At 62.7% G+C, this 55,058-nt stretch carries 56 protein-coding genes (1 of these 56 running past the window's edge); 31 read left to right on the top strand and 25 right to left on the bottom strand.

All coding sequences use genetic code 11. The annotated features are described in order from the left end of the window. The 3 genes from ACFT1A_RS20855 to ACFT1A_RS20845 all read left to right on the top strand — a co-directional run. Nucleotides 1-1,590, top strand: the 3' portion of a protein-coding gene (locus tag ACFT1A_RS20855) for an ATP-binding cassette domain-containing protein (protein ID WP_378448562.1). Its footprint begins 261 nt before the window's first position; 1,590 of the gene's 1,851 nt are visible here — the last part of the coding sequence; its start codon lies beyond the left edge, outside the window; its stop codon occupies nt 1,588-1,590. Then, entirely contained in the window at nt 1,590-2,309 is a 720-nt protein-coding gene (locus ACFT1A_RS20850; RefSeq protein ID WP_378448561.1) for an ABC transporter ATP-binding protein, read from the top strand. Before ACFT1A_RS20855 ends, ACFT1A_RS20850 begins: the two co-directional genes overlap by 1 nt. A 133-nt stretch (nt 2,310-2,442) precedes the next feature. Further along, on the top strand, nt 2,443-3,618 hold the full coding sequence (locus tag ACFT1A_RS20845; RefSeq protein WP_378448560.1) for an NADH:flavin oxidoreductase: 1,176 nt from the start codon (nt 2,443-2,445) through the stop codon (nt 3,616-3,618). Nucleotides 3,619-3,707: 89 nt separating this feature from the next. Here the strand turns inward: ACFT1A_RS20845 and ACFT1A_RS20840 are convergent, their stop codons facing one another. Then, complete coding sequence (locus ACFT1A_RS20840; RefSeq protein WP_378448559.1) at nt 3,708-4,169, bottom strand: hypothetical protein; 462 nt, start codon at nt 4,167-4,169, stop codon at nt 3,708-3,710. A gap of 176 nt (nt 4,170-4,345) precedes the next feature. Here ACFT1A_RS20840 and ACFT1A_RS20835 point away from each other — a divergent pair, with 176 nt between their 5' ends. Beyond that, on the top strand, nt 4,346-5,005 hold the full coding sequence (locus ACFT1A_RS20835; RefSeq protein WP_378448558.1) for a response regulator: 660 nt from the start codon (nt 4,346-4,348) through the stop codon (nt 5,003-5,005). A 7-nt stretch (nt 5,006-5,012) separates the two neighbouring features. Here the strand turns inward: ACFT1A_RS20835 and ACFT1A_RS20830 are convergent, their stop codons facing one another. After that, nucleotides 5,013-5,453 (bottom strand): hypothetical protein, encoded by a 441-nt coding sequence (locus tag ACFT1A_RS20830; protein WP_378448557.1) that lies wholly within the window; start codon nt 5,451-5,453, stop codon nt 5,013-5,015. Nucleotides 5,454-5,752: 299 nt separating this feature from the next. On the opposite strand from ACFT1A_RS20830, the gene ACFT1A_RS20825 reads away from it, so the two are divergent. Genes ACFT1A_RS20825 through ACFT1A_RS20810 form a run of 4 tightly spaced genes read left to right on the top strand, consistent with a single transcriptional unit; the run spans nt 5,753 to nt 9,361 of the window. After that, entirely contained in the window at nt 5,753-7,378 is a 1,626-nt protein-coding gene (locus tag ACFT1A_RS20825; RefSeq protein ID WP_378448556.1) for a flavin-containing monooxygenase, read from the top strand. Next, nucleotides 7,375-8,172, top strand: a complete 798-nt coding sequence (locus tag ACFT1A_RS20820) for a mycofactocin-coupled SDR family oxidoreductase (RefSeq protein WP_378448555.1) — start codon at nt 7,375-7,377, stop codon at nt 8,170-8,172. The genes ACFT1A_RS20825 and ACFT1A_RS20820 overlap by 4 nt, the downstream gene beginning before the upstream one ends. 4 nt (nt 8,173-8,176) lie before the next feature. Further along, a complete protein-coding gene (locus ACFT1A_RS20815; protein WP_378448554.1) occupies nt 8,177-9,007 on the top strand; it encodes a mycofactocin-coupled SDR family oxidoreductase in 831 nt (276 codons plus the stop codon). A 51-nt stretch (nt 9,008-9,058) separates the two neighbouring features. Further along, entirely contained in the window at nt 9,059-9,361 is a 303-nt protein-coding gene (locus tag ACFT1A_RS20810; RefSeq protein WP_378448553.1) for a hypothetical protein, read from the top strand. Between the two features lies 1 nt (nt 9,362). Here the strand turns inward: ACFT1A_RS20810 and ACFT1A_RS20805 are convergent, their stop codons facing one another. From ACFT1A_RS20805 to ACFT1A_RS20795, 3 genes are all read right to left on the bottom strand, one after another. Next, entirely contained in the window at nt 9,363-10,805 is a 1,443-nt protein-coding gene (locus tag ACFT1A_RS20805) for an FAD-dependent oxidoreductase (RefSeq protein WP_378448552.1), read from the bottom strand. Between the two features lie 101 nt (nt 10,806-10,906). Then, a complete protein-coding gene (locus tag ACFT1A_RS20800; RefSeq protein ID WP_378448551.1) occupies nt 10,907-11,545 on the bottom strand; it encodes an AAA family ATPase in 639 nt (212 codons plus the stop codon). Next, nucleotides 11,542-11,976 carry a nucleotidyltransferase domain-containing protein gene (locus tag ACFT1A_RS20795; RefSeq protein ID WP_378448550.1) on the bottom strand — a complete coding sequence of 145 codons (435 nt, stop codon included), beginning with the start codon at nt 11,974-11,976 and terminating at the stop codon, nt 11,542-11,544. Before ACFT1A_RS20795 ends, ACFT1A_RS20800 begins: the two co-directional genes overlap by 4 nt. Nucleotides 11,977-12,068: 92 nt before the next feature. On the opposite strand from ACFT1A_RS20795, the gene ACFT1A_RS20790 reads away from it, so the two are divergent. Together ACFT1A_RS20790 and ACFT1A_RS20785 are read left to right on the top strand one after the other, a co-directional pair. Further along, entirely contained in the window at nt 12,069-12,269 is a 201-nt protein-coding gene (locus ACFT1A_RS20790; protein WP_378448549.1) for a hypothetical protein, read from the top strand. Beyond that, nucleotides 12,266-12,751, top strand: coding sequence for a flavodoxin family protein (locus ACFT1A_RS20785; RefSeq protein ID WP_378448548.1), 486 nt, complete (start codon nt 12,266-12,268; stop codon nt 12,749-12,751). The genes ACFT1A_RS20790 and ACFT1A_RS20785 overlap by 4 nt, the downstream gene beginning before the upstream one ends. On the opposite strand, the gene ACFT1A_RS20780 is transcribed toward ACFT1A_RS20785, so the two are convergent. The 3 genes from ACFT1A_RS20780 to ACFT1A_RS20770 all read right to left on the bottom strand — a co-directional run bounded on the left by ACFT1A_RS20780 (nt 12,724) and on the right by ACFT1A_RS20770 (nt 13,970). Further along, a complete protein-coding gene (locus ACFT1A_RS20780; protein WP_317552662.1) occupies nt 12,724-12,969 on the bottom strand; it encodes a hypothetical protein in 246 nt (81 codons plus the stop codon). The two genes, ACFT1A_RS20785 and ACFT1A_RS20780, sit on opposite strands and share 28 nt — an antisense overlap. Beyond that, on the bottom strand, nt 12,969-13,355 hold the full coding sequence (locus tag ACFT1A_RS20775) for a nuclear transport factor 2 family protein (RefSeq protein WP_020906616.1): 387 nt from the start codon (nt 13,353-13,355) through the stop codon (nt 12,969-12,971). The genes ACFT1A_RS20780 and ACFT1A_RS20775 overlap by 1 nt, the downstream gene beginning before the upstream one ends. Before the next feature lie 114 nt (nt 13,356-13,469). Then, complete coding sequence (locus ACFT1A_RS20770) at nt 13,470-13,970, bottom strand: flavin reductase family protein (RefSeq protein WP_283305931.1); 501 nt, start codon at nt 13,968-13,970, stop codon at nt 13,470-13,472. A gap of 225 nt (nt 13,971-14,195) precedes the next feature. Between ACFT1A_RS20770 and ACFT1A_RS20765 the strand changes: the two genes are divergently transcribed. Next, nucleotides 14,196-14,897, top strand: coding sequence for a PadR family transcriptional regulator (locus tag ACFT1A_RS20765; RefSeq protein WP_378448547.1), 702 nt, complete (start codon nt 14,196-14,198; stop codon nt 14,895-14,897). Between the two features lies 1 nt (nt 14,898). Here ACFT1A_RS20765 and ACFT1A_RS20760 read toward each other — a convergent pair whose 3' ends face one another. From ACFT1A_RS20760 to ACFT1A_RS20740, 5 genes are all read right to left on the bottom strand, one after another. Continuing rightward, a complete protein-coding gene (locus ACFT1A_RS20760) occupies nt 14,899-15,681 on the bottom strand; it encodes an IclR family transcriptional regulator (RefSeq protein WP_283305929.1) in 783 nt (260 codons plus the stop codon). Between the two features lie 209 nt (nt 15,682-15,890). Further along, entirely contained in the window at nt 15,891-16,802 is a 912-nt protein-coding gene (bphC, locus tag ACFT1A_RS20755; protein WP_378448546.1) for a biphenyl-2,3-diol 1,2-dioxygenase, read from the bottom strand. Between the two features lie 39 nt (nt 16,803-16,841). Continuing rightward, entirely contained in the window at nt 16,842-18,023 is a 1,182-nt protein-coding gene (locus ACFT1A_RS20750; protein ID WP_019749417.1) for an acyl-CoA dehydrogenase family protein, read from the bottom strand. Nucleotides 18,024-18,074: 51 nt separating this feature from the next. Further along, a complete protein-coding gene (locus tag ACFT1A_RS20745) occupies nt 18,075-19,271 on the bottom strand; it encodes a Rieske 2Fe-2S domain-containing protein (protein ID WP_378448545.1) in 1,197 nt (398 codons plus the stop codon). A gap of 126 nt (nt 19,272-19,397) precedes the next feature. Further along, the gene (locus ACFT1A_RS20740; RefSeq protein ID WP_378448544.1) at nt 19,398-19,967 is read right to left on the bottom strand and encodes a hypothetical protein; all 570 of its coding nucleotides are present in this window, start codon (nt 19,965-19,967) and stop codon (nt 19,398-19,400) included. A 222-nt stretch (nt 19,968-20,189) separates the two neighbouring features. Between ACFT1A_RS20740 and ACFT1A_RS20735 the strand changes: the two genes are divergently transcribed. Continuing rightward, nucleotides 20,190-21,764: an AMP-binding protein gene (locus ACFT1A_RS20735; RefSeq protein WP_042453457.1), complete on the top strand. Its 1,575-nt coding sequence runs from the start codon at nt 20,190-20,192 to the stop codon at nt 21,762-21,764. A gap of 153 nt (nt 21,765-21,917) precedes the next feature. Here the strand turns inward: ACFT1A_RS20735 and ACFT1A_RS20730 are convergent, their stop codons facing one another. Further along, nucleotides 21,918-22,601, bottom strand: coding sequence for a response regulator (locus tag ACFT1A_RS20730; protein WP_317552657.1), 684 nt, complete (start codon nt 22,599-22,601; stop codon nt 21,918-21,920). Then, on the bottom strand, nt 22,598-24,250 hold the full coding sequence (locus ACFT1A_RS20725) for an ATP-binding protein (protein ID WP_378448543.1): 1,653 nt from the start codon (nt 24,248-24,250) through the stop codon (nt 22,598-22,600). The genes ACFT1A_RS20730 and ACFT1A_RS20725 overlap by 4 nt, the downstream gene beginning before the upstream one ends. Nucleotides 24,251-24,362: 112 nt before the next feature. Here ACFT1A_RS20725 and ACFT1A_RS20720 point away from each other — a divergent pair, with 112 nt between their 5' ends. Further along, nucleotides 24,363-25,415 carry a Bug family tripartite tricarboxylate transporter substrate binding protein gene (locus ACFT1A_RS20720; RefSeq protein WP_378448542.1) on the top strand — a complete coding sequence of 351 codons (1,053 nt, stop codon included), beginning with the start codon at nt 24,363-24,365 and terminating at the stop codon, nt 25,413-25,415. Nucleotides 25,416-25,508: 93 nt separating this feature from the next. Continuing rightward, nucleotides 25,509-26,894, top strand: a complete 1,386-nt coding sequence (locus ACFT1A_RS20715; RefSeq protein WP_378448541.1) for a CitMHS family transporter — start codon at nt 25,509-25,511, stop codon at nt 26,892-26,894. A gap of 6 nt (nt 26,895-26,900) precedes the next feature. On the opposite strand, the gene ACFT1A_RS20710 is transcribed toward ACFT1A_RS20715, so the two are convergent. Beyond that, nucleotides 26,901-28,085, bottom strand: a complete 1,185-nt coding sequence (locus ACFT1A_RS20710; RefSeq protein WP_378448540.1) for a nitric oxide synthase oxygenase — start codon at nt 28,083-28,085, stop codon at nt 26,901-26,903. Between the two features lie 235 nt (nt 28,086-28,320). On the opposite strand from ACFT1A_RS20710, the gene ACFT1A_RS20705 reads away from it, so the two are divergent. Beyond that, nucleotides 28,321-29,481, top strand: coding sequence for a globin domain-containing protein (locus ACFT1A_RS20705; protein ID WP_378448539.1), 1,161 nt, complete (start codon nt 28,321-28,323; stop codon nt 29,479-29,481). 3 nt (nt 29,482-29,484) lie between these two features. Here the strand turns inward: ACFT1A_RS20705 and ACFT1A_RS20700 are convergent, their stop codons facing one another. Together ACFT1A_RS20700 and ACFT1A_RS20695 are read right to left on the bottom strand one after the other, a co-directional pair. Beyond that, the gene (locus tag ACFT1A_RS20700) at nt 29,485-30,231 is read right to left on the bottom strand and encodes an FAD-binding oxidoreductase (RefSeq protein WP_050656278.1); all 747 of its coding nucleotides are present in this window, start codon (nt 30,229-30,231) and stop codon (nt 29,485-29,487) included. Nucleotides 30,232-30,247: 16 nt separating this feature from the next. After that, the gene (locus ACFT1A_RS20695; protein ID WP_378448538.1) at nt 30,248-31,414 is read right to left on the bottom strand and encodes an FAD-binding oxidoreductase; all 1,167 of its coding nucleotides are present in this window, start codon (nt 31,412-31,414) and stop codon (nt 30,248-30,250) included. A 279-nt stretch (nt 31,415-31,693) separates the two neighbouring features. Between ACFT1A_RS20695 and ACFT1A_RS20690 the strand changes: the two genes are divergently transcribed. From ACFT1A_RS20690 to pyrE, 6 genes are all read left to right on the top strand, one after another. Then, nucleotides 31,694-33,532 (top strand): DUF262 domain-containing protein, encoded by a 1,839-nt coding sequence (locus tag ACFT1A_RS20690; RefSeq protein WP_378448537.1) that lies wholly within the window; start codon nt 31,694-31,696, stop codon nt 33,530-33,532. A 716-nt stretch (nt 33,533-34,248) separates the two neighbouring features. Beyond that, nucleotides 34,249-36,801, top strand: coding sequence for an ATP-dependent chaperone ClpB (gene clpB, locus ACFT1A_RS20685; protein ID WP_378448536.1), 2,553 nt, complete (start codon nt 34,249-34,251; stop codon nt 36,799-36,801). Between the two features lie 173 nt (nt 36,802-36,974). Next, nucleotides 36,975-37,949, top strand: coding sequence for a hypothetical protein (locus tag ACFT1A_RS20680; RefSeq protein ID WP_378448535.1), 975 nt, complete (start codon nt 36,975-36,977; stop codon nt 37,947-37,949). A gap of 86 nt (nt 37,950-38,035) precedes the next feature. Beyond that, complete coding sequence (locus ACFT1A_RS20675) at nt 38,036-38,908, top strand: hypothetical protein (RefSeq protein WP_378448710.1); 873 nt, start codon at nt 38,036-38,038, stop codon at nt 38,906-38,908. Between the two features lie 46 nt (nt 38,909-38,954). Continuing rightward, entirely contained in the window at nt 38,955-39,755 is an 801-nt protein-coding gene (locus tag ACFT1A_RS20670) for an SDR family NAD(P)-dependent oxidoreductase (protein ID WP_378448534.1), read from the top strand. Nucleotides 39,756-39,829: 74 nt separating this feature from the next. After that, nucleotides 39,830-40,363: an orotate phosphoribosyltransferase gene (pyrE, locus tag ACFT1A_RS20665; protein WP_003944385.1), complete on the top strand. Its 534-nt coding sequence runs from the start codon at nt 39,830-39,832 to the stop codon at nt 40,361-40,363. 51 nt (nt 40,364-40,414) lie between these two features. On the opposite strand, the gene ACFT1A_RS20660 is transcribed toward pyrE, so the two are convergent. The 3 genes from ACFT1A_RS20660 to ACFT1A_RS20650 are packed head-to-tail and all read right to left on the bottom strand — an operon-like array spanning nt 40,415 to nt 42,735. Next, the gene (locus ACFT1A_RS20660; protein ID WP_050656275.1) at nt 40,415-41,671 is read right to left on the bottom strand and encodes an MFS transporter; all 1,257 of its coding nucleotides are present in this window, start codon (nt 41,669-41,671) and stop codon (nt 40,415-40,417) included. 23 nt (nt 41,672-41,694) lie between these two features. Next, nucleotides 41,695-42,138 carry a MarR family winged helix-turn-helix transcriptional regulator gene (locus ACFT1A_RS20655; RefSeq protein ID WP_378448533.1) on the bottom strand — a complete coding sequence of 148 codons (444 nt, stop codon included), beginning with the start codon at nt 42,136-42,138 and terminating at the stop codon, nt 41,695-41,697. A 33-nt stretch (nt 42,139-42,171) separates the two neighbouring features. Further along, on the bottom strand, nt 42,172-42,735 hold the full coding sequence (locus tag ACFT1A_RS20650; protein ID WP_378448532.1) for a TetR/AcrR family transcriptional regulator: 564 nt from the start codon (nt 42,733-42,735) through the stop codon (nt 42,172-42,174). A gap of 88 nt (nt 42,736-42,823) precedes the next feature. Here ACFT1A_RS20650 and ACFT1A_RS20645 point away from each other — a divergent pair, with 88 nt between their 5' ends. After that, on the top strand, nt 42,824-43,504 hold the full coding sequence (locus ACFT1A_RS20645; protein ID WP_378448531.1) for a lysophospholipid acyltransferase family protein: 681 nt from the start codon (nt 42,824-42,826) through the stop codon (nt 43,502-43,504). Nucleotides 43,505-43,553: 49 nt separating this feature from the next. After that, the gene (locus tag ACFT1A_RS20640) at nt 43,554-44,267 is read left to right on the top strand and encodes a lysoplasmalogenase (protein WP_007726757.1); all 714 of its coding nucleotides are present in this window, start codon (nt 43,554-43,556) and stop codon (nt 44,265-44,267) included. Between the two features lie 4 nt (nt 44,268-44,271). Here ACFT1A_RS20640 and ACFT1A_RS20635 read toward each other — a convergent pair whose 3' ends face one another. After that, nucleotides 44,272-44,715, bottom strand: coding sequence for a hypothetical protein (locus ACFT1A_RS20635; RefSeq protein ID WP_378448530.1), 444 nt, complete (start codon nt 44,713-44,715; stop codon nt 44,272-44,274). Between the two features lie 34 nt (nt 44,716-44,749). Here ACFT1A_RS20635 and ACFT1A_RS20630 point away from each other — a divergent pair, with 34 nt between their 5' ends. The 5 genes from ACFT1A_RS20630 (at nt 44,750) to ACFT1A_RS20610 (ending at nt 48,823) form a co-directional block, all read left to right on the top strand. Next, nucleotides 44,750-45,532 (top strand): SDR family oxidoreductase, encoded by a 783-nt coding sequence (locus ACFT1A_RS20630; RefSeq protein ID WP_378448529.1) that lies wholly within the window; start codon nt 44,750-44,752, stop codon nt 45,530-45,532. A 68-nt stretch (nt 45,533-45,600) separates the two neighbouring features. Beyond that, entirely contained in the window at nt 45,601-46,197 is a 597-nt protein-coding gene (locus ACFT1A_RS20625) for a DUF6636 domain-containing protein (RefSeq protein ID WP_378448528.1), read from the top strand. Continuing rightward, nucleotides 46,197-46,889, top strand: a complete 693-nt coding sequence (locus tag ACFT1A_RS20620; protein WP_378448527.1) for a TrmH family RNA methyltransferase — start codon at nt 46,197-46,199, stop codon at nt 46,887-46,889. Before ACFT1A_RS20625 ends, ACFT1A_RS20620 begins: the two co-directional genes overlap by 1 nt. A 57-nt stretch (nt 46,890-46,946) precedes the next feature. After that, nucleotides 46,947-48,068, top strand: a complete 1,122-nt coding sequence (locus ACFT1A_RS20615) for a glycoside hydrolase family 76 protein (protein WP_003944321.1) — start codon at nt 46,947-46,949, stop codon at nt 48,066-48,068. Nucleotides 48,069-48,079: 11 nt separating this feature from the next. Further along, nucleotides 48,080-48,823 (top strand): alpha/beta fold hydrolase, encoded by a 744-nt coding sequence (locus tag ACFT1A_RS20610; RefSeq protein ID WP_378448526.1) that lies wholly within the window; start codon nt 48,080-48,082, stop codon nt 48,821-48,823. Here the strand turns inward: ACFT1A_RS20610 and ACFT1A_RS20605 are convergent. After that, on the bottom strand, nt 48,750-49,733 hold the full coding sequence (locus ACFT1A_RS20605; protein WP_378448525.1) for a GNAT family N-acetyltransferase: 984 nt from the start codon (nt 49,731-49,733) through the stop codon (nt 48,750-48,752). The genes ACFT1A_RS20610 and ACFT1A_RS20605 overlap by 74 nt on opposite strands. 90 nt (nt 49,734-49,823) lie before the next feature. Between ACFT1A_RS20605 and ACFT1A_RS20600 the strand changes: the two genes are divergently transcribed. Together ACFT1A_RS20600 and ACFT1A_RS20595 are read left to right on the top strand one after the other, a co-directional pair. Then, nucleotides 49,824-51,176 (top strand): LLM class flavin-dependent oxidoreductase, encoded by a 1,353-nt coding sequence (locus ACFT1A_RS20600; RefSeq protein ID WP_378448524.1) that lies wholly within the window; start codon nt 49,824-49,826, stop codon nt 51,174-51,176. Nucleotides 51,177-51,220: 44 nt separating this feature from the next. Continuing rightward, nucleotides 51,221-52,348, top strand: coding sequence for a GTP-binding protein (locus ACFT1A_RS20595; RefSeq protein WP_378448523.1), 1,128 nt, complete (start codon nt 51,221-51,223; stop codon nt 52,346-52,348). 11 nt (nt 52,349-52,359) lie between these two features. Here the strand turns inward: ACFT1A_RS20595 and ACFT1A_RS20590 are convergent, their stop codons facing one another. After that, nucleotides 52,360-53,022, bottom strand: a complete 663-nt coding sequence (locus ACFT1A_RS20590; protein ID WP_378448522.1) for a DedA family protein — start codon at nt 53,020-53,022, stop codon at nt 52,360-52,362. A 29-nt stretch (nt 53,023-53,051) separates the two neighbouring features. Then, entirely contained in the window at nt 53,052-53,840 is a 789-nt protein-coding gene (locus tag ACFT1A_RS20585) for a VTT domain-containing protein (protein WP_378448709.1), read from the bottom strand. Nucleotides 53,841-53,991: 151 nt separating this feature from the next. Between ACFT1A_RS20585 and fbaA the strand changes: the two genes are divergently transcribed. Next, complete coding sequence (gene fbaA, locus ACFT1A_RS20580) at nt 53,992-55,029, top strand: class II fructose-bisphosphate aldolase (protein ID WP_021343256.1); 1,038 nt, start codon at nt 53,992-53,994, stop codon at nt 55,027-55,029. Nucleotides 55,030-55,058: the final 29 nt, after the last annotated feature.

Below are 55,058 nucleotides of genomic sequence, written 5' to 3'. Positions count from 1 at the left end.
GACATCCTGCTCCAGCTTGCTGCTTCCGGTGCGGTGGCACTGGCTGTCGGCATCCTGACCGGTGTTCCCGGTCTGCGCCTGGGCAACTGGTCTCTGGCGATGACGTCGTTCTTCCTGGTGCTGCTGGTACCGGACGTACTGGCGATCTTCGGCGGCAAGACCGGCGGCCGAAACGGCCTCACCGGTATGGAGCCGCCGACGCTCTTCGGTTCCGAACTCGACACCCAGCAGTACTACATGGTGGTAGTCGTCGTGACCGTCCTCTGGTTCGCGGTGATGCGCAACCTGGTGGTCTCGCGCCACGGCATCGCGTTCCGCACACTCAAGCAGTCACCAGTTCTGGCGTCGTCGCAGGGTGTGTCGGTCTTCCGCATGAAGCTGCTCGGTTATGCCATCGGTGCGTTCCCGGCCGGGCTGGCGGGTGCCCTGTTTGCCAACACCGACCTGTTCATCTCGCCGGAGGCCTTCGGGTTCACCTTTGCCACAGCAGTTCTGGCGGCGTCGATCCTCGGCGGTGCGGCAAGTGTGTACGGCGCCGTAGTCGGTGCCGCGATCATGCAGCTCGGTCCCAATCAGTCGACGGCATTCCAGGAGTATTCGCTGATCTTCTACGGCGGCTTCCTGATCATCGGCGGTGTGCTGCTCTCCGGTGGTTTGACCAAGGTCGGGCGAGCGATCGTCTCGAAACTCGATCGCAAGGCCGGCTTGGGCGTTGTCGCTGCGAAGGAAAACAGCGGTGGAACACCGGAGTTGGCGCCGATCAACGGCGCACGGTTGGTGGTCGACGGAGTGTCCAAAGCGTTCGGTGGCAACCAGGCACTCAATGCGGCAACTCTGACTGCAGAAGCCGGTAAGGTCACTGCGTTGATCGGGCCGAACGGTTCAGGCAAGACGACCATGCTCAACATGATCTGCGGGTTCTACACCGCGGATGCGGGCGTGATCACGATCGGTGACACGGTCGTCTCGCAGTCGTCGCCGCACAAGGTGGCGCGCGTGGGTGTGGCGCGGACGTTCCAAACTCCGACGATTCCGGAGAACATCACGGTTCTGGAAGCGGTTGCATCCGGACGCTATTCGGTGCACCGTGCGTCGATGGCGTCGGCCGTGCTTCGCCTGCCCAGCTTCCGCAAGATCGCGAAGGCCGACATCGTCGAGGCCGAGCGTGTCCTCGAACTCGTGGGGATGTCGCACTTGCGCAACGAGATCGCGACTTCACTGCCACTGGGGATGCGTCGCATGCTCGAGGTTGCTCGCGCCGTCATCGCCGAGCCGAGAGTGGTCCTCTTCGACGAGGTGGCATCGGGACTCGACGAGGACGAACTCGAGCGCCTGGCAGATCTGATCCGGGTACTGCGAGATGCCGGGGCCACAGTGGTGTTGGTGGAGCACAACTTCCGCCTCGTGCTCTCGTTGGCCGACGAGATAGTCGTGCTGGCACAAGGGCAGGTGATCGCCACCGGCGATGCCGCCACCATCGAACATCACCCGCGCGTGCTCAGCGAGTATCTCGGAGTCAAGTCCGGTGACGAAGAAGCGCTTCTCGAAGAAATCGGCGCAGTAGACCATCAGACCAGCGAGGTGAAGTGATGGAACCGATTCTCAAGGTCCGGAACCTGCAGACAGGGTACGGCGATCTGCGCGTCGTCTGGGATGTGTCGTTCGACGTCTATCCCGGCCAGGTGACCGCTCTGCTCGGACGCAACGGGGCAGGCAAGACGAGCACGCTCCGCGCCCTGTCCGGACTCAACAAAGTGGCCTCGGGGACCGTCGAGATGGACGGCGCCGACATCACCGGAGTTCCCGCGCACAAGCGGGTGCGGCAGGGGATGGCGTACGTGCAAGAGGGCAAGCGGGTCTTCCACAAGCAGACCGTCGAGCAGAACCTCCTGCTCGGCGGGTACACCCGCAAGGTGGGGCGCAGCGAACTCATGGAGTCCGTCGAGTCCATGTACGAGATGTTCCCGATCTTGGGGGAGAAGCGTTCGCTTCCCGCCGGTTCCATGTCGGGCGGTCAGCAGCAGATGCTCGCGATCGGTGCAGCTTTGATGGCGCAGCCCCGATTGCTCCTGCTCGACGAACCTTCGGGCGGTCTCGCTCCCGTGATTGTCGGCGAGGTGATGGACCGCGTCCAACAGCTCAAGGAAACCGGACTGGCGGTCCTGCTGGTGGAGCAGGCAGTGGAGGCCGCGATGAGCGTCGCCGATCACGTGACAGTCCTCGACATCGGCAAGGTGGTTCTCGACGCCGACGCGAAGGACATCGACGACCTGGCAGTTCTCAAGGACGCGTACTTCGGACGCGTCTGAACAGCAGTGACGTACTTCAGCCCGGCCACCTCGGCCGGGCTGAAGTCGTTTCCCGCTCCGTGGCACGGGTACTAGCCGGCTCGGGGCCATCGATCTACCGTCCTGCACACAACTCCCGCGAGAGGCAAACTTGATGACCGCTGCTCCCGACGTACTTGCCCCGGCAAAGCTAGGCCCGGTGATTCTTCGAAATCGAATCATCAAGTCCGCGACATTCGAAGGCAAAACTCCCGACGCCCTGGTCACCGACGAGCTGATCGAGTTCCATCGCCGCCCGGCAGCCGGGGGAGTCGGGATGTCCACCGTCGCGTACTGCGCCGTCGCACCGGAAGGGCGCACCGAATACGGCCAGCTGTGGATGCGGCCCGAAGCGCTCCCCGGACTGCGACGACTCACCGATGCCATTCACGCCGAAGGGGCAGCAGCGTCGGCGCAGCTGGGGCATGCCGGTCCGGTGGCAAATCAGAAGTCGACCGGTCTGCCTGCGCTGGCGCCGTCGAGTTCGTTCAATCCGTTGAGCATGAAGATGATTCGCAGCGCCAGTACAGCGGACATCGCCAGAATTGCTGCGGCACACGGCAGCGCCGCGCAACTTGCCGTCGAGGCAGGGTTCGACGCCGTCGAGATCCACTTCGGTCACAACTATTTCGCGAGTTCGTTCCTGAGCCCGAAACTCAACCGTCGTAAGGATTCTTACGGCGGATCACTGGAGAACCGGGCCCGCGTCGTACTCGACACTGCGCGCAGTGTGCGTGATGCCGTCGGCGACAAGATCGCGATCTTGGCCAAGCTGAACATGGACGACGGTGTGCCAGGCGGGTTCTGGGTGGACGAAGCAATCCAGGTGGCGCAGTGGCTCGAGGCATCCGGAAGCGTCGACGCGCTCGAGTTGACGATGGGCAGCTCACTGCTCAACCCGATGTACCTGTTCAAGGGCGATGCGCCGATCCGCGAGTTCGCCGCCGCTATGCCGCAACCAGTTCGACTCGGTGTGCAGTTGGTGGGCAAGAGCATGTTGCATACCTATCCGTACAAGCCGCTGTTCATGCTGGAAGAGGCCCGACAGATCCGTGCTGCGGTGAAGTTACCGCTCGTGCTCCTCGGCGGTGTCACGGACAAAGCGGGTATGGATACGGCGATGGCGGAGGGATTCGAGTTTGTCGCCATGGCGCGGGCGCTGCTCAGAGAACCGGATCTGATCAATCGGATCGCAGCCGAATCCGATACTCATTCACTGTGCATCCACTGCAACAAGTGCATGCCTACGATCTTCAGTGGCGCCCGCTGCGTGTTGGTCGAGCGGGTCTAGGGGCCGGCACACACCACGTCCCGACATCCATGTGGATACCGGGTCGTGGGCCGTAGCGAAACAAGTTTGTTTGATTCAGCCTGTCTGGTTCAGTTCTGGGTGAAGACGTCGTACGACGCGTTCATCGTGGGGTAGCCGGTGGCCATGTAATCGGTGAGGATGACGTGCGTCGGGTCGCCGATGATGCGAGTTCCGTCGAGAGTGGGGTTGCCGGCGTAGTTGTTGGCCGCCATGACGGTCTGTACACCGTCGGCCACGTTGTAGGTGACATCGACGCCGATACCGCGGGGATCGCTGCTGTAGGCGGTGACGATTTCGGTTGTGTGCGGGGCCAGGTAGGAGCGAGGGCCGTTGATCCACTGTCCGTAGGGGTTGGACGCGCTGTCCAGCAGCATCGGGTTGTCGGTGTTGTTGGTGATGGTCATGGCAACCGTCGGGCCGTCGGTCGGCATGGTGCCGGCGTTGGCGACCGCTGCCGTTCCCAGTGCGGCTCCGCCGACAGCGAGGGCGATTGCGGTGACTGCTACGAAGCGAGTGGTGTTGGTACGCATGATGTCTGCTCCTGGGATAATGTGTGGTTGCCGTTCTCGGCGATGAATCAATCTTGTCGCGAATGAGTGCTGCTGTATGTCCGCCGACGGGGCCTTGGCGGGGTTGAATCGTCTGTCCCCCGATCGGGGGAGGCGTAAGTGCTCGCATTGCTGGTACGGGCGTGAGAAAGTGAGCAATGCGCGAAGGCACGAAGCCGCTGGCCGGCAAGGTTTCCGTGGTGGTCGGCGACGATCACCCGTTGTTCCGTGAGGGCGTGGTTCGGGCTCTGACCGGCAGTGACAGCATCAACGTCCTGGGCGAGGCCGACGACGGCGCAGCAGCGCTCGCAATGATTCGCGAACTACGCCCGCAGGTCGCGCTGCTCGACTTCCGGATGCCGCACCTGGACGGAACTCAGGTCGCCGCCGCAGTGGTTCGAGACGAGCTTCCGACGCGGGTGCTACTGCTCAGTGCTCACGACGAGTCGTCCGTCGTCTATCAGGCTCTGCAAGCCGGTGCTGCCGGATTCCTGCCGAAGGAATCCACTCGCGCCGAGATCGTGAGCGCCGTGCTCGACTGTGCTGCGGGACGAGATGTGTTGCCGCCCAGTATTGCCGCCGGATTGGTCGGAGAGGTTCGGCGTCGCAGTGAACCGTCCGGCCCGACGCTCAGCGCCCGCGAACGTGAAGTCCTCGGATTGATCGCGCAGGGCGCCAGCATCCCCGCCATCGCCTCTCAGCTCTTTCTCGCGCCCTCCACCGTCAAAACCCACGTGCAGCGCCTCTACGAGAAACTCGGAGTCAACGATCGAGGCGCCGCCGTCGCCGCCGCGATGCGGCAGGGTCTGTTGGAGTGAGCAGGCGTCACCGGAGGACGTACGTGACATTCATGGCCGGGTAACCCGAGGTCATCGTCACCGTGACGTCGTGGCCGTCTGGAGCGTACGTTCCGCCGGCATCCGCCCTGGTCTTCGAGTTGGTGGCGCTGAAGACAAAAACTCCACCGTCGTCGGAGCGGTACGTGAGCACGATGGGGAAATCGTTCTGGTTCTTGCTGGTGGCGACAACGTTCACGTTCATGTTCGGGAGGATGTAGTCGGCCGGCGGGACGATCCAGTCGCCGTTCGGATTGGACGCGTCGACCAGATACAGGGCCCCGAAGCCCGAATTGCTGATCATCGCCGTCGTGACGGAAGTGTCGGTCATCGACTTCACGGCGTTCACACCGGCGGCGCGGGCGACCAGAGCTGCCATGCTGAGGCCGGAAAAGGAAACTGCTTCGGATCCAATTGTGTTGGTGCTCATGAGGTTCTCCTCGGGTTTGTCGGTCTCGGTGACCGTGTGTTTCGGTGATGAGATAACTATGGCCCCCAATTTCATTCGGGTCTGTCCGCCTACCGGTCCGAGTGCTGGACGACATCGGTGTCCCCCGATCAGTGGACAGCCGTGCTCTCCGCCCACCCAGTGTCAGGGGGTGGAAGCTCCGCCCACCCAGCGCCATGGGGTGGAGGCTCCGCCCACCCAGTGTCAGGGGGTGGAAGCTCCGCCCACCCAGCGGGAGACCCCGTTCCTCTATGAACCAGTCCACTCGTAGCGTGGCGACCATGACCGATCCTGACTTCTCCACCGCACCACTCGACGTCGTAGTCATCGGCGCCGGCGTCGCCGGCATGTACGCCATGCACCGACTTCGCGAGCAGGGGCTGCGTGTCCACGGCTTCGAGGCGGGCTCCGGAGTGGGCGGAACGTGGTACTTCAACCGTTACCCGGGCGCACGCTGCGATGTCGAGAGTTTCGACTACTCCTACTCCTTCTCCGAAGAGCTGCAACAGGATTGGGACTGGAGCGAGAAGTACGCGGCGCAGCCGGAGATCCTGTCCTACCTCGATCATGTTGCCGATCGCTTCGACCTGCGAAGTGGGTTCACTTTCGATACCCGTGTCCAGAGCGCACAGTTCGACGAGGGCTCGTCGACGTGGCGAGTGCACACCGACGGTGGTCATGATGTCACCGCACGCTTCGTTGTCTGCGCCACCGGCAGTCTCTCGACCGCGAACGTCCCGAACATTGCAGGTCGGGAGACTTTCGGCGGCGAGGTGTTCCACACCGGCTTCTGGCCGCACGAGGGCGTCGATTTCACCGGCAAGCGAGTCGGGGTCATCGGCACCGGTTCGTCGGGCATCCAGTCCGTTCCTCTGATCGCCGAGCAGGCCGATCACCTCTTCGTATTCCAGCGGTCCGCGAATTACAGTGTGCCGGCGGGAAACACGCCTCTCGATGACAAGCGGCGCGCCGAGATCAAGGCCGACTACGCAGAGCGTCGAGTGCAGTCCAAGCGCAGTGGCGGCGGATCACCGTTCGTCTCGGACCCGCGCAGTGCACTCGAGGTGTCCGAGGCCGAGCGGAACGCGGCCTACGAGGAGCGGTGGAAGCTCGGCGGTGTTCTGTTCGCCAAGACCTTCGCAGACCAGACCAGCAACATCGACGCCAACGCGACGGCGGCAGCGTTTGCCGAGGCCAAGATCAGATCGGTGGTCGAAGATCAGTCCATCGCAGACCTGCTGATCCCGAACGACCACCCCATCGGGACCAAGCGGATCGTGACGGACACCGACTATTACCAGAGCTACAACCGTGACAACGTGAGCCTGGTCGATCTCAAGAGCGCACCGATCGAGGCGATCGACGAGGCCGGGATCAAGACGGCCGACTCGCACTACGAACTCGACGCATTGGTGTTCGCCACCGGTTTCGACGCGATGACCGGGGCACTCGATCGCATCGAGATCCGTGGACGCGGCGGCGAGACCTTGCGGGAGAATTGGCACGCAGGCCCGAGAACGTACCTTGGGTTGGGCATGCACGGCTTCCCGAACCTGTTCATCGTCACCGGGCCGGGTAGCCCGAGTGTGCTGTCCAACATGATTCTCGCTGCCGAGCAGCACGTCGACTGGATCGCCGACGCGATCGGCCATCTCGATTCCAACGGCATCGACACGATCGAACCCAGCGCAGAAGCTGTGAACAGCTGGCTCGAGGAGTGCTCGCGCCGGGCGTCGGCAACGCTGTTTCCATCCGCGAACTCCTGGTACATGGGAGCCAACATCCCGGGAAAGCCGAGGATATTCATGCCATTCATCGGGGGCTTCGGTGTCTACTCCGACATCTGTGCTGACGTGGCAGCAGCGGGATACCGAGGCTTCGAGCTGAACAGTGCGGTGCACGCATGAGTCGGCTGGAGGGCAAGCGCGTACTGGTGACCGGTGCGGCCGGCGGAATGGGGCGCTCACACTGCGAGCGGCTCGCCGAAGAAGGCGCGTCCGTGATCGCGCTGGATGTCGAACAGGCGCAGTCGGGTTTGGCGGAAACCGCTCAGGCAGTGCGTGATCGAGGTGGCGTCGCGGTCACCGGCGTCGCGGACATTCGGGACTTCGACGGCTTGGCCGCCGTCGTGGCCGAGTGCGTTGCCGAACTCGGGGGTCTGGACGTCGTGGTCGCCAACGCCGGCGTCTACGACACGCCTGGACCGACGTGGACCATCGATCCTGCAGTGTGGAACCGCTCGCTGGACGTCAATCTCACCGGGGCGTGGCACACGGTCAAGGCCTGTGTTCCGCATTTCGCCGACGGTGGGTCTGTCGTTCTGGTCAGCTCGACAGCGGGAATCAAAGGTATTGCCGGAGCAGGTCATTACAGTGCTGCCAAGCACGCCGTGGTGGGTCTGGCCAGAACGTTGGCCAACGAGTTGGGGACGGAAAGCATTCGGGTCAACTCCGTGCATCCGGGTTCGGTACGTACTCCGATGATCATCAACGAGCGAGTGTTCGCGAACCTGTGCCCAGACATCGAGAATCCCACCGAATCCGACGCCGCTGCCGTGCTGAGCGCACGCAACCTGTTGCCCGTTCCCTGGGTCGATCCGGTGGACGTCAGTAATGCCGTCCTGTTTCTTGCATCCGCGGAGTCCCGCTACATGACCGGCTGTCAGTTGGTGGTCGACGCCGGCCTGACCCAGAAAGTGTGAATTGATGACTTCTCGATTGGAAGGCAAGATCGCGCTGGTCACCGGTGCGGCACGTGGAATCGGGCGGGCTCAGGCCGTACGTTTTGCCGAAGAGGGCGCGGACATCATCGCGGTCGACGTGTGCACGTCGGTGGAAACGACTGTCACGCCGCCCGCGACGGAGGCCGATCTGGCCGAGACCGTCGCGCAGATCCAGGCGCTGGGGCGAAAGGTCGAATCCGCTGTAGTGGACGTTCGGGATCTCGAGGCGCTGCGAAGTGCCGTCGACTCGGCCGTCGAAGCGCTCGGTGGTCTCGACATCGTCTGCGCTACAGCCGGTATCACGTCCTCTGACGGGGCGCTGACCATGTCGGAAACGATGTGGCAGACCATGCTGGACGTGAATCTGACCGGCGTGTGGCACACCACCACCGTTGCGGCTCCGCATTTGATCGAGCGAGGTGGGGGATCGATGACACTCACCAGTTCCATCGCCGGACTGCGGGGGTTGGTCGGGGTTGCGCACTACACAGCGGCCAAGCACGGTGTGGTCGGTCTGATGCGCTCGCTGGCAAAGGAATTGGCGCCGTACAACGTGCGCGTGAACACCGTTCATCCCACCAACGTCGACACCCCGATGATTCAGAACCCGTTGGTGCGCGGCAAGTTCCGCCCGGACCTCGAGAACCCCACCCGCGAGGAATTTGCTGCCGCGGCGATGACGATGAACATGCTCGCCATTCCGTGGATCGAACCGGTGGACGTAGCGAACGCTGCACTGTTCCTGTCCTCGGACGAGGCCCGCTACATCACGTCTGTCGCCCTGCCGGTGGATGCGGGCAGTTCGTCCCGCTGAGTTCCGCCACGGTGTGTAGCGTCGGTTTCACCCAACCGAAAGGCACACACCGTGGCGGAACGTCGCTATCTGGAAGTCACCGTCGGGACCAACATCGTGATGGTCCTCGACCACCGCACGGTGGAGGTCTTCGATCGCACTGCCGCGAGCACGAGTGAAGTGGCCCGCTGGCACGTCGAACACATTGCAGTGAAGGCAAAACCGTCGAAGTCGGGACTGAAGCTCACTATCGGGAACAGGCTCGCCGACGACTCCATCGCGGTAGCGGGGCCACGAGCATCGCTCACCGTTCCGCCGGAGGACGAAGCCGCCGTCGTCGCGTTCTTCGACGAGGTCAAGGCCGCTCGGGTGTGACTCAGTCGCCCGCTGTCGCGCGCGCGGCAGCATGGGCGCCGGCAACCCGGCCGAACGCCAAGGCATCGGCGATATGGAATCCGCCGTCCTTCGCCGCGCTGTACGTGGAACTGACGGCGCCCGCCGCATACAGTCCTGGAATCGGATTGCCGGCAGTATCGAGAACGCGGGAATGACCGTCGCGGCGCGGTCCGCCGTTACTCCAACCCAGCAGTGGCGGTGCGGCGACGGCGTAGAACGGAGCCGTGGCCACCGGGGCCAACGTCTCGGGATTGCGACCGAACGAATGGTCTACGCCGTCCGCGCACGTCTCGTTGTAGCGTCGCACGCTCGTTTCCACGACGGTTGGGTCCAGTCCGAGCTTCCCTGCGAGTTCGGTGAGCGTGTCTGCCTTGACGATCCATCCCTTGTCGATCTCAGCTTGATTGTCCGCGCTCCACTCGTACCCTTCGTCGAGAACTCTGTGGCCGACGGGCAGTGCGTCGCGACCGGGGCTCAGTTGTCCAGCCATCCTCATCGTCTCGTCGAAGACGATGTTCATCGGTTGCACTGGAAAGTGTTGGTAGGAACCTTCTCTGAACACATGACCGTGCCGCATTTCGGCCGACTCGTCGGTGAAGCGTCGACCTTCCCGGCTGAGGAACACATAGTTGTGGGCATTCCACAGCGCCAGGAAGAAACCCGTCGGATTCTCGGGATCACCGGGGATTCCCGTAATGGTCATCATGTTGTTCATGTGCCACAGATCTGCGCCTACCGCTTGCGCCATGCGGTGACCGTCGCCGGTAGCCGATGGTGAGCCCCAGATCTTCGGATTCTCCAGGCGCAAGTAGTCGCGCACCATCGTCGGATTTGCTTCGAATCCGCCGGTGGCAAGGACGACACCCCGGCGCGCCTGGATCTGCGAAGTTTGTTCACCCGAACGGATCTCGACTCCGGTCACCGCTCCGGATTCATCCGTCAGGAGTCTGGTGGCTTCGGTGTCGAAAAGAGTTGTGATGCCGCGTTCAGCGAGTGCGGAGACGAGGAACCGGTAGAGAAGTTCATTGCCCATCTTCCCGTCGATGGTGTCCATCCCTGCGTAACAGGAACTTCCGTCGAGTTCGCCGTACTCAGCCGTGGAATGGAAATCGCCGGTCATCGCCACAGTTGCACCCAGACTGCGGAGCCAGTCGGAGAGCCCCTGGGTGTTCTCGGCCCAGGCATCGATGACGTCGTCGGCAACGGGGAACGATCCGTTCAATGAACGCAGGAAGGTGCGGGCGGCGGCAGGGTCCTGGTTGACGAACCATCCGCTGCCGGACAACCGAGTGTTGCCGCCTGCGGAATCGGGTCCGCTCTTTTCCAGAATCATCACCGATGCGCCATCGGCGTGTGCTTGGAGTGCTGAGGCCGATCCGGCAGCGCCCGAACCGATGACAAGTACGTCGACAATGTTGTCCATGTCACAAAAGGTATTGCGGAACGGCTTTGCGTCGAACTCACCTTCCCAGTGAGCGAGAAACATACTGTTCACCAACGTGATTCGGCACAGAGTGCGTAGTGCTATCGCAAGCGGTCTCCAGCGTGATCGGGCGAGAGCATGACAGGCACGTTCGGGTGCGAGTTGTCGATGACGCAGTCGGCTCGGGTCCGGGGCTTCGCAGCGGCGAAGTAAAGTCGTTGGCCGCCGACATATCTGTTCATCGACGGATGTCCCGGATCTGCGTTTGTTCCGTCGCGAAGGTTCATACGCTGCGCAGTGATCCCGAAGGGCACGTCGAGAAAGATCGAGTAGTCCCACCGGGAAGCAAGTTCGTCACGATGCAGGAACAGGCCTTCGACGAGGACGATCGCTCCATCGGCCGCAACGAGGTTTGCGTCGCTGTCCCGTCGTTGTCGGTACTCTCGGCTCCCTCCCGGTGCCAGTGGGTCGAGAACATGCCGTTCGAGGGCGTCGTAGTCGTAGCTGTCGAGCCAGAACCCTTCCGGTGATTGTCGCCCTCGACTATGACGAATCTCCGACGGATTGAGGAAGTCGTCGACGTGAATCACGATGGCGGGGCGTGTATTCAGCTGTGCCGCGAGGTTTTTCGCGAAGGTCGTCTTCCCGCTCCCGTCGACGCCGTCGATCGCGACGAGAGGCGAGCCGCGCAACGCGGATACTTCGGCGGCCAAGGTTTCGAGGACCGACGCAGTGCTCATCGATCAATTCCTACAGCACTCGCAGCGACACGAAGAGGCCCCGTGTCGTACAAAATTCGGTGACCGTCTTCGAGAACGCGCCTCGTGCCCCCGTCGAGCGGAACGTCCGCCCAGCTTTCGGTCGCGAAATTCAGTTCGACGAGAAGACCGGACCCCAGACGGAAGCGTCGCTCTCGGACCGGTCCCCAGTTCGCTGCTCGGACGAAACGCGCGTCGGGACGGATCTGCACGAACCAGCCTTCATCGGCCAGTGCCTCCGGGTCTTCGGCCAGGATCATCAGATCGAGATCACTTGCCATACGCTCCGCGCCGCGCGCGTACGACCCGACCAGCGCTACAGCTGTGACGCCGTCGTGCTCACCGGCCCATCGTTCGACGTCGACGAGCAACGAGTTGACTGCGCGTCTCCGTCCTTTCAATCGTGCTGACATACCGGCATCATTCCCCACCGTCACGATTATCCGTAGCTTCGCCGGGACCTCTATCCTGGAACTGTCAGTGACAAGCCAGGGGAGGGGTGCGTATGTCCAAGGAAGTATCGGCGGGTCTGGCTGTTGGTGCGATGATCCTCGTTGCCGGCTTGATCTGGACTGGGTTTCCCCTCGACGCGTATTCGGTTGTCGCCGTGATCTTTGCAATCTGCGGTGGATTCACCACTTGGATCTACGTTCGCGCAAACGAAGAGAGCGCCGGAGACGCTGCGACGAAAGAAAGAAGTCAATGAAGACGATCATCGTGTGTACCTCTGTCTCCCACGGCAATACGCGGCGGATCGCCGACGTCATCGGCGAAGTTCTCGATGCTCGCGTGGTCGAACCCGGCGACATCGACGCCGCGGAGCTCGCCGACTACGACCTCGTGGGCTTCGGATCCGGGATTTACCTGCGCTCGTACCACGAAAACCTACGTGCGTTCATCGAGTTGCTCCCCGAAGAACGCCGATCCAAGGCATTTGTCTTCGCCACCAGTGGTTTTCCCGACAAGGGGATTCACCGCTTCTCACGCCCACTGGTTCAGCTCCTCGAACAGAAGGGCTTCGATGTGGTCGCAGCCTTCTCGTCCCGTGCGTGGGATACGTATCTTCCGTTCAAGCCGTTCGGCGGTATCCGGAAGGGGCGGCCGAACGCCGACGACTTGGAATCGGCGCGCATGTTCGCCGAAGTGCTACGCGGAAGCGTTCAGGACAGCTTGCCCGGCACCGGGTAACTGCGAAGGCTCATCTCGAGCTCCCCGGCGTCGGCAAGGTCGTTGATCGTCTGACGCAGAGCGCCACACGTCCGCTGAGCGTTGGCACGGCTGTTCGCGCGCCCCAGCTCCGGGCACACTTCCTGCGACTCTTCGAGCCATTGAACGCTGGTGTGCGCGTCGCTGTACTTCTCGACCAGGACACGATTTCCGCAGTTGCGGCAACTGACCTGCCGCATCAGCGTGCAATCAGATCGGCCGGTGACCAGAAAGCGCGCATGCTCGTGATCTTCGCGTCCGCATCGAACGTCATGACGTCGATGGGTTCGACCTCGTAGACCTGATCGCCCACCGGCGTGACGACGCGGAAGTGGAAGGCCGCGCTCGATCCGCTCACCCGCAGGGTAAGCAGTTCCGTCTCTTGCGAACCGCCCTCGAGAGCGCCGTAGAACTCGGTGATCGCAGCCTTGCCGACGCGGGGTTCGCTGCCGACCGGGTCTTCGAGCGTTGCGTTCTCGGCGTAGAGGGCGGCGATGTCCGCTGACGATCCGCGAGCCACGGCGTCGAGGTAGGTGGTTACCGTCGCCGTGATCGCGGCCGTGGTGTCTGGTTCGAGAGTGGTCATCGAGTTAGTCCGATCAGTCGAGAAGTTCAGGGTCTGACAACTACTTCGGACGCTATCGGTGCTGTCTCGATTCGGCGCCGCAATCTCCCACGCAGCGGGACGGGCACAAGAAACTCAGGCGTCGAAGCGTCCGAATCCACCGCGATAGAACAGGAGCGGACCATCATGGCGCAGCACGTTCAGATCGGTGATGCGTGCGACGACGATGGTGTGATCACCGGCGTCGTGCTCTTGCTCGACGGTTGCCTCGATGCGGGCCAGCGCGCCGCTGAGCGCCGGAGCACCGTTGCCGGCGGCATCCCACTCGATGCCGAGGAACTTGTCGGTTCCGCCGCGCGCGAAGGCGGAACACATGTCCTGCTGATCGTGGGCGAGAACGTTGATGCAGAGAGTTCCGGATTCACGAAGCTTCGGCCAACTCGTCGACGTCTTCGCCGGGCAGAACGAGAGGAGCGGGGGATCGAGCGATACCGAGACCAGGGACTGGCAGGTGAAGCCCAGCGGCGAATCTCCGTCGTGAGCGGTGATGACGGTGACGCCGGTGCAGAAATTGCTCATCACGTTACGAAGTGTGCGCCCGTCCAGAACTGGCGGCTCGGCGTTTTCCACGGACATGTCGTCTCCTTGTTCGAACTCTGCAAACAACTTCAGAAGCAACGATGTGTGGCGTCGCGGCCGTAATCCAGCGGCAGTCCCACTCAATGGCAGTAATGCCGTCTCTGCCCGGATCCGGACCGCCGAGTGCCAGGTGAAGGGGTCTCACACAAATTTGATCCCGCTCAGCGGTCCGTTCGGATTCTACGAAACCAGCAAATCACCAGTGATTGTTAGACTTCGGGCATGTCCGAACCTGATGACGTGTCCCGAGGACTTCCCGCTACCAGCTGGGCAGTGCTCGGAATGCTCACGTTCGGGGAGGAACTGACCGGAAACGATCTGAAGAAGTGGGCTGACTGGAGCGTCGGCTTCTTCTACTGGAGCCCGTCCATCAGCCAGGTCTACGCAGAGCTGAAGAAGCTCGAAAGCATCGGGTTCGTGGAGTCTCGGGTCGTCTCCGAGCCGGGTGTACGCGGCAAGCGCCTCTACTCGATCACCCAATCAGGAACCGACGCCGTCCGGACGTGGTCACGCGAAGCTCCAGTGGAGGTTCCGGTGCTCAAGCACGGCGTGATGCTGCGTCTGTGGATGGGGCACCTCAACGAGCCCGAGCGACTGAAGGCCCTGGTGGAAGCCCACATCGCCAACGTCGAAGAGCAGATTCGACGCGCGAAACTCCACGCAGATCATGCCGAGAACGAGCCGGCCTGGTCGTTCCCGGTCATGACGTTGCGCTGGTCGGAGCGTTACTTCCGAGCAGAGATCGAACTTGCTCGCGAACTTCTCGAAGACATCGATCGTGCGTCCGCCGAGTACGCGAACGTCGCCGAGCACGATCGACTGGGATCGCCGTTGCCCTCGACGCCTGGCAGATGGAAGAACGTCGAGGAGTACGTGTTGGCGCTCGAGCAGGCCGGGCTCACCGGTAACGGCTCGACTATCTGAGTCAGGCCCCGGCTGCGGTCGGCATGTTGCGCAGCAGGTGACGACGCTGCAATGTCGGAGTGACGCTCAGCGACCCGCCGTCGATGCCTCGCCAAATGGCAGCGGCTGCCATCCGCACCGGTGCTGCGCTGACGTGGTCGAGGCGGAGAGCCTTCGACGGCGCGCAGATGGATACCGCGGCAACGGCGCGCCCGATGGGGCCGATCGGTGCCGCAAGACAGCTGAATCCCGGTAGGCCGTTTCCGGTTTCGAATGCAACCCCGGATTCGCGAATCCTGGCGAGGTGGGGCAGCGCGTAACCCGATGACTTCGGCGAACCGAACGCGAGCAGCGCCTGACCGATCGCAGTGGTCTCGGCCCGCCGTCGACCACCCACACGCGTCGGCACCGCGGCTGCGAGGCGTCCGCCGATCTTCTCCATGTAGACCACATCGGGGCCGTCGAGGATGCCGAGGTGAACCACAAAGCCGGTGACGCGGTAGAGCTCGTGGAGAAGCGGCATGGCTGCAGCGTGGAGGCGGTCCTGATGAACCGCGAGCGATCCCAATTCGACGAGGCGCATACCGAGTTCGTAGTCCCGGCCGTCGCGACGCAGCCAACGCATCGAGACCAGACGTTCGAGCATGCGGTGGGCAGACGAGCGGGGAAGGCCCGTGCTCCGAACGACTTGAGCGAGCGTCAACCTGCCGGGACCGTCGAAGGCGTCGAGAACCAGCGAGACGCGATCGAGAATTGCCGTCGGGGCCGAATCGCCGCCTAAAGCATCCACAGCCTGCAGTGTCATCGTGTACCTCACTTCTCCTAGAGCTCCACAACCAGTGAACTGGCTATTTCAATTAGAAATAGTGTCATAGACTTCCGAATTTGTGAAGTGGATCACCGGTCTGTTTTCGGGCGCGCCACCGGAGAAACGACGAAGGGGGCTTGCGCGAATACTCGCGCAGGCCCCCTTCGTTCAACTACTGGCAGGTACTACATCGCTGCCGGCAGGTACTACATCGCTGCCAGCGGCTCGCTGCCCGACCAGTCGTGGCCCCAGTAGCTGTCTGCTGTGATCTCCTCGGAGGAGTACGAGTCCTGATCCACCTTCGAGCCCTCGGTGCCGAACTCGATGTCCCAGCCGCCGGGTGCGCGGACGTAGAAGGAGATCATCTTGTCGTTGGTGTGACGACCCAGGGTCGACGACACGGAGAACCCGTCCTTCATCACTCGGTCGAGTGCCTGGCCGACGGCGTCGAGGGTGTCCACCTCGACCATGATGTGAATCAGGCCGGGTGCGCCGCCGTGCGGTGCCGGGCACAGGGCCAAGCTGTGGTGACGCTCGTTGACGCCCATGAAACGGATTCGCAGCGGCCCGAATTCGGGCGGAGCCGGCAGACGGAACGCGCCGCGTGGGTAGAAGCCGAGCACCTCGGTGTAGAAGTCGAAGCTCGCCGCGCTGTCCATCACCGGAAGCACGACGTGGCCGAGACCCTGTGAGCCGGTGACGAATCGAGCGCCGAAGGGCGTCACCACCGGGCTGTGGTCGAGGATCGCCCCGTGGAAGACCTCGATGGCTGCTCCGCCGGGATCGGTGAAGGCGATGACCTCTTCGACCCGTCGAGCGTCCGCCTCGGCGAGCGAAAGCTGCTCCACCTCGGTGCCGTTCTTCTCGAGCGCTTCCTGAACGCGGCGCAGTGCGGCGTGATCGGCGACCTCCCAACCGATGTTGACGATCTCGTCGCGCTCACCCTCGACGACGACGATGCGCGCAGCGCGCTCGTCGAGCCGCAGGTACAGCGCGTTCTCGTCCGGCCCACTGCCCTTGGCGAAGCCGAGAACGTCGAAAGCGAAAGTGCGCCAACGTGCCATGTCGTTGGTCGAGATCTTGACGTAGCCAAGTCCCTTGATGTCAGTGTGCGTCATCGTGTCTGGTTCCTGTCGATTTCTTGTGTCGAAGTCTGATCAGATCATCGCCCGCAGCGGACCCTGCGGGTCGGCGCCGAGGCGGCTCAGTGAGGCGGCGTGGAATACGGTGCCCGGTACGTGAATTGCGTGATGCTGCCCAGCGTGAGCGTCGCGCCAGAATCGCTGGAGCGGCTTGTCCATCCGCAGTGCGTTGCCGCCGCAGCGTGGGTAGACCTGATCGATCGCGTTGATCGCGCGCCAGGCGGCCTGCACCTGAGTCTGACGTCCCTCGGCGCGCTGCTCGAAGGTCACTTCCTTGCCGGCGTCCACTCGATCCCACATGCGGTCGACGTTGGCAAGGAGGGTGTCGCGCGCGGCCCGGATGTCGGCCGTTGCCTGACCGATTGCGAACAAGGTGTACGGGTCGTCCTTGACCGCCGTGCCTTGCGCATTGATGCGATCGGCCTGGTACTCGTTGGCGTGGAAGAGCATTCCCTCGCAGATGCCGATCGTGGCGGCGGTGATACCGAGGGGGAACATGTTCGACCACGGCATCAGGTACAGCGTCTCGGTTCGTCCGTACTTGCGCACTGCCGTGCCGTCGATGACCTCGTCGCAGTCCATGACGCGGTAATCGGGGACGTAGGCATCCTTGACCACGAGGTCTTTGGAGCCGGTGCCGCGAAGTCCCATGACATCCCACGAATCTTCGATGATCTCGTAGTCGGTACGCGGAATGATGACATGGAGCATGCGCGGCGGCATCTCCATGTTGCCGTCCTTGTCACAGGCCATCGCGCCGAGGAATGCCCAGTCGCAATGGTCTGTGCCGGAGGAGAACTGCCAGCGACCGGAGAACTTGTAGCCACCGTCGGTCGGGATACACATTCCGCCGGGCATGTACGGCGAGGCCATCCAGGTATCGGGATCCGATCCCCAGATCTCCTGCTGCACCTTCGGATCCGCGAACGCGAGCTGCCACGGGTGAACTCCGACGATCCCGTGCACCCAGCCGGCCGAGGGATTCAGCGAAGCCATGCGCATGACGGTCTCGGCGAATTCGCGAGGATGCGCCTCCATGCCGCCGTGTTCCTTGGGTTGCAGCATGCGGATGGAACCGATTGCCTTCATCTTCTTGGCGGTGTCGTCGGCCACCCGGCCGATCCGCTCGGCCTCGATGCCTTCGGCGAAGATGTCGTCGGCCATCGCGTTGATCTGTTCGAGCACTTCGTACGTCATGTTGTTCCTTGCGTCCAGTCCGGTTGTTTCAGCTGTGTTTTCGACTGCGGATCAGGAGGTTGTCTCGAGCGCCTGGGCGTCGCGTGCGGCAACGTTTTCGGCGACTTCCCGCTTCCAACTCTCCACTGCACGGGTGGTGTCGATCTCGAATTCGAAGCGCTTCGTCATGTCTTCCGTGACGTTTTCGACGTCGGTGTAGAACTGGTTGTACCAGCGCCGCAACTGGTAAACCGGGCCGTCCTCCTCGGAGAGCAGCGGGTTGTCGATGGGGGCCTTGTTCTTCCAGATCTCCACGTCCTGAAGGAATCCCATCTCGACCCCCTCGGTGAACTGCGCGGCCATCGCTGCAGTGGACTCGTCGTCCATACCGGGAAGCTTCTTGACCATCGCGCCGTACTGCAACACGAAGGCATTGTTCGAGATGGGGTAGTGGCAGTTGATCAATACGGTCTCGATGATCTGCCCGTTGGCTTCGCTCTTGATCCAGTCGATCATGTACGACGGACCGAAATACGATGCATCCGAACGAAGCACAGCGTTGGGATCGCCGTAGTTGGTACCGCTGATGATGTCCTCACGTCCCACCGATTCCATGTACTGGCTCGCGACGTGACCTTCGAAGATGTTCTTGAAGTACTTGGGGAACGAGTAGTGAACGTAGAAGAAGTGGGCCATGTCCACGACGTTGTCCACGATCTCGCGGCAATGCGAGCCTTCGATGGTGAGCGTGTTCCAGCTCCAGTCGCTCCACTCATCGCTTCCGAAGCCCTCGATGTCGGGAATTGTGACCTCGGCGGGCGGGGGATTTCCCTGGGGATCGTGCCAGACGAAGAGCTGGCCGTTCTTCTCGAGTGTGGTCCATGCCCGCGTCTTGGCCAGCGGCGGAACGCGTCGTGCGTAGGGGATCGCCGTGCATTTTCCGTTACCGCCCCAACGCCAGTCGTGGAACGGGCAGGCGATCGAATCGCCCTTGACCGTGCCCTGCGCCAGGTTGCCACCCATGTGGCGGCAGTAGGCGTCGAGGATCTTGATGTCGCCCTTACTGTCTGCGAAGACGACAAGGCTGGTGCCGAATGCGTCGATCTGGTGCGGTTGACCGTCGCGGTAGGTCTTGCTGAGTCCGAGGCAGTGCCATCCACGCGCGAACCGCGCGGGAGGCGCTGCCGCTTCGATTTCTCGAATTTCCTCGCCGGCGCCCGACTGCGTCGGGGCGTCCGTAGTGGTGAGTGGGCCGGTTCCGAGTGCCATGTCTTCCTCCGAGCCGCGTCTTGCGACGCTCCAGTGATGTGATCCGCCTCATACAACGACGAAGCGTCCGCTGGAGATACGGCAGTTCCCGCTGGATGGAACGCCTACTCGGTGACCTGCAGAGATTCAGCTCGCGAGAGTCGCCGCATTGTCGATCGCGTAAGTCGCCCAGGCGCGGGCGGTGACGACCCCTGTGGGATCGGTGGCGACCAGAGCTACGTCGGTGACGCTCTCGTGGTCCTTCTCGTACGTGGCGAGCACCGTCACGGAGCAGTTCAGATCTGTTCCTACGGAGGTCGCGGTGCAGCGTCCGCGGAACCGGCGAAGCGACGCGGAGCCGTAACGCCGAGCGGCAAAATCGGCAAGCGCAGCAACGGAATCGGTTCCGGCGCCCGTTGTCGGGGCTTCCCGGACGAAAACCGCCGGGGCTTCCCGGACGAAGACCTCGGCCACCAGATGCCCGGTCTGATCGTGGTATTCGGTGATCCGCTCGAGCGTCGAACCCAGCGACCTCACGGATCCGGTGAGCAGCGCGCCGGGATCGGGGCGTCCGAAGAACACGACGTCCTGCTCGACGACGGACCCGTCGGGTGCGGAGCGCACGGTTCCGTACAACGAGTCGAAATCGGACAGGAGCGTGGTGGCAGCACGGGGAGCAGTTGCCGTGAAGTGGGCGGTACCGAGGTTGGTAGTCATGACACTCTCCGTTGGACGCGACCGAGACGCGGTCGTCTCGGTGGGTACATCGACGCTAACCACCGCTCTGGCGGGTGACGACGGGCTTCCCGCTGATCGGGAGCATTCTCGGATTCGATCGAAGAGGTGGAACCTGTTCCAGTTTTGTGCAATTCTGGATATCGTATCCGTGACCGGGAGCACATCTCGATGACTGCACGCGCCGAGCAGAAGGAAGACCAGATGACAGACGAGTTCGCTGACCTGCACCGACCGGTTTACGGTCCGGACCTGCTCATCACCGCTCTGGAACGCAATCACGACAAGCCCGCGCTGTACCTCGGCGACGTGATCCTCACCGGCGGTCAGATGCGCGATCAGATCAGCTGCTTCGCCCAGGCGCTCGCTTCACTGGGAATCACTCAGGGCACCAGCACCGCAATGCTGTCGAAGAACCGCCCCGAGGTCCTGATCAGCATGGGCGCGACCATGATCACCGGGTGCCGGGCAAGTGCCCTGAACCCGATGGGATCGCTCGACGATCACAAGTACATCGTCGACGACGCCGAGATCGAGACCCTCATCTTCGATCCCAACGCCTTCGAGGAGCGTGCCGCCGAGTTGAAGGCGTCGTCACCCTCGTTGACCAACGTGCTCTCGATGGGGCCGTCCGAGGTGGGAATCGACATCCTCGCGCTGGCTGCCACGTTCGAGCCCGCGCCGCTGAAGGCAGCGCACGTCGACGCCGAAGACGCCAGCAGCATGGTCTACACCGGTGGAACGACCGGCAAGCCCAAAGGTGTTGTGGGGTCCTTCCGTTCGGGTGCGGCGCTCAATCAGATCCAGATGTCTGAGTGGCAGTGGCCCGAGGACAACCGCTTCCTCATCTGCACGCCCCTCTCGCACGCGGGTGCGGCGTTCTTCATCCCGACTTTGCTGCGCGGCGGCGCGTTGATCGTCCTGCCCGCCTTCGAACCAGGCGCGGTGCTCGAGGCGATCGAGAAGCACAAGATCACGGCAACCATGCTGGTGCCCACCATGATCTACATGCTCATGGATCACCCGGATCTGCCCAAGCGTGACGTCTCGAGTTTGCAGACGCTGTTCTACGGAGCCTCCGCGATGTCTCCGGCCAGGTTGCAGGAGGGCATCAAGAAGTTCGGTCAGATCTTCTTCCAGTTCTACGGTCAGACCGAGTGCGGCATGACAATCTCGGTGCTGCGCAAGGAAGAACACCTCGCCGACGATCCGGCTCGCCTCGCCACTTGTGGACGGCCGGTGCCGTGGCTCGACGTCCGGTTACTCGACGACGACCTGAACGAGGTGCCGCAGGGAGAACTCGGTGAAATTTGTGTCCGTGGTCCGCTGATCATGAAGGGGTACTGGAAGAAGCCGGCCGAGACGGCCGAGGCGTTCCGTGGTGGTTGGCTGCACACCGGCGACATCGCGCGCAAGGACAAGGACGGGTTCATGTCCATCGTCGATCGCAAGAAGGACATGATCGTGACCGGTGGTTTCAACGTGTTCCCGCGCGAAATCGAGGACGTAATCTCGGCGCACCCGTCCGTCGCTTCGGTTGCGGTAGTCGGTGTGCCCGACGACAAATGGGGCGAAGCCGTCAAGGCCTGCGTGGTGCTTCGTGCCGGACTGACCGTCGACACCGAGGAACTGGTCGAGAAGGTGAAGGCGGCCAAGGGTTCGGTTCACGCGCCCAAGAGCATCGACTTCGTGGATTCCCTTCCGCTGACGCCGCTGGGCAAGTTGGACAAGAAGGCACTGCGCGCGAGGTACTGGGAGACCAGCGCCCGCGCGGTCTAGGCGCGTCAACCCAGGCGTTCCTTTAGCTGCGCACCCTGGGAGTGCGCACCGTTTCCCGCGAGTGAGCAGCCCTTGCAGCGGGATGCAAGGGCTGCTCACTTTGCAAAAACCGTGTCAACTTCTGTTGAACCGGGCCGCATCAGTGGCGCAGGTTCAGCGTTTCCAGACGTATCGACGCTCCGGGCGGCCCACCACTCCGTATTTCAGCGAAGTGGTGGACCGCCCGGTTTCGTAGAGGTATTCGAGGTAGCGCCTCGCGCTCGCCCGTGAGATGCCGACCCTCTCGGAAATGTCTGTAGCCGAGGCGGGTTCGGTTTCGTCACGCAGTGCTGTCTCGACCAGCTGAAGGGTCTCAGGACTGAGTCCCTTCGGTAGACCCTTGAGGGACGATGCCGCGCTCGCGCCACCGGCCACGCCGAAAGCCTCGTCCACCGCTCGCTGTTCAGCTTCGCCGATGCTGTCGAGGTTCGCGTACGTCGATCGGTACCGCTCGAGACGCTCACGTAGAACCTCGAACGTGAATGGCTTCATCAGGTAATGCACGACGCCGCTGCGCAGTGCCTTCTTGACCGAGCCCGCCTCGCGTTCACTCGTGATGACAAGAACATCCAGCTCCGGTGCCAGCTCGCGAAACGGGGCGATCAGATCGAGTCCGGTGGTGCCGGGGAGGTGGACGTCGAGAAGTACCAGGTCGGGTTGCAATTCACCGACTGCGGTCAGGGCGGCCTCGGCCGAATGGGCGACGCCGCACACTTCGAAACCGTCTATCCGCGAGACGAATCCGCTGTGCACCTTCGCCACCATGAAGTCGTCGTCGACCACCAGTACCCGGATCATGCGCCCTCTCCGTCGTGTAGGACTGCCGTGAAGACAGTCCACTCGATGCCTTCTGCCGAACGAGTGCTCACGGTGACATCACCGCCTCGCCGACGACACGTTAGACGTACCAGCGCCAAGCCGAAACCGTGTCCGTCACTCGACTGTCCCTTGGTGCTCCAACCCTGGCCGAACACCCTGTCGCGATTCTCCGGCGCGATACCGGGGCCGGCGTCGTCGACCCGCACTTCGACGGCGGTGCCACGGTCGCGAATCGACAATCGAACCTTGCGGCGCGAGGCTTCCGGCATCTCACCGACGGCGTCGACGGCATTGTCGACGAGGTTTCCGACTACCGTCACGAGATCTCGTCCGAGTCTGCGGTCCACCGTCTCCAAATGCGTGTCCGCCGCCAGCTCGACCGTGACCAACCCCTGTGCAGCGGCGCCTATCTTGGCGATCACGAGTGCGGCGGTGCCGACGTCGGCGATCTTCTCGGTCACGGTCGCACTGACCTGCGCGCGCTCCATGGTCAGACCCTCCACATAGCCGACCACCTCGTCGTATTCGCCGAGCTGGATGAGGCCGGAGATGGTGTGCAGTTGATTGTCGAACTCGTGGATGTGAGCGCGTAGTGCGTCGGTGCTGGTTTTGGTCACGTCGAGTTCTTCTTCCACGGAGCGCAATTCGGTGCGGTCGCGGAAAGTGGTGACCGACCCGATGGTGCGGCCCTTCGATTCGATCAAGACGGTGTTGAGGACGAGCAGGCGATCGCCGACAAGAACCAACTGATCGGATTCGGTTGTGCCGGAAGTCAGTACACTCTGGAGGCGGTCGTCGAGACCGAGGTCCCGAACCGATCTACCGGCGCTGCCGCGTGGGATGTCGAGGAGTTGGTGGGCACTGTCGCTCATCAGCACCACTTTTCCCTGTGCGTCGAAGGCGATGACGCCTTCTTTGAGGCCGCGCAGCATTGCTTCACGTTGGCGAACCAGGTCCAGGATCTCGCCGGCCTCCATGCCGAGGGTCTGCCGTTTGACCCTGCGGGCCAACAGGATCGACCCGACGCCGCCGAGAAGTGAGGCCACCGCGAGGTACACCAGGAGATTCGGTGCGGACTGCCCTAGCCGCGTCCAGATCGAGGGGTACTCGATGCCGACGATCGCAGTCCCGGTAATCGCTCCTTCACTGCCGAGAATCGGAACGTGCGCCTCCACGGCCTTGCCGGAGGGCGTGTCGACCAACCCTGTCCATGACCGATCCTGGGTCTGACGTGCGTCGATGCCGACATCGCCGGGACGCGTCGAAATCACGACACCGCCGTCGGCGTCGGCAAGCGAGACGTAGGTGACGCCCGAGATGGCGCGCACCGAGTCGACCGAACCTTGTAGTCCGGAGCGGAGGCGGGTCTGAGCCTGGGGGAGCAGTTCGCGTACTGCCGGATTGGCTGCGAGCGATTCCGCTGCCGAGAGTGCGCGGCGTCCTTCCTCGCGTTGGAAACTCGCAGACGACTGCGCGAGGGAGAGGGCAGTGACGCACACGAGAACCGCCACGACGATCAGAAGTTGCAGTTCGAGAAGTTGTGTCGCCAGAGTGTGCCGGCGCCGACGCAGTCGCGCACGCAGAGGCAACTTGCGCTCTCGCTCCGCCTGCTCGTTTCCTGAGGACACCAGCCAGACCCTAGCCTTCAGTTCGATGCCGGGAAAGCGGCCGTTCGTGAGCACAATGAGCACAAATCAATTTGCTTTCCCAATGGTGACCCCAGTCACAAAGTGCGTCAGTATGAAACCTGTTCACACATCGGTACCGGCAGACAAGGACAAGGCCATGAGCGCATCGAAGCGGCTGAGCAGGCATATCGCCCTGCTCGGTGCCTGCGCGATGACTCTCGTGCTCTCGACCGGATGTACTCCGGTCGAGTCCTTCTTTGCCGGTGGCCGAGCGGGTGAGAGTTCCGAAGAACTGCGCGTACTGGTGCCCTCGGTGGCCGGTGGTGGTTACGACCTGACTGCCCGGACCATGGTGCAGGCACTTGCCGACGAAGGAACCGTCGACGCCGACGTCGTTGTGCTGCCCGGATCGGGCGGCATCGTCGGACTCAACCGGTTGGCTCTCGAACGCGGAAACCCCGACCTTCTCATGGTCATGGGACTCGGAGTTCTCGGTTCGCTCGAGATACTGCCGTCCGAGCACACTCTTGCCGACGTGACGCCGATCGCGAGACTGGTCGAAGAACCCGAAGCGCTACTGGTTCCAGCAGATTCACCGTACAAATCTCTCGCCGATCTGACGCAGGCCTGGGTGGCGGATCCGTCGTCGATCTCGATCGGCGGTGGTTCGAGTGAAGGTGGACCGGACGGGTTGTTCCGCCTTCTGTTCGCCCGTGCGGTCGGTGTCGATCCGTCGCGCTCCCCGTACCGCATCTACGACGGCGGCGGAGAACTGCTTCCCGCACTGCTCACCAGGCAGGTCGACGTCGCTGCTACGGGTATCGGTGAGTACCTCGATCAGATTGCGGCAGGCACGGTTCGGGTCCTTGCGGTCAGCTCGCCCGCCCGTACCCCGGCGGTGGATGCGCCCACGATGGCGGAGTCTGGCGTCGACGTCACATTCACCAATTGGCGCGGGCTCATGGCGCCGCCGGGCCTGACGGACGATCAGCGTCAGCACTTGCAGAATTTGGTGCGGGATCTGGCGGCAAGCCCGCGCTGGAACGAGCTGTCTCGCCGAAACGGTTGGAACAGTGCAGTTCTCACCGAACCCGAGTTCTCCGCATTCCTCACCGATCAATCCCGGTTTGTCGACGCAACACTCGATCCGCCCGGCATCAACTAAGCACAACCGAAGTTTCGTTTCACCTCCACGAAGGTCACCGGCTCGATTTGCCGTGCCGTTTTTCTCGGCAATTCAGCACAAAAGGAGTTCATCATGCTCGTCACACTCGGCTTCCTCATGGTTGCGGTGTTCATGTTCCTGATCCTCACCAAACGCGCGACTCCGGTGGTGGGACTGACTCTGGTTCCGGTGGCCTTCGGACTACTTGCCGGGGCCGGCCTCGGAATCGGCGACATGATCACCGACGGCATCAAGTCGCTCGCACCCACCGCGGCGCTGTTGTTCTTCGCGATCATCTTCTTCGGAATCATGATCGACGTCGGACTCTTCGATCCGCTGGTCAAGCTCATCCTGCGGATGGTGCGTGACGATCCGATGCGGCTCGTGGTCGGAACCGCAGTGCTCGCGATGGTTGTCTCCCTGGACGGCGACGGTTCGACGACCTTCATCATCGTGACCTCCGCGATGCTCCCGCTCTACCTCAAACTCGGCGTCAGTCCCGTCGTCCTGACGGTGATCGCCGGCCTGTCCAACGCGACGATGAACATCATTCCGTGGGGTGGCCCGACCGTCCGGGCCGCGAGCGCGCTGGGACTCTCACCTTCCGACGTCTTCGTCCCGATGGTGCCGTCGTTGATCGTCGGACTGATCATGGTGCTCGGGTTCGCCATTCACCTCGGGATCATGGAGCGCCGAAGGATCGGGACTTTGGTCCTGACTTCTGAGCGCATACTCGAAAAGGTCGGAAACGGTGGAAGTTCCAGCACCGGAAGCGCCGGCGCCGGCGGCTCGAACGAGCCCGAAGACGACGGCGGCGACACCGGACGCTTCATCGACGGACTTGCCCCCGGGCGTGACACCTTGCGGCCGAGACTCCTGTGGTTCAACGCAGCGCTGACGACGATCCTTCTGGTGGTCCTCGTGATGGACATCCTGCCCATTCCGGTGCTCTTCATGATCGCGTCGTCGATCGCCCTCGCGGTCAACTTCCCGGCGGTCAAGGATCAGGGTGAAGCAATCGCACGCCATTCGTCGAGCATCGTCTCGGTGGTCGCGATGGTGCTGGCAGCAGCCGTGCTGACCGGCGTTTTCCAGGGAACCGGCATGGTCGAGGCAATGGCCGAGTGGCTGCTCCAGGTCATTCCCGACGCGATGGGCCCGCACCTCGCCGTCATCACGGGCGTCCTGAGCATTCCGCTCACATTCTTCATGACCAACGACGCGTTCTACTTCGGTGTGCTCCCGGTGCTGTCCGAGACGGCAGCGCAGTACGGAATCGAGCCGGTGGAAATGGCACGTGCGTCGATCACCGGGCAGGCAGTGCACATGCAGAGCCCGCTGGTCCCGGCGATCCTGCTCCTGGTCACACTCGCCGGTGTGTCACTGGCGGATCACCACAAGAAGGTTCTGTGGCGAGCCGGCCTGATCTCGATCACGATGCTCGTGGTCGGCGTCGGATTGGGGCAGATCCCCTTCTGAGCGCTATCAGTTGTGGAAAGGGCACCGGCCTTGGTCGGTGCCCTTCTTCTTTGTCACGAAGTTGGGCCGGATGTCGAGATCGGGCTCGTCGTACAGGCGGTGGAACGTCGGCGTGAGCGAACTGGACATGGGCGGGTTCACCCACGACCAGTCGGTGGGGCACTTGCGGCCGGCCTTGTCCTCGCGCGCGATGTGATCGATGAATTGCTTTGCGACAGTGTGGTGGTCGACCATGATGACGCCGGCCTTGCGATAGCTGTGAATAACTGCCCGGTTCAGTTCGACCAGTGCGCGGTCCTTCCAGAGCGTGCGGTCGTGGCTCATGTCGAGCTCCATCATCGCTCCGATGGTGGGCAACATGTTGTAGCGATCGCCGTCGCTGAAGTTACGGGCGCCGACCTCGGTACTGACGTACCAGCCGCTGAACGGCGTGCAGGGGTACACGATTCCGCCGATGTCGAGGTTCATGTCCGAGACCGCGGGCACGGCATGCCATTTAAGCCCCAGATCAGCGAACCAGCTGTATTCGGGATGCTCGATTTCGACCTCGAGAACGAGGTCGGCCGGGACGTCGAAGTACTGCAGGGGTTCGTCGGGAACCGAAATCAGTACGGGGAGAACATCGAACGGTGTACCCGCACCCTTCCATCCCATCGCGGTGACCTGAGCGGTCAGATCGACGTGCCACGGGTCGCCCAGGATGGTGCCGTCCGGCTGCCGGTATCCGGCGTAGCGGATCAGTTGCGGGCTCAGGATGCGGTACTCCTGACCGTCCTCGCGGGGGAGCGGCCCGACTGTCACGACCGACTGCAGAGCGCCGCCGTTGGTCGACATTCGCAGGTGCTCCCAGCACGCTTCTGCGAGAGCGGAAGCAGTGACCGCGTCGCGCGCGTCGATGAGTTTGAGGGTCCGCCAATGCGCGCGACCGACGCACCTGGCGTGGTTTCGCCAGGCGAGTTTGGCGCCGACGAGCAATTCCTCCGCTGTGTGCGTGTAGGTACCGGTCCGGTGGAGCTCACGCAAGGCCTCGCGCCGCCGAGAGGTCGGGAGGTGACCCAGTTCCGGAGAGTCGAAAAATTCGACGCACTCGAGTTCCCGACGTTGAAGCTCGGTCAGCGTCGGGGTAGTGGAGGCGATCTGGGACGTAAGCCCGCTATCGGTGGGCAATTCGTCCTGTCGAACAAAATCCACGGCACGACTCCTGTTTGGCTGGTTGAGATTTCGCTGAACGTTAGCTCGGCGATCGAGAGTGTCGAAGCTCTTGTTTATCTTGCACGCCAGAATAAGAAAGGGACGGTCACACCGCGAAATGGGGTCGCATTGTGACACTTGTCCAGAATGATTTACGAGTCAGACATTTGTGACATAAGCTGCAGACGAAATTCCGCGGCGGGTCTTGCCGCGTCTAGTCGGGACGAGGATGAGCGTGGATTCGCAAGCAATTTCTCTGGTCCGGTCGAGCTTCAAATCCGTCGCTGCGGTAGAAGATGGTCCGGAACGGCTCGCCCGTACCTTTTATTCGATTCTGTTCGCTCGATCGCCCGAAACCCGTGAGTTTTTTCCGGCAGCGATGGATGTGCAGCGGGATCGGCTCGTCAGCGCTATCGCTCACGTCGTCGAACGTCTCGACGAGTCCGACGCGATACTCGAGTACCTCGCGCAGCTCGGCCGCGATCACCGTAAGTACGGAGTCACCGACGAGCACTACACGGCCGTCGGTAATGCCTTGATCGAAGCGCTCGAGACGTTCGGCGGTGCCGAACTGTGGACAGACGAGGTCGACAGCGCGTGGCGTAACGCGCTCGCGATCATCTCGGCAGCGATGATGGACGCCGCCAACGCCGAGGACGGTCCGCCCGCCTGGAGTGCCACCGTCATCGAATGCCGCCCGGTCATCAAGGGCGTCGCCGTCGTCCGGCTGCAACTCGACCAGACGATGGAGTACCGCGCCGGTCAGTACGTCAGCGTGCAGGTCGCCGCGAGGCCGCGCATGTGGCGCTACTTGTCACCGGCGACGCCGTACGACGGAACCGGAATCCTCGAGTTCCACATCCGTCAGGTCACCGGCGGTTGGGTCAGCCCGGCGATGGTCAACCAGACCGCCGTCGGTGACACCTGGGTGGTCGGCTCGCCGATCGGTGCTCTCGGGATTCCGGAGAACTCCAAGGACCTGCTGATGATCGCGTCGGGAACCGGTGTCGCGCCTCTTCGCGCGCAGATACTCGAGCTGATCCGACGCGGAAACACGCGCAAGGTTCATCTGTTCTATTCCGGTCAGAATCCGTGCGATCTCTACGACCTTCCACACCTGTGGAAGTTGGCCGAGAAGCACCCGTGGCTCACGATCGTTCCCGTCTCCGAAGAGGACGAGAATCCGTGGTGGCACACCGAAGCGGAACCACTGCCGCCGATCGGCATGAAGCGGCGCATCACCGGCAAGGTCGGCAAGGTCGTGACCTCGTTCGGGGACTGGGCGGGCTACGACATTCAGCTCGTCGGCAGCGAATCCATGGTCAACAGCACCAAATTCAGGCTTCGTGCAGTGGGGATCGACGTCGACACCGTCCGCAACGACCCGACGTACTGATCGTCAGTACGGGTCGAACTGAATGACGTCGGCCGGGGTTCCGGCCTCGATCAACCGATCGCGTGTCGATCGAACCATGGCCGCTGATCCGCACACCAAGACCTGATGTTCGGTGAACGCGCCGTACGACGCGACGACGTCGGCGAGTGTGCCTTCGATGAGATGATCGTCGCCGAATCCGATGTCGACGTTCAAACGGTCGAACCATCCGTCGGGCGGGCCGCCGTCTGAGAGATCTTCGACGACGGGAATCGGCTGCAACCACGGAAACTGGTCGGCGAGTAGCCACAGCATGTCCGCTGCGTAGAGATCACGAAGCGTTCGGCCGCCGAAGAAGAGGTACACCTGCGGCGGGTTCGGAGTCTGAGCCAGATCGAGAATGATCGAGCGCAGTGGGGCCAAACCGGTTCCGCCCGCGACCATGATGACGGTGGGGCCGTTCTCGTCGACCGACAGATTGCCGCGCGGGTCGAGTATCTGCCAAACGTCACCAGGCTGGGTGTCCTTGACTATCGAACCGCTGACCCAACCTCCGGGAACCGTCTTGACGTGAAACTCCAACTTCCCGTCGTGTGAGGGAGGCAGGGCGGGGGAGAGTCGGCGGAGCAACCGCGAATTCTGCGGAACGCTGACGTCGACGTACTGGCCGGGGCGGAACGGGACGACGTCGCCGACCAGGCGGACAACCGCCAAATCCTCACGGAGACGGTGATGTTCGACGACTGTGCTCGACCAGGTTCGCTGGGCCATGAAAGTTCTCCTGTAGTCAGTAGAGCGGGTCGTGCCGGATCTGGTCGAGCGGAGTTCCGCCGGCACGCAAGGCGTAGACGGTCGTCTTGATCATCGACGGTGACCCCGAGATCTGCACCTGGCGGTCGGCCCACGAGCCGAACTGCGAGACTACTTTTCCGATCGGTCCGATCAGTCGGCTGTGCATTCCGAAGGGGGGTTCGAGTACCGGTCCGTTGTGCCACCAAGGGTTTTCGGGTTCTTCGGACACCGGTACGACGGTCAACCACGGATTGCTGAGCGAGATGTGCCAGAGCGTTTCGAGGTCGTAGAGGTCGCACGGATACCGTCCGCCGACGAACAGATGCACGCGCGGATTGTTCGCGCGCTGAGACATTTCCATCACCTGGGCTCGCAGTGGGGCGATGCCGGTGCCGGAGCCGATCATGAGAACGTCGCGGTCGCTGGTGAAGTCGACCTCCAAGCCGCCGAGGGGAGTGGACATGACCCAGCGGTCACCGACATTGGTTTCACCGACGATCGCCGGGCTGACCCATCCTCCCGAGACCTTGCGGATGTGGAACTCGAGTTGGCCGAAAGGGTTGGTCGGTATCGCCGGCGAGTAGTACCGCCACATTTTCGGGCGCTGGGGAATCTGAACGCCGAGGTATTGCCCCGCCCCGTACGGAATGGGTGGGTCGGCTTCGAGGCGCACTATCGCCAGATCGTCGAGCACTCGTTCGTGGCTGACCACGGTTCCACCCCAGAGCGCCGGGGACGTGTCGGATTCGGCGCCGTCGGCCATCGTGCTGACGATGAGGTCGGTGAACTGAGACCAAGCATCCTCCAGTTCCGGTGTCCACTTGTAGCGACTGTGCGCGCTGGTTCCGTACATCGACCGAACCGCGCGCTCGAGTGCAACACCGGCAGCCTCGTAGTGCTCACGCTCGACGCCGTAGCGGCGATGATCGCGGCCGAGTTGGGTGAGGAACTTCCGGATCCGACGATGCTGGGGGAGGTTCTTGACGACGAACTCGATCGCTCTGAAGAAACGGTGCCCCTGCGATTCCATCCCGGCCGGGAACAATGAGCGGTACAGAGGATGTTCCGCAAAGAGGCCGGTGTAGAACACGGCCGAGAAGTGCGCACGGCTCTCTTCGTCGTCGGTCAGAGAATCGAGGCTGGATTGCAGACGGGCAATCACTGTCGGATCCAATCCATCCCCCTTTCACACCAGCTGCAACTCTCGCCACAATTCTAGTACGGCTGAAAATGTGACCTGAGTCATTATTTTTCGAGTGTGACCGTCGAGCATCCGACGCTGCCGTTTCTGACCGACCAGCCGTGCAGGCAGCGTTGGTCGACGAAGAATCGGCGAGCAAATGGAGGCGTCATGACATACTCCTCCCTGAACTTCTCGGTGGTTGTCTCCCGCTCCCTGGGACGATGACATAGCCGCCTAGCCTGAGTTGGAGACTTGCCGATGGGATTTCAGACACCGCTGTATGAGCTGAGCGAATACCTGAAGTGGACCACGAGCGGAAAGATTCAGCTCCCAGATTTCCAGCGTGGCTACAAGTGGGAGGACGAGCGGATCCGTCAGTTGCTCGTGACGATCTTGCGTGGACACCCGCTTGGCGTGGTGATGCTGCTGAATACCGGAAACGATCAGATTCGTTTTAAGCCGCGCCCGATCGAAGGTACGTCCGTTTCGGACGGCACCACCGCTGATCTACTTTTGCTCGATGGGCAACAACGATTGACGTCACTCACTCAGGCCCTTACGGGGGATGGGGTGGTGCGCACAATGGACAGCCGCGGCAAGCTAATGAATCGTCGCTATTACATTGACATGCAGTTGGCCGTGCAGGGCGAGGATCGCATCGATGAAGCGGTCTTGTCGGTCCCTGGCGATGGCATCGAACGGACCAACTTCGGCAAAGACATCGTTCGCGACGTTTCCACACCTGAGAAAGAGCAGGCCGGCGGCCTGTTTCCGGTGCGTCTACTGTTCGGAGACGCAATGTCGTGGCTGTTTGGTCTTGATGACCGTGAGCTTGCGAAAAGGTTCAACGCAGATATCTTGAAACCAGCTGGCTCCTACAACATTCCTGCGATCGAGCTCGGAAGGGATACCAGCAAATCGGCCGTGGCGACAGTTTTCGAGAAGGTCAATGTGGGTGGTCTGCCCCTGAATGTCTTCGAACTGCTGACCGCAACGTTTGCCGGTGACGCTGCGTACTTTGCCGAGCATGGGACTGACTTTCGTCTGAACGACGATTGGAAGGAGTCGAAGGCCAAGTTCGTGCCATATCCGGTCCTCGCGGGTTTGGAGAACACGGACTTCCTTCAAGCCGTCACGCTACTTGCAACACGGAAACGGAACCTTGCCGACACCAGTACACGGCCTCCGGCAATCTCTGCCAAGCGCGAGGACGTGCTGAAGCTGACGTTGGATGAGTACCTGGAATGGGTAGGGCCGCTACGTGAGGCGTTCATTTGGGCATCGGACTTTCTCGCCGACCGCCACATCTTCGACACCCGTTTTCTTCCCTACCCGAAGCAACTCGTTCCACTTGCGGCGATTCGGGTTGTCATGGGCAGCGACGCTGACTTGTTCGGCCCCCGCGAGAAGCTTGTCCGGTGGTTCTGGTGTGGAATCCTCGGCGAACTCTACGGCGGGGCTATCGAGACCCGGTTCGTCCGCGACCTCGAACAGGTACCGGCCTGGGCGCGCGGACTAGAGAGTGCCGCAACGCCGAACAGCGTGAACGACGCGACATTTGTCGAGTCTCGACTCCATTCACTTCGCACGCGCCAAGCTGCCGCATACAAGGGCATTTATGCGCTCTTGCTTGGTAACGAAGCCCGAGACTGGATGGAAGACAAGGCCTTGGACAAGGTGCAGTACGTCAGCCTCGCTGTTGACATTCATCATATTTTTCCGAAGAAGTGGTGCAACGACAACAAGATCGACGACGAACATCGCGAGAGCGTGGTAAATAAGACCGCTATCTCGGCTGTCACCAATCGTACGATCGGGGGAGCGGCGCCCTCCGCCTACCTGGCTCAGATCGAGAAGAAGGCGCAGATCGGTTCGGCGAAGCTCGACGAACTGGTGGAGGCTCACCTTGTGCCCGCAGCCCATCTTCGCTCCAATGATTTCGACGCCTACTTCGTCGAGCGGCGATCGCGCCTGTGCGACATGGTGGAAAAAGCCATGGGAAAGGCGGTGCCTCGGGACGTCGGTCACGATGCCGGAGAGGACTCCGCTCAGTTCCAATTGGCGGAGATTGAAGAACTCCCAGAAGAAGCCGAGTGATCTGGGTGGGCGATGACACGAGTTGCCCTGGCGACCCACCCGACGTGAACGCAGGCCTCTTTCATCTGTGAAAAGACCATCAGCCAAAGCATATTCGGTTGGAATAGAAATATTTCGTGTTGTTGTCTGTCCTTTGGTTGGCTGCTGGCGCAGTGTATTCACGGCCGCATAGCCGTTGATCTGGTCGCTGAAGTCGAGGGGATCAGCGTCGTCTCCGACCCGTTGCTGGTGGACCTCACCTTGCTCGAGGTGGGCTGCCGCGCTGAGGTGAAACTCAGCTATGTCATAACCGTCAGCTATGTCTAACAGCCTGGACGTCTGGTGCGAAAACGTAAGGTCGGCTGCTCGTTCGGTCGGATTAGTTCCGTCGGTCAACCGGCCCGGTCTGAAACAGTGCATGGTCGTACGCACGCGTGATACCGGTCCGGTCGGCTGCCGAACTGAGTTGAAATATTCAGAGTCCGCGACTCGAATACTCGATCGGGATCTCAACCGTCTTCAAGTTGTGATCAACATTATTCACGATTCTGGACTTCCGTTTCGATTACGGGGTCCTGCCTACTAAGACCGAAATGTGACCTACGAAACGAACTCGGCCTGGCGAAAACAAACTTGAGCGGAATAGACTCAAGTTTGTCCGCGTTGAGCATATTGACACAGTCGCAATACCAACCGGTCGCGGCTCTTCCCGTTCGACTTCGCCAGAAAGGTGACAAGTGGACTCGTTCACACCAACAACCAAGACCCAGGCTGCGATGACGGCTGCACTGCAGTCGGCGTCGTCGGCGGGTAACCCCGATATCCGGCCTGCCCATCTGCTGGTCGCATTGCTCGACCAGACCGACGGCATCGCTGCCCCACTACTCAAAGCTGTAGGCGTCGACCCCACCGTCGTACACCGAGAAGCGCAGGCAATCGTCGATCGCCTGCCCAAGACCACCGGCGCAAGCTCCACTCCGCAACTCGGGCGTGAGGCACTCGCGGCACTGACCGCTGCTCAGCACCTCGCCACCGAGATGGACGACGAGTACGTCTCCACCGAGCACGTCCTCTACGGGCTGGCCGGCGGCGACTCCGACGTCGCACAGTTGCTCGTGCGCCACGGCGCCACCCAGGACGCACTGCGTGAAGCCTTCACCACCGTCCGTGGCAGCGCTCGCGTCACCAGCCCGGAGCCCGAAGGCTCCTACCAAGCGCTGGAAAAGTACTCGACCGACCTCACCGAAGCCGCACGAAGCGGCAAGCTCGACCCGGTGATCGGTCGCGACACCGAGATTCGTCGTGTCGTGCAGGTGCTCTCGCGTCGTACCAAGAACAACCCGGTACTCATCGGTGAGCCCGGCGTCGGCAAGACCGCGATCGTGGAGGGCCTGGCCCAACGCATCGTCGCGGGTGACGTCCCGGAATCGCTGCGAGGCAAGACCGTCGTGTCCCTGGACCTCGGGTCCATGGTCGCGGGCGCCAAGTTCCGCGGTGAATTCGAGGAGCGCCTCAAGGCTGTCCTCGACGACATCAAGAACAGCGCCGGACAGGTCATCACCTTCATCGACGAGTTGCACACCATCGTCGGCGCCGGTGCCACCGGTGAATCCGCGATGGACGCAGGCAACATGATCAAGCCGATGCTCGCCCGCGGTGAGCTGCGGCTGGTCGGCGCCACCACGCTCGAGGAGTACCGCAAGTACATCGAGAAGGACGCAGCACTCGAGCGTCGTTTCCAGCAGGTGCTCGTCGGTGAGCCCTCGGTCGAGGACACCATCGGCATCCTGCGCGGCCTCAAGGAGCGCTACGAAGTGCACCACGGCGTGCGCATCACCGACTCCGCGTTGGTGGCTGCTGCCGCGCTGTCGGACCGCTACATCACGTCGCGGTTCCTGCCGGACAAGGCCATCGACCTCGTGGACGAAGCCGCATCGCGACTTCGCATGGAGATCGACTCGCGACCCGTCGAGATCGACGAGGTGGAACGCACTGTTCGCCGACTCGAAATCGAAGAAGTGGCACTCGAGAAGGAAACCGACGACGCGTCCAAGGCACGGCTCGAGAAGCTGCGTCAGGAACTCGCCGACGACCGCGAAAAGCTCAATCAGCTCAGCACCCGCTGGCAGAACGAAAAGCAGGCCATCGACTCGGTGCGCGTGCTGAAGGAACAGCTCGAAACCCTGCGAGGAGAGTCCGAACGCGCTGAGCGTGACGGCGATCTGGGCAAGGCAGCCGAGTTGCGCTACGGCCGCATCCCGGCGCTCGAGAAGGAACTGGAAGAGGCAGCAGCCGCTTCCGGAGCTGCCTCCGACGGTGACGTGATGCTCAAGGAAGAGGTCGGGCCCGACGACGTCGCAGACGTGGTCGCAGCCTGGACCGGAATCCCCGCCGGCCGGATGATGGAAGGCGAAACCGAGAAGCTGCTCCGCATGGAGTCCGAACTCGGCAAGCGGGTAGTCGGCCAGACCGACGCCGTCGTCGCCGTCTCGGATGCGGTCCGCCGCGCCCGAGCAGGTGTCGCCGACCCCAATCGACCCACGGGTTCCTTCCTGTTCCTCGGCCCGACCGGCGTCGGTAAGACGGAGCTCGCCAAAGCCTTGGCGGACTTCCTCTTCGACGACGAGCGCGCGATGATCCGCATCGACATGAGCGAATACGGTGAGAAGCACTCGGTGGCCCGACTCGTCGGTGCCCCTCCGGGATACGTCGGCTACGAAGCCGGCGGCCAGCTCACCGAAGCAGTTCGGCGACGCCCGTACTCGGTGGTCCTCTTCGACGAGGTCGAGAAGGCACACCCCGACGTGTTCGACGTCCTGCTCGCAGTGCTCGACGAAGGCCGACTCACCGACGGTCAAGGCCGCACGGTGGACTTCCGCAACACCATCTTGATCCTGACCTCCAACCTGGGATCCGGCGGAACACGTGAGCAGGTCATGGACGCGGTACGCCACGCGTTCAAGCCCGAGTTCATCAACCGTCTCGACGACGTCGTTGTCTTCGACTCGCTCTCCGAAGAGCAGTTGGAGCACATCGTCGACATCCAGCTCGAGCAGTTGCAGAAGCGTCTGGCTGCGCGTCGTCTCACCCTCGAGGTGAACGGTGCGGCTCGGATGTGGCTCGCAGTGCGCGGCTACGACCCGCTGTACGGCGCTCGGCCTCTGCGTCGACTCGTTCAGCAGTCGATCGGCGACCAGCTCGCCAAGCTGCTCCTGGCCGGCAAGGTCCAGGACGGCGACACCGTGCATGTCGGTGTCAGCGAGGACGCGGATCAGTTGGTTCTCTCCTGATCGGTTCTGCCTCGATTCGGTAAGCGGAATGCCCCGTCGATCCAAGTGGATCGGCGGGGCATTCGCTTTTTGTTCTACCCTGGATGGCTGGATGCTCGAACTGGGGAAGTCTGCACCCGCGCCTCTCCGAACGACTTCGAACTTCTTTCGTCCTAACCGAAGGTGAGCCAGGCATGACCGATCAGAACGATCCGCGTAATTCGGGTGGGCCGCGCCGTGAGGATCCCGAGGCGACCGAGGTGTGGGGGCGTACGCCCGACCAGCCGACGGAGCAATACGGGACGGTGTCCGGCCAGTCGAATCCGAACCAGCCGACGGAGTATTTCGGTCAGCAGCCGGGGGGAGAGCAGTATCCGGGGGCACAGCAGTATCCCTACGGTGGTCCGGATCAGAACACGGAGTACTTGGGTCAGCAGGGGCAGCAGCCGAATCCCACTCAGGCCTTTCCCGCCTACAACCCGCAGTTCGATCCGCAGGCACCGCCGCCCGGTGCGACGCAGGCCTATCCGCCGTACACGGCCCAGCAGTACGGGAACACACAGCAGTACGGAAATACACAGCAGTACGGAAATACACAGCAGTACCCGGTTGCCGGGGGCGGCGGTGGAGTTCCGCCGGAACAGCCGTTCATCGAAGACGGGTCGCCCGGAGGCGGTAAGAAGCGCAAGCTCGGGACGTGGGTGGCCGCCGGCGTGGTCGGGATCCTGGTCGCCGTGATCGCGATCATCGCGTTCTCGGCGTTCGGTTCGAACGACAAGGGCACTCAGACCGCTTTCGTCCCCCCGACCACCACGACGCAGGCGCCGACCACCACACCGCCGAAGGCGAGCACCACGGCGCCGACTCCGACGACGGATTCCCCGCTCAGCCAGCTTCCGGGCGGGCTCGGCGAAGTGATCGGTGACGCCGGGGGAGCCGTCGGCACCGTGAAGTCGAACGACGGCGGCACGTTGGTCATCGATTCGATCGGCGGCTCGCAGGTGACGGTCCTGACCACCTCGGACACCACGCTCATCGCGCTCAACCGCGCGACCATCGCCGATCTGCAACCGGGAGACAACATCGTCGTCGACGGAACGCCGGTGGAGAACGGCACGATGACCGCGAACACGATTCTGAGTACGTCGTTGCCGAAGTTCGGCAACTGAGTCGTTCACGACACATCGGGCGAGTCCACCAGGGTGTCGCGGGAGGTTGAGGCCGTGAGTCGCTACCCTGGAGGGTGATGACTGGAATGTGGTTCGGACTGGCAGTAATTGCACTCGCAGGCGCGGGTGCGCTTCTGTACGTCGACAGGACGAGGCGAGATCAATCGGGGCGAGTGCGCCAGATCTGGGCAAAGGCGCAGGGCTACACGTACACGGCCACTGACGATCAGCTGGCAGGCGAATGGCACCGCGCGGTCATGGCGAAGCAGGACTACCTGACTGCCACCGACGTCGTGCGCGGCCGCCGTCGCGGCGAGCAGTTCGTGCTGTTCGACCTGGAAGAGACCGCAACCATCGTGGCCGTTCGCCGCGAGATCGGGTCGGACGTCGACATCGATCTTCGGTTGAAGTCGACGGCTCCGCCCAAGGACGGCGACCTGAACCTGCTGGGTGCGATCGGTTCCCGGGTGGTTTTTGCAACCGACCTCGAGATTGCTCGTCGCGTCTGTGATCAGCGCATGGTGGCGTTCACCGAATCCGTTCCGCCGTCGATCAGCATGCTGTGGAGCGAAGGGCAGTGGACGCTCGGTTCGCTCCCGGTGACCAGCAACGGCCGGGATTGGGACGCTGCAATCGAGTCGGTTGCGCGCCTGTCCGGCATTTTGCACGTACTGCCCCCGGTCACCGATCCCAACGAACTCGAGGTCGATCACGATCCGAGCCGCCCGCGGCCGGACGCCGAGAAGACGCGCCCCGCTCCGGATCCGGTAGAGCAACCCCGTTCGCGTCAAGAGCAGCGGCCTCGTGAAGCTGCGCCTCGTGAATTTTCGCCGCGTGAGTCCGGACCGCGTGAATCTGCGCCACGTCAGGACCAATCGCTGCGCAAGCCCGAGGCGGCTGACAAGCCGGCTCAGCGTCCGGCGTCGCAGCGCTCGGGCACAATTCGTCCGGTCGACTGACCTTTAAGGTTCCCGTCCAGTAGCAATAACCACTAGCGTGGCCGGTATGTCGACTTCCCACTCGGATCGCCCTGTGCGTCCCGTTGCCCTGGTGACCGGACCTACTTCTGGTCTCGGCGCCGGTTTCGCCAAGAAATACGCCTCCCTCGGATACGACCTGGTTCTCGTCGCGCGTGACGAGGTCAGATTGCACGACCTCGCGTCCGAGTTGAAGACGATGTTCGGCACCGAGTCGGAGATTCTGGTTGCCGATCTCGCATCGGAGGCTGGACGCGACACGGTCGCGCTGCGCCTGGAGAAGGGCGTCGAGGTGTTGGTGAACAACGCCGGATTCGGTACCTCCGGCGAGTTCTGGACCGCAGATCCGGCGCTTCTGCAGTCGCAACTCGACGTCAACGTCACCGCCGTGATGCGGCTGACTCGCGCGGCGCTGCCCAGCATGATCGCGTCGGCGCACGGAACGATTGTCAATGTTGCGAGCGTCGCTGGCCTGCTGTCCGGGCGCGGTTCGACGTATTCGGCAAGCAAGGCATATGTCATTTCGTTCACCGAGGGACTGTCCGGCGGGTTGGCCGGAACGGGAGTGCGTGTGCAGGCGCTGTGCCCCGGCTTCATCCGCACCGAGTTCCACGAGCGTGCGGGTATCGAGATGTCCACGATCCCCAAGCCGATGTGGCTGAGCGTCGACCAGGTGGTTGCGGCGTCGATGAAGGATCTCGGTGACGACAAGGTCATCAGCATTCCGGGAATCCAGTACAAGGTCCTCACGACGGCTGGGCGTCTGGTTCCCAAGGGGCTGGTTCGCCGGATGACCAACATCGTCGGCAGAGGCCGAGGGCGAACGTAGCCCAGAGGCAGAAGCCGGGCGTAGCCCAGAGGCAGAAGCTGAACATAAGCCAGTGGTCGGTAGGCTGAGCACTCATGAGCGATCGTGAGGATTTGGCTGCGCTGGTGCGCGAATTGGCTGTTGTACACGGGAAGGTGACGTTGTCCTCGGGCAAGGAAGCCGATTACTACGTCGACCTTCGCCGCGCGACACTCCACCACAAGGCAGCGCCGCTGATCGGCTCGCTGCTGCGTGAACTGGTCGCGGACTGGGATTTCGACGCCGTCGGCGGTTTGACGATGGGCGCAGATCCGGTTGCGATGGCGGTGATGCATGCTCCCGGACGCCCGATCGACGCGTTTGTCGTCCGCAAGGCTGCCAAGGCACACGGGATGCAGCGTCAGATCGAGGGCCCGGACATCGTCGGCAAGCGCGTCCTGGTGGTCGAGGACACGACCACGACGGGCAATTCGCCGTTGACGGCAGTGAAGGCGCTGCGCGAAGCAGGGGCCACCGTGGTCGGAGTTGCGACGGTCGTCGATCGTGCGACGGGTGCGGACGCGGTGATCGGTGCCGAGGGCGTCGAGTACCGCTCGCTGTTGGGCCTGGAAGATCTGAACCTGAGCTGACGCCCGTGAGTGGTTGAGGAGTCTGGGGGCTCCTCAACGACTCACAGGGGGTTAGTCACCGACGGTTACGGCGAGTGCTTCGTCGACGCTGTGCGGTGCGGGATCGTGGTCGTCGACGTGAGCGAGGACCTTGCGTCCGCTCGACAGGACGAACACGGCGGCGAGGGTGAGAACCGCGCCGACCCAGAACGGCATGTGGACGTTGGATTCGCCGAGCTTGCCGGCTACCCACGGGGCTGCGGCGCCGCCGACGAATCGAACGAAACTGTAAGCGGCCGAGGCAGTCGACCGTTCCACGGGAGCCGAGATCATGACGGTCTCGGTGATGAGTGTGTTGTTCACGCCGAGGAACAATCCGGCGAGGACGACGCCCACGATCAGAACGATCTTGTTCTCGGTGAAGAGAGCCATCATGCCCAGGTCGAGTGCGAACAGTGTCAGTGCCAGCATCATCATCGGCAGTGTGCCGAAGCGACGTTGCAGGCGTGGGGCGAGGAACACCGACGAGATCGCCAGCATCAGTCCCCAGCCGAAGAAGATGAATCCGATCGCGTACGCCCCCATGTCGAGGGGGAACGGTGTGTACGCGAGCAGGGTGAAGAATCCGTAGTTGTAGAGCAGCGCGGTGATGGCGACGGTGAGTAGTCCGCGGTGCCGCAGAGCCTGAAACGGCGCGGCGATGGATGTGTGGTGTTCAGGCTTGGGTGCGCTGGGAAGCATCACGACGATGAGGATGAAGGCAACCGCCATCAGGGCTGCGACGCCGAAGAACGGTGCGCGCCAGCTGATGTCACCGAGAACCCCGCCGACCAACGGTCCGACCGCGATGCCGATGCCCAATGCAGCCTCGTAGAGAATGATCGCGCGTGCGACACCGCCACTGGCCGCGCCGACGATGGCCGCGAGTGCCGTTGCGATGAAGAGCGCATTGCCGAGTCCCCAGCCTGCACGGAATCCGACGATCTGTCCGATGGTGCTGGAAGCGCCTGCAAGAGAAGCGAACACGATGATGATCGCGAGCCCGGCGAGGAGCGTCTTCTTGGCGCCGATGCGGCTCGAGACCACACCGGTGATGAGCATCGCGACGCCGGTGACGAGCATGTAGCTGGTGAACAGGAGTGAAACCTGGGACGGTGTGGCGTCGAGTTGTTCACCGATCGGCTTGAGGATCGGGTCGACCAAACCGATGCCCATGAAGGCGATGACGCTGGCAAAGGCTACCGCCCACACCGCTTTCGGTTGCTTCAGGAGGCTCGGCGGAGCCTCGTTCTGGTGCGTTGATGTCGCGGTCGTGTTGCTCACGGCCACCTCCTTTTTCAGTGGTGGGTACTTCAGCTGGGATCGGAAGTTTTGATGATGGAACGTAATTCGGCCAATCCGTCAGCCAGCTTCTTGATCTGTTCGGGCTCGAGCTCGACGAAGTGGGGGACGAGGGCGTCGGCGATCTCGTTTCGGCCTTCGTTCAGGATCTTTCGCCCCTTGTCGGTCATGGCGACTCGCACTGCCCGGGCGTCCTCCGGGTCGGCGCGGCGTTCGACGTAATCGTGTTCACCGAGTTTGCGCAATAGCGCGGTGGCGGAGGGTTGCGAGCATCTGTCGAGGCGGGCGAAGTCGCTGATCCGCATTTCGCCGTACTCCTCGAGGAGTGAGAGTGCGCGCAGCCAGGCGCGTGGGTACTGATCGGACGCGAACGAGCCTGCCAGCTTCGCGAAGCGGTGCGTGTTGCTCACGAGGTCGACGAGTAGTTCATGCAGTTGCTGCTGGTCATCTGCCACGAGAAATATTATTGCATAGGGTAACTATGTAAATCAACGAGTGTGTGGCAGATGATCCGTCACAGTCGCGGTGACCAGCGCGGCGATGTCTGAGTCCGGAGCGACGAGCGCGAGGCTTCGATTTGCCGCCAGCACTGCGACGCCGTGGGTCCCCGTCCAGATGCTCAGTGCGGAAGTAATGGGATCGGACGCTTTTGCCGCTTCGGTCAGCCTCTGCAGAGCCGCGAAGAGGGGGAGTGAGGACTCTCGAAGGTTGCTGCCCGCGCCCTCGAGGAGGTCGTGGCGAAACATCAACTCGAACATCGCCGGCCGCTCCTGGGCGAATGACACGTATTCGACTGCGGCCGAGATCAATCGGTCGCGAGCGGATTGTTTGCCGGTGAGGATGGGATCGAGCCTGTCGGTGAGGTCGACAAGCCCGCGGAAGGCGATCGCGGCGAGCAGGCTGTTGTGCGTCGGAAAGTATCTCCGCGGGGCTCCGTGCGACACGCCCGCCCGACGCGCTATCTCCCGTAGCGTCAGTTCCGTGGGGCCGTCGGCATCGAGAATTTCGACGCCGGTGGCGACGAGCGTTTCGCGAAGGCTGATGACGGTCATAGAAGACAGTGTCTACTATTGCGGACGTAGACAGTGTCTACCCGCGTGTGGAGACGGTTCTCGGTGATGTGCAGAGAGGTGATGCCCAGTGCTCTACTGGTTGTTCAAATTCGTCCTGATCGGCCCAGTCCTGTGGGTGTTCGGGCGACCGACGATCGAGGGCCAGCACAACATCCCCAAGAAGGGGCCGGTGATTCTCGCGGGAAACCATCGGGCTGTCGTCGACTCGTTCTTCCTGGTTCTCATGGTTCGCCGACGCATCACCTTCGTCGCGAAGAGCGAATATTTCACCGGGACCGGTGTGAAGGGCGCGATGCAACGCTGGTTCTTCGGCGGTGCAGGTCAGGTGCCGATCGACCGTAGCGGCGCCGACGCCTCCCGTGCGGCGTTGGACACGGCCATCGGGATTCTCGACAAGGGCGGCGTCTGGGGGATCTACCCCGAGGGAACACGATCACCCGACGGATGCCTGTACAAGGGAAAGACCGGAGCGATTCGTGTCGCCCTGGAAACCGGGGCGCCGGTCATTCCCGTCGTCGTGCACGGCGGCGACGCCGTCAACCCGCCGGGTACGCGGATGTGGCGCTTCAGCAAGGTCCGGATCACGGTAGGGGAGCCGATCGACTTCTCGCGATATCGCGAACTTCGTGGCTACCAGGCCGTCGTGCGCGCGGCGACGGACGAATTGATGACGGTGCTCTGTGAGCAATCGGGGCAGGAATACGTCGACGTCTACGGCGCGGACGTCAAATCCGGCGATGCCGCTTGAGTGACCCAGTACGGTCGCTGTTGGACGTGTAACCAACAGGAGGATTGTGATGGCGGGCAAGTGGGGCATCGAGCACGCAGTTTTTGCGGCGGCGACGGCAGCGACCGTGGTCGGGGCAGTAGTCGGTAACGAGCGGGTTCAGCAGATCGCGAAGCCGTTGATCGCACCCGCGCTGGCTGCCCGAGTGCTGCGCAAGCGTTCGGAGACGGAAACCGCCGATACCGCACTGCTTCTGGCCGGCCTCGCCGCCGCAACCGTCGGCGACGTGTTCATGATCGACCCGGACAACGACGCCCGCCTGATCAAGGGTGCGTCGTCGTTCGCGGTGATGCAGGCAAGTTACTCAGCGCTCCTGCTGCGCCGCGGCGCTCGCCCGACCCGCGCTGCCCTGCGGCCCCGCATCAGCGGTTGGTCGACGGCGTCCGGGCTGCTCCGTGCCAAGGCGCCGAGCGTGTCGACGCCGCTGACCGGATACGGATTGATGTTGGGAACCACCTCGACGTTGTCGGCGGACCCCGCTCTGGCGCCGCAGTCGAAGGCCGTGCTCGACGTGGTCGTCCCCAACAAGGATCGACGCTCCTGGCTCGGTTTGGGCGGAGTGCTCTTCACCGCGTCCGACGGACTGATCGTGGTTCGTCGACTGTTCATTCGCGGGACTGCGGGCCGCGCCGCTGCCGAGGGCGTGATCCTGGCGTCGTACGCGGGCGCACAGTTGATGCTGGTGGAGGGCATGTTGGCGCTGGGACGCAAGAAGAGCGTCTAGTTTTTCACGGGCACAGCATGATTCGGTCTCGGTTCTTCGGGTCCACCAGGACGGTAACCGTGGATCCGGGAGTGATCTTGTCTTTGTACTCGGGTCGGATCTCGTATTCGATCCGGCCCGAGTACGAGTCGGAGCCCGGAACCGTGAGGTGAAGTGCGAGTTTGGCCAGTTCACCGTCGACGGTTCGGCGCAGGGGAGTGACCGTGTCTATTCGTGCCCATCCTTCGAGGCCGTGCTTTTCGAGTTTGCGTTCGGCGCGGGTCGGGCGGTTGGCCCAGGCCATTCCGAAGCCGAGAACCGAGCCGAAAGCGGCGAGCAGTCCGCCGATCTGATAGGGCAGAGTGCCAGGGGGAGTGTGCTCGACCAGCCATCCGAGCCACACCGCGAGCACGATCAGATACCCCACCGCGATGAAACATACGGTGTGTACGACGCGACGGTGATTCATCAGATTTCCTCCACATCCAGGATAGCCTGACCGCATGAGCGAACCGAACGTCTTCATCACCGGTGCTGCGGCGGGAATCGGGCGGGAGACGTCGCTGTTGTTCGCGCGCAACGGATACCGCGTCGGTGCGTTCGACATCGACGACGCCGGCCTTGCCTCCTTGAAGGCCGAGATCGACGGTTTCGGCGGCAGTGTCGCGACGGGAGTCCTCGACGTCACGGATCCGCTCGGCTGGGCGCAGTGCTTGGCCGAATTTGCCGGGGAGTCAGGGCGTCTGGACATCCTGGTCAACAACGCGGGCGTGCTCTCCTCTGGACAGTTCGAGGATATTTCTCTTGCGGCACATCGCCGAATGATCGACATCAATGTCACCGGCACCCTCAACGGCACGCACACGGCTTTCCCGTACCTCCGCGATACCGCCGGGGCGCAGGTGGTCAATCTGTGCTCCGCCTCGGCGATCTACGGCCAACCCGAACTCGCGACCTACGGCGCCACCAAGTTCGCGATCCGCGGCTTGACCGAGGCGCTCGATCTTGAATGGGCGCAGCACGACATCCGCGTACTCGCCCTCTGGCCCCTGTTCGTCCAGACGGCGATGGTCACGGGAATGGACACCGGTGCCACCAGATCGTTGGGCATCAAACTCACCGCCACCGACGTCGCCCAGGAGTTGTGGGCGGCCACGCGCGGCGCTGGACGCATCCACAAGGTTCACTACCCGGTCGGAACTCAGGCGAAGCTCTTCCTCAGCGCGTCGCGGTTCTCGCCCGCGTGGCTCTCACGGTTGATGAACAAGCGCGTCACCAGCACTTAGTCGACCACACGATAGAGTGCACTGTCGGCTGTTGCTGGGCCAAAGGTGACGTGTGTGGAGGTAGTCGGGTGGTTCGTGTTCGGGTGGGGTTCGTGTTGTTGGGTGTCGGGTCGGCGCTCTTGCTTGCCGGGTGCGGCGGCGAGGCGGAATCAGCGCCGACGGTAGCGGCGCAGCCCAGTTCGACCACCACGACCGCGGTGCCGACGACGACAACCACCGTCGCGCCCGTCGTCACCACGACCACCGAACCTCCGACCACGACACTGCCGCCGACGACGCTGACGGACGTGCAGTTCGAGCGCAACGAGTCGTACTACTTCACCACTCCGGACGGGAACTTCCAGTGCGGCATCATCAAGTTGCCCACCAGAATCGAAGCCGGGTGCGAGGGAACGACCACCCCGGTTCCACCGCGACCGGAGAGCTGCATGGTCAACTGGGGCAACGGTATTCGCGTGACCGACGAGGGTGAGGGTGCTTTCATGTGTTCGGGCGGTGAGGTGTACACGTCCGGCGGCCCCGATGCCGATCCGGTGTTGGCGGCCGGCCAACCGCTGAGCAAACTGGGTTTCACCTGCACGACCACCGCGACAGACGTCTCGTGTGTCAACGATCAGACCACGCACGGCTTCACGGTGGCTGCAAATTCCAACGAGGTGTTCTGATGACCGAAGTCGCTGCCGAAGACGTTTCCGGCGGGGCCGGCGAACCGGGACCCACCGAATGGGGCGAGAACCCCAACGGCGTGGGGCCGTGGACCGAGGAGCACGACACGGATCCTCCTACCGACGAGCGCTACGACCCGGTACTTCTGGCCGAGGGTGATCGTCGAAACGTCTTGGACGAGTACCGGTACTGGACGCGGGAAGCGATAGTCGAGGACATCGACTCGCGTCGTCACACCATGCATGTCGCCATCGAGAACTTCGCGCACGACGCCAACATCGGCACGGTGGTCCGCACAGCCAACGCGTTCGCCGCAGCCGCTGTCCACATCGTGGGGCGTCGGCGCTGGAATCGGCGGGGCGCCATGGTGACCGATCGATACCAGCACATCGTTCACCACGCCGACATCGGCGATCTCGTCGAGTACGCCCGTGAGAATTCACTCACGATCGTGGCTGTGGACAACACTCCCGGGTCGGTGCCGCTGGAGACTGCCAGCCTGCCGCGAGAGTGCATCCTGCTGTTCGGCCAAGAAGGGCCTGGGGTGACCGAACACGCGAAAGAGGTTGCGTCCATGACGGTCTCGATCGCACAATTCGGTTCGACTCGCAGCATCAACGCCGGAGTCGCGGCCGGCATCGCGATGCACGCGTGGGTCCGTGAGCACGCCGATCTCGCCGATTCCCGCTGATCTCGCTCACGTATTCCGGCTAGCGCGTAGCGCCTCGACCAGACAGGATAGATAGTTATGCAGGAAGTGTGGGCAGAGCGGGCCGATGCGGCTGAGGGCGCGATAGTCAGTCGTCACCTTCGGCGCCTGTGGGGGATGCCCCGGACAGCACTCGGCGTGGTTGCCTGGCCTGCAGTTCGGCGCGAGCGGATGTTCAAGCCGTGGCACTACTGGTGGCAAGCACACCTGCTCGACACTGCAATCGACGCACTCGAACGTGACCCGACACCCAAGCGTCGCCGCCGGGTCGCGAAGGTTGCCCGCAGTGTTCGGGTCCGCAACGTCTCGGCGTGGACCAATAATTACTACGACGACATGGCATGGCTGGGACTATCCCTCGAACGTGCTCAACGCATGTTCTCGGTCGATCACCGGACTGCGGTCCAGGCGCTCGAATCGCAGCTCTTCGATTCGTGGTCCCCGGCCGACGGCGGCGGTATTCCGTGGTGCAAGGGCTCCGATTTCTACAACACCCCGGCAAACGGGCCCGCCGGAATCATGCTGGCGCGCACCGGAAAACTCTGGCGTGCGCAGGCAACAGCCGACTGGATCGACGAGACGCTGCGGGATCCGGACTCCGGACTGATCTTCGACGGTATCCGGCGCGACGGCACCCTCGAGCGCGCGATCTACTCGTACTGTCAGGGCGTCACGCTGGGGTTGGAAACCGAATTGTCGACGCGATTGGGCGAACCGCGTCACCGCGAGCGAGTCCACAAGTTGGTCGACGCCGTGTACGACGGCATGACCGAGTACGGAGTCATCACGGGCGGTGGCGGGGGCGACGGCGGATTGTTCAACGCCATCCTGGCTCGTTATCTCGCGTTCGTGGTGGTGAACCTGTCGTGGGAGACCCACGAGGACCTGCGAGCGCGCGAACTTGCAGCGCAGATCGTTCTGTCCTCCGCGGAAGCTGCCTGGAACAACAGACTGCAGATCGAAGGCCTGCCGCTGTTCGGACACGACTGGACCAAGGACGCCCAGTTGCCGAGTCTGTCCGGCGACATCGCCACCTTCGCCGCCGGGACGGTGCGCTCGTCGAGTGTGCCCGAGCGAGACCTCTCGGTGCAGGTGGGCGGGTGGATGCTCATGGAAGCCGCATTTGTCGTCTCGGCAGCGGGATACCCCCGTAAGCGTTAGGGTTCTCCGTCATGGAATCCCGGCACGTGATCGACACTGACGGCGTTCGTCTTCACATCGACGTCGGTGGGTCAGGGTCGGACGTCCTGGTTCTCTCCGGCGGCCCGGGATGCGTTCACTATCTTGCTCACGACGCGCTGCTTCCTGAAGGAATGCGTGCGTGGTGCCCTGAGCCGCGTGGAGTCGGACGGTCCGGTGGCGGCGCTCATACGATGGCGCAGGCCGTTGCGGACCTCGAACTGGTCCGGCGCACCTACGAGATCGACAGCTGGGTCGTACTGGGTCACTCGTGGGGATCCGACTTGGCAGTGAGGTACGCACTCGACTGCCCGGAATCGGTGTCCAGCGTCGTCGGAATCGCGGGGCACGGCCTCCACAAGGACCGGCACTGGTCGAAGCAGTACGAAGCGGGGATCGAGCCGGACCCGCAGATACCTTGGGAACCTGTTGTCTGGCAATCGCTTCAAGCGTCGTTCATCGAATGGATTCATGAGCCACAGCTGTTTCGGCAGTTGGCCGACTCACCCGTGCCCATGACATTTCTCGCGGCGGCCGACGACATTCGCCCGTCGTGGCCGTTGCAGCAATTGGCCGCGCTGGTGCCGAACGGTAGTTTCGCGGTCATCGACGGTGTTGCACACAACTTCTGGCAGTCTCACCCGGACCTGTGGAGGAAGATCGTCACCGAGGCGTGTGCGATGCAATCTCCACCAGGATTCGCTCCGCAACAGTCTGGTATCCCAGTCTCCGATTGACGGTCAGCATCGGGTGGTTTTCCGCGTTCACCGTTGTGTAAATCTCTCTCAGCAAAGGAAATTCAGCTGCCAACACAGACGCTTGTTGCTCCTTGACCCACTGAGCGAGACCGTGCCCGCGGTGTCGGGGGAGTACCACGGTGTCGTGCTGCGAAGCGTGGGTGCTGTCATTTTCGTCCACCGTCACCACTGTCGCTGCGGCTACTTCGCCGACGGCGTCGTCGACCGCGCAGCACACCAGGAGCACCTGAGAGCCACCGGTCATCTTCTGTTCCCACGATCTGAGCTCCTCGACTCCCCAATTACGTTCGGGCATCTGCAGTCCGGCGCCCGGTGCGTCGAGGAGTCGGTTCAATGCCTCCGAGAAAGAGTGGACAAATTCGTCCGGGGTTCGGTTGCGCCAACTGACGATTCGATAGCCGGGGCGGGTGCTGTCTGCGGTGGGAGGGCTGAGGTGCTGAACCTGGTTGGCCAGTCGAAGCAGCACGCGATGGCTGTCGAACTGCTGCAGGAAGTGTTCGGCTGCACTTCCCGTGCGCGCAGTCACCCTGATTCTGCGCACGCCGTACCCGGCGATGTCGGCCTCGACGAGTTGGGCAAGTGCCTGTCCCACTCCTCGTCGTTGCGCATGGGGACTCACATACATCCGAAACTCTGCGAGATCGGCGTCCGCTGAATTTCTTCGCGCCTGGGCGATGCCGAGAACCTCGTCGGTGCCGACGTCGCGTGCGATCCAACGCCACACGTCGACCGAATCGTCTTCGGTCTCGATCATTTCCGCCAGCGCAGTCGCCGTCGGCGACGCTCCGGAGAGGTGGCGCTGGCCTTCGGAGAACAGTTCGCACCATTGCCGAAGAACGGGTGATGTCCTCAGCGACGGTACGAACTCGGCTTCAACTACACAGGTCACCCATGCGACGATACCGAGCACCCACTCGGAGTTGGAATCACACGAACCGTAACCCTGTCGGAGGAAGGTGGTTGTTGCCAGCATTCAGGCATGTCTGATTCCTTGCGCCAACTGAGCCTCAACGCGTTCATTCACCCTGCCGGCCATCACGAAGCGGCGTGGCGTCATCCGTGGACGACACCGGAACGTCTGTTCGACGTCACGTACTTCCAGGAGATCGCTCGTACCGCCGAGGCTGCGAAGTTCGACGGAATCTTCTTCGCCGACGGTCCGGCATTGCGCAGCGACGTCGAGCACGGTCCCGCAGGGACTTTGGAGCCGATCACGTTGTTGACAGCCATCGCAGTGGCGACCGAGCGGATCGGTTTGATCGCGACGGCGTCGACCACGTACTACGAGCCGTACAACCTGGCTCGGCTGTTCGCCTCGCTCGACCACATCTCCAACGGACGCGCGGGGTGGAACATCGTCACCACCGGCACCGATCTGGCGGCAGCCAACTTCGGGCTGGCCAAGCATCCGGACCACGGTGACCGGTATTCGCGTGCACGGGAATTCGTCGACGCGGTGGTGCGACTGTGGGACAGCTGGGAGGACGACGCGATCAGTCTGGACCGCGAGAGCGGAATCTACGCGGACAGAAACAAGATTCACGAGATCAACTACGTCGGGCGGCATCTGCGGGTGCGTGGACCGTTCAACGCACCGCGAACGCCGCAGGGATACCCGGTGCTGGTGCAGGCCGGTGCGTCCAACGACGGTCGCGCCTTTGCCGGTCAATACGCAGAGGCGATTTTCACAGCGCACCAAAGACTTTCCGACGCTCAGGCGTTCTACACCGACATCAAGTCGAGGGCGGCTCAGTTCGGCCGCAACCCCGATCACGTCAAGATCCTGCCCGGAATCAGCCCGTTCATCGGTGACACCGAGGAGCAGGCGCAGGCGCTCGAACGGGAGTTCAACGAGTTGACTTCGCCGGAGTACGGGCTCGCGCAACTCGGTGCACTCACCGGGACCGATGTTCGGAATCTGGAGCTGGATGCACCGGTTCCCGTCGAATTGTTCGCGGCTGCAGGCGATGTCACCGACAACAAGCAAAGTAGATTGCAGGTGATCGCCGGCATCGTCGAGCGCGAGCGTCCGACGGTTCGTGGCCTGCTTCATCGATTGGCGGGTGCTCGCGGACATCGGGTGTTTGCCGGAACTGCCGAGCAGGTGGCCGACACTATCGAGGAGTGGTTCAGCAGCGGTGCTGCCGACGGATTCAACGTCATGCCACCGTACTACCCGGGTGGACTCGAGATCTTCGCCGAGCGAGTGGTCCCGATCCTGCAGGACCGCGGTCTGTTCCGGACCGAATACTCGGGTACGACGCTTCGCGATCATTTCGGTTTGCCGAGGCCCGAGAGCCAGTTCTCGGGTAGTGCGTCCGCAGTACAGTAGGCCCGCTTCACGTTGTCGATAATGACAACGGTTATCATTAAGGAATGAAGCAGCTACCGGTAACCGTGCTGTCCGGATTTCTGGGCGCAGGCAAGACCACACTCCTCAACCACATCCTCGCCAACCGTGACGGCCGACGCGTCGCCGTCATCGTCAACGACATGAGCGAGATCAACATCGACGCGGCCCTCGTCGCGGGCCAGGGCCACCTCGATCGCACGGAGGAGAAGTTGGTCGAGCTGACCAACGGATGCATCTGCTGCACGCTGCGTGAGGATCTGATCGACGCCGTCGGCGCTCTGGCGCGAGAAGGACGGTTCGATCAGTTGGTGATCGAATCCACCGGCATCTCCGAACCGATGCCGGTGGCAGCCACCTTCGACTGGGAATTCGAGGACGGTTTCAGCCTCGGCTCGCTCGCGAAGCTCGACACGATGGTGACCGTGGTGGATGCGTCGACCTTCCTCGGCGAACTGGCAAAAGGCGAACGACTCGACGAGCGCAACCTCGAAGCCGGGGAGGGGGACGGACGAAGCATCTCCGATCTCCTGGTCGATCAGGTGGAGTTCGCCGACGTCGTCTTGCTGAACAAAACCGACCTGGTGAGCCCGCGCGCGGCAGGAACCGTCGAGGCAACGCTCCGCAGGCTAAACCCCACCGCTCAACTGATTCGGACGGACCACGGAAAAGTCACCCTCGATCGCGTCCTCGAAACCGGTCTCTACAACCCGGAACTCGCTGCGCAGGTACCCGGTTGGGACGAGGAACTGGCCGGTGGGCACACCCCGGAAACCGAGGAATACGGAATACGCAGCGTCACATATCGGGCCTCGCGACCCTTCCATCCGGCGCGCCTCGAGGCTGCGCTCGGTCAGTTCGCCGGACTCCTGCGAAGCAAGGGCTTCTGCTGGATCGCCAGCCGGCCCGAATTCGCCGCTATCTGGTCGCAGGCAGGCCCCAACCTCGTCATCGAACCGGCTCAACTGTGGGCGTCGGCGGCGGAGGTGCCAGGGCAGGAGATCGTGTTCATCGGAGTGAAACTCGACCCGGCGGCGCCGTCACGAATCCTCGATCCGGCTTTGCTGACCGATGACGAACTACGCGAAGGACCGCGGGCCTGGACTCGCTACGAGGACCCGCTGCCGGCGTGGGACCAGAGCCACCTGCACTGAGCAGACGGCTTCTAGTCGAGGACCTCTTCGACCTCGACGTCTTCGGCCGGACGGGCCATCTCCTTGCGGTACTGCCAGATGCCCAACGCGGTACCGATGACCAAGCTGACCATCATCACGATCAGTACAGCGGGCAGCAACCACGGGACACGATCGAGGAACGAGCCACCGTAGAAGCCGAGCAACAAGAGCACCGGCGCCCAGATGATCGCGCCGATGGTGCTCGCGATGGTGTATCGCGTGTGGTTCATCTTGGCTGCGCCCGCGACCATTGGGCACAGGGTGCGAACCCACGGAACCCAACGGGCAATCAGGACCGCCCAGAACCCGTGTTTTTCCAACAGGATGTTGACGCGATGCAGGTTTTTCTCGGTGAAGTACTTGCCGCCCTTACGGGCTTTGATGTGGTTGCCCGTCCGGTGGCCGATGACGTACCCGACCTGGTTGCCGGCAATGGCAGCGATCATCGCGCCTACCGACAACGCCCACACGTGCCCTGCACCGGACTCGTGGCCGGCAAGAACGATTCCGGCCGTGATCAGTAGCGAATCGCCGGGGAGAAACAAGCCGAGGATGATCGCGCACTCGATGAAGACGAACGTGACGACGACTATCCAGACCAACAGAGGCCCGGCAGTCTCGAGTGGGGAGAAACTGCCGGATGCGAGCGTCATCGTCGTCAGTTCTTCGCCTCGTTCTGCAATCAGGGGGTGGGGTCTTCGGGGACTGTCACCGTCGAATTATCCGTAGTGGAAGTATTCGCCGTTTCACCGCGTCTCGACGCCAGAATTCGCTTTCCGATCTCGAAGACGATCGGCAGAACCGACACCAGGACGATCAAGATGAAGATGTAGTCGACATTGTCGCGGATGAATTCGATCTGCCCCAGGAGGTAGCCGAGCAAAGTCACGCCGGCACCCCACAGGATGCCGCCGACGATGTTGTAGGTCAGGAACAGTGAGTACTTCATCTTCGAGGCGCCGGCGACAACCGGTGCAAAAGTACGCACAATCGGTACGAACCGAGCCAGGATAATGGTGATCGGGCCGTGCTTCTCGAAGAAGGCGTGGGACTCGTCGATGTACTTCTTCTTGAAGAACCGCGCGTCGTCCGTCTTGAACAGGGCAGTTCCGCCCTTGGTGCCGATGTAGAACCCGACTTGGTCACCCAGAATCGCGGCGATCGGAATTGTCACCAAGAGCACCCACAACGGTGCGAACGGTTCGATGTCAGTCGACTTGGAAGCCGCGATCAGCCCTGCGGTGAAGAGGAGAGAATCGCCGGGCAAGAGCGGAAACAGCAGGCCGGACTCGATGAAGACCACCAGAAGCAATCCCACCAGAACCCACGTTCCGAAGGAATTCAAGAGGTTCACGGGATCGAGGAAGCCGGGCAGCAAGGCCAGGTTCGTCACGGATTCAGTTGCTGCCTGCACATTCACGGAGGCCAGAGTACCGGCCGAATCTGAGTGTTTCCCACCACCGCAGGTCATCGCGTCGGTCTCGGCGACCGATGCCGGGGTTGTGCGGCGGCCGAGACCGCAAAGAGACGTGGCGAGTAGGACTTGCCATACTGCTAGGACCACACGAAGCGCTTCACATCGCCGAGCGCTCCGAACGACACGTAAATGGAGGACTCCCGCCGTGCCTATCGCAACTCCCGAGGTCTATGCCGAGATGCTTGGTCGGGCCAAGGAGCATTCCTTTGCCTTCCCCGCCATCAACTGTGTCGGCTCCGAATCCATCAACGCAGCCATCAAGGGCTTCGCGGACGCCGGCAGTGACGGCATCATCCAGTTCTCGACGGGCGGCGCCGAGTTCGGTTCCGGTTTGGGCGTCAAGGACATGGTCACCGGCGCTGTTGCGCTCGCCGAATTCGCACACGTGATCGCGGCAAAGTACGACGTCACCATCGCGCTGCACACCGACCACTGCCCGAAGGACAAGCTCGACACCTACGTGCGTCCGCTGCTCGCGATCTCGCAGGAGCGTGTCGACGCCGGCCGCAACCCGCTGTTCCAGTCGCACATGTGGGACGGCTCGGCCATCCCGATCGACGAGAACCTGGCCATCGCCAAGGAACTGCTCGCCCTCTCGAAGGCTGCACGCATCATCCTCGAGGTCGAGATCGGTGTTGTCGGCGGCGAAGAAGACGGCGTCGAGGCCGAGATCAACGACAAGCTCTACACCTCGAGCGAAGACTTCGAGAAGACGGTCGACGCTCTGGGCATCGGCGAACAGGGCAAGTACCTGCTCGCTGCCACCTTCGGCAACGTCCACGGCGTCTACAAGCCGGGCAACGTCAAGCTCAAGCCCGAGGTTCTCGAAGAGGGCCAGAAGGTTGCCGCTGCCAAGCTCGGCCTGGCCGCCGGCTCGCAGCCCTTCGACTTCGTCTTCCACGGCGGATCGGGATCGCTGAAGTCGGAGATCGAGGACTCGCTGAACTTCGGCGTCGTCAAGATGAACGTCGACACCGACACCCAGTACGCGTTCTCCCGTCCGATCGCCGGACACTTCTTCTCCAACTACGACGGCGTCCTCAAGATCGACGGCGAGGTCGGAAACAAGAAGGCGTACGACCCGCGCAGCTACCTCAAGAAGGCCGAAGCAGGCATGACGGCTCGCGTCGTCGAGGCGTGCAACGACCTGAAGTCGGCCGGACGCTCGGTGTCCGCAGGCTGATCGGTTTCACAACTGAGCTTCACAGAACC

This window comes from Rhodococcus sp. NPDC057135 (assembly GCF_042670865.1).
Taxonomy (GTDB): domain Bacteria; phylum Actinomycetota; class Actinomycetes; order Mycobacteriales; family Mycobacteriaceae; genus Rhodococcus_F.
Note: the sequence above shows the minus strand (reverse complement) of the source record. Positions and strands in the feature narration are given on the sequence as shown.

What these genes read in the sequence shown, in the direction of transcription:
- ACFT1A_RS20850 (WP_378448561.1), top strand. Translation starts at nt 1,590, where the DNA reads ATGGAACCGATTCTCAAGGTCCGGAACCTGCAGACAGGGTACGGCGAT.
- ACFT1A_RS20845 (WP_378448560.1), top strand. Translation starts at nt 2,443, where the DNA reads ATGACCGCTGCTCCCGACGTACTTGCCCCGGCAAAGCTAGGCCCGGTG.
- ACFT1A_RS20840 (WP_378448559.1), bottom strand. Translation starts at nt 4,169, where the DNA reads ATGCGTACCAACACCACTCGCTTCGTAGCAGTCACCGCAATCGCCCTC.
- ACFT1A_RS20835 (WP_378448558.1), top strand. Translation starts at nt 4,346, where the DNA reads ATGCGCGAAGGCACGAAGCCGCTGGCCGGCAAGGTTTCCGTGGTGGTC.
- ACFT1A_RS20830 (WP_378448557.1), bottom strand. Translation starts at nt 5,453, where the DNA reads ATGAGCACCAACACAATTGGATCCGAAGCAGTTTCCTTTTCCGGCCTC.
- ACFT1A_RS20825 (WP_378448556.1), top strand. Translation starts at nt 5,753, where the DNA reads ATGACCGATCCTGACTTCTCCACCGCACCACTCGACGTCGTAGTCATC.
- ACFT1A_RS20820 (WP_378448555.1), top strand. Translation starts at nt 7,375, where the DNA reads ATGAGTCGGCTGGAGGGCAAGCGCGTACTGGTGACCGGTGCGGCCGGC.
- ACFT1A_RS20815 (WP_378448554.1), top strand. Translation starts at nt 8,177, where the DNA reads ATGACTTCTCGATTGGAAGGCAAGATCGCGCTGGTCACCGGTGCGGCA.
- ACFT1A_RS20805 (WP_378448552.1), bottom strand. Translation starts at nt 10,805, where the DNA reads ATGGACAACATTGTCGACGTACTTGTCATCGGTTCGGGCGCTGCCGGA.
- ACFT1A_RS20800 (WP_378448551.1), bottom strand. Translation starts at nt 11,545, where the DNA reads ATGAGCACTGCGTCGGTCCTCGAAACCTTGGCCGCCGAAGTATCCGCG.
- ACFT1A_RS20795 (WP_378448550.1), bottom strand. Translation starts at nt 11,976, where the DNA reads ATGTCAGCACGATTGAAAGGACGGAGACGCGCAGTCAACTCGTTGCTC.
- ACFT1A_RS20790 (WP_378448549.1), top strand. Translation starts at nt 12,069, where the DNA reads ATGTCCAAGGAAGTATCGGCGGGTCTGGCTGTTGGTGCGATGATCCTC.
- ACFT1A_RS20785 (WP_378448548.1), top strand. Translation starts at nt 12,266, where the DNA reads ATGAAGACGATCATCGTGTGTACCTCTGTCTCCCACGGCAATACGCGG.
- ACFT1A_RS20780 (WP_317552662.1), bottom strand. Translation starts at nt 12,969, where the DNA reads ATGCGGCAGGTCAGTTGCCGCAACTGCGGAAATCGTGTCCTGGTCGAG.
- ACFT1A_RS20775 (WP_020906616.1), bottom strand. Translation starts at nt 13,355, where the DNA reads ATGACCACTCTCGAACCAGACACCACGGCCGCGATCACGGCGACGGTA.
- ACFT1A_RS20770 (WP_283305931.1), bottom strand. Translation starts at nt 13,970, where the DNA reads ATGTCCGTGGAAAACGCCGAGCCGCCAGTTCTGGACGGGCGCACACTT.
- ACFT1A_RS20765 (WP_378448547.1), top strand. Translation starts at nt 14,196, where the DNA reads ATGTCCGAACCTGATGACGTGTCCCGAGGACTTCCCGCTACCAGCTGG.
- ACFT1A_RS20760 (WP_283305929.1), bottom strand. Translation starts at nt 15,681, where the DNA reads ATGACACTGCAGGCTGTGGATGCTTTAGGCGGCGATTCGGCCCCGACG.
- bphC (WP_378448546.1), bottom strand. Translation starts at nt 16,802, where the DNA reads ATGACGCACACTGACATCAAGGGACTTGGCTACGTCAAGATCTCGACC.
- ACFT1A_RS20750 (WP_019749417.1), bottom strand. Translation starts at nt 18,023, where the DNA reads ATGACGTACGAAGTGCTCGAACAGATCAACGCGATGGCCGACGACATC.
- ACFT1A_RS20745 (WP_378448545.1), bottom strand. Translation starts at nt 19,271, where the DNA reads ATGGCACTCGGAACCGGCCCACTCACCACTACGGACGCCCCGACGCAG.
- ACFT1A_RS20740 (WP_378448544.1), bottom strand. Translation starts at nt 19,967, where the DNA reads ATGACTACCAACCTCGGTACCGCCCACTTCACGGCAACTGCTCCCCGT.
- ACFT1A_RS20735 (WP_042453457.1), top strand. Translation starts at nt 20,190, where the DNA reads ATGACAGACGAGTTCGCTGACCTGCACCGACCGGTTTACGGTCCGGAC.
- ACFT1A_RS20730 (WP_317552657.1), bottom strand. Translation starts at nt 22,601, where the DNA reads ATGATCCGGGTACTGGTGGTCGACGACGACTTCATGGTGGCGAAGGTG.
- ACFT1A_RS20720 (WP_378448542.1), top strand. Translation starts at nt 24,363, where the DNA reads ATGAAACCTGTTCACACATCGGTACCGGCAGACAAGGACAAGGCCATG.
- ACFT1A_RS20715 (WP_378448541.1), top strand. Translation starts at nt 25,509, where the DNA reads ATGCTCGTCACACTCGGCTTCCTCATGGTTGCGGTGTTCATGTTCCTG.
- ACFT1A_RS20700 (WP_050656278.1), bottom strand. Translation starts at nt 30,231, where the DNA reads ATGGCCCAGCGAACCTGGTCGAGCACAGTCGTCGAACATCACCGTCTC.
- ACFT1A_RS20690 (WP_378448537.1), top strand. Translation starts at nt 31,694, where the DNA reads ATGGGATTTCAGACACCGCTGTATGAGCTGAGCGAATACCTGAAGTGG.
- ACFT1A_RS20680 (WP_378448535.1), top strand. Translation starts at nt 36,975, where the DNA reads ATGACCGATCAGAACGATCCGCGTAATTCGGGTGGGCCGCGCCGTGAG.
- ACFT1A_RS20675 (WP_378448710.1), top strand. Translation starts at nt 38,036, where the DNA reads ATGTGGTTCGGACTGGCAGTAATTGCACTCGCAGGCGCGGGTGCGCTT.
- ACFT1A_RS20670 (WP_378448534.1), top strand. Translation starts at nt 38,955, where the DNA reads ATGTCGACTTCCCACTCGGATCGCCCTGTGCGTCCCGTTGCCCTGGTG.
- pyrE (WP_003944385.1), top strand. Translation starts at nt 39,830, where the DNA reads ATGAGCGATCGTGAGGATTTGGCTGCGCTGGTGCGCGAATTGGCTGTT.
- ACFT1A_RS20650 (WP_378448532.1), bottom strand. Translation starts at nt 42,735, where the DNA reads ATGACCGTCATCAGCCTTCGCGAAACGCTCGTCGCCACCGGCGTCGAA.
- ACFT1A_RS20640 (WP_007726757.1), top strand. Translation starts at nt 43,554, where the DNA reads ATGGCGGGCAAGTGGGGCATCGAGCACGCAGTTTTTGCGGCGGCGACG.
- ACFT1A_RS20635 (WP_378448530.1), bottom strand. Translation starts at nt 44,715, where the DNA reads ATGAATCACCGTCGCGTCGTACACACCGTATGTTTCATCGCGGTGGGG.
- ACFT1A_RS20630 (WP_378448529.1), top strand. Translation starts at nt 44,750, where the DNA reads ATGAGCGAACCGAACGTCTTCATCACCGGTGCTGCGGCGGGAATCGGG.
- ACFT1A_RS20620 (WP_378448527.1), top strand. Translation starts at nt 46,197, where the DNA reads ATGACCGAAGTCGCTGCCGAAGACGTTTCCGGCGGGGCCGGCGAACCG.
- ACFT1A_RS20615 (WP_003944321.1), top strand. Translation starts at nt 46,947, where the DNA reads ATGCAGGAAGTGTGGGCAGAGCGGGCCGATGCGGCTGAGGGCGCGATA.
- ACFT1A_RS20610 (WP_378448526.1), top strand. Translation starts at nt 48,080, where the DNA reads ATGGAATCCCGGCACGTGATCGACACTGACGGCGTTCGTCTTCACATC.
- ACFT1A_RS20600 (WP_378448524.1), top strand. Translation starts at nt 49,824, where the DNA reads ATGTCTGATTCCTTGCGCCAACTGAGCCTCAACGCGTTCATTCACCCT.
- ACFT1A_RS20595 (WP_378448523.1), top strand. Translation starts at nt 51,221, where the DNA reads ATGAAGCAGCTACCGGTAACCGTGCTGTCCGGATTTCTGGGCGCAGGC.
- ACFT1A_RS20590 (WP_378448522.1), bottom strand. Translation starts at nt 53,022, where the DNA reads ATGACGCTCGCATCCGGCAGTTTCTCCCCACTCGAGACTGCCGGGCCT.
- ACFT1A_RS20585 (WP_378448709.1), bottom strand. Translation starts at nt 53,840, where the DNA reads ATGACCTGCGGTGGTGGGAAACACTCAGATTCGGCCGGTACTCTGGCC.